A 52978-nucleotide genomic window follows, 5' to 3' on the forward strand; every position below is an offset into this window, starting at 1 on the left:
CGAGGCGATTGTTATTTGGTTACAAAGCTTTGTGTGCTGTCCGGCCCCTGGTCCACCTTGATGTATGATATTCGTACCCATTAATTTGAATAGAGGAAGCACAGCATCGAACGTTGACGGCTCACCACCTGCCATAATTGACAGCGTTCCTTTTTGCGCACCGATATCACCACCGGATACAGGCGCATCGATAGCATAGCAATCACGCTTGGAGGCCTCTTCATAAATCCTTATAGCGAGTGCCGGCTTTGACGTCGTCATATCAATTAAGTATGTACCAGGCTGAACATGATTTAAAAGCCCATCTTCACCGAAATAAACGTGTTCAACATCAGCTGGGTAGCCGACCATCGTCACAATGATATCGGCTTGTTTTGCCAAAGCTTTGATCGATGGCTGCCACTCGGCCCCTTTGTTCAATAAAGGCATTGCTTTATCCTTCGTCCGCGTAAAAATATGAACTGGATAACCGGCATTTAGGATATGTTCTGCCATAGAACCTCCCATAACCCCGGTTCCGATAAAACCAACTGTTGATCTATTCGTGATCATACGGCTTAACCCTCTCTTTCTGGAATTAAATGACTGTCTTTCTTTAGAATAGAGGTTAAACAGACAAATAACAACATCTTTTTAGTATCGTTGTTGATCGTACGGCGTGATGATCTGCGCGTTATTCCGCGAAGTGTGCCATTTATTCCGCGAAGTAGCGGCATAATTCCGCAAAGCGTGCATGGTATTCCGCGAAGGAGTGGCATAATTCCGCGAAGCGTGCTAGTTATTCCGCGAAGTAGCGGCATAATTCCGCAAAGCGTGCATGGTATTCCGCGAAGGAGTGGCATAATTCCGCGAAGCGTGCTAGTTATTCCGCGAAGTAGCGGCATAATTCCGCAAAGCGTACTAGTTATTCCGCGAAGGAGTGACATAATTCCGCAAAGCGTGCTAGTTATTACGCAAAGGAGTGACATAATTCCGCAAAGCGTGTCATTTATTCCGCGAAGTAGCGACATAATTCCGCAAAGCATGCTAGTTATTCCGCGAAGTAGCGACATAATTCCGCGAAGCACCGGCTTTATTCCGCAAAGGCGAACTATTTTTCAGCAAAGAAAAGATTTAATACAATTCTATAGACATAAATTAAGGATGTGACATAATGAACTGGCATTTAAAGTCCTTTGAAGAATTAACGAATGACCAATTATACAAGATCATGAAAGCGCGGGTTGATGTGTTTGTTGTAGAACAGTCTTGCCCATATCCAGAGTTGGATGATTATGATCAAATCGCTATGCACTATTTTTTAGAAATTGATCAAAACATTGCGGCATATGTTCGGCTCATGCCAGCAAACAGTCGTTATGAGCTTGCTTCAATTGGCAGAGTAATCGTTACGAAACCGTATCGGCATAATGGGTATGCTCGCGACATAATGGAAAAAGCCAAAGCCTATATTGTACAAGAGTGGCAGGAAACACAGATAAAGATTCAAGCCCAGCAATACTTACAAAACTTTTATGAGTCGCTCGGCTTTGAACAAATTTCTGATATGTATTTGGAGGATAATATTCCTCATATTGACATGGTTTGGCAGCTTAAATAAAGTATCATTTCGCCGTGGGTGTACATAGTATAATTAGCATTCATTGTAATCTTGGAGGGTGATGATTAAATGTTGACCCACGAACAACTGGCAGAGTGTAAATCATTACTACAAGAACGCCAGGCACGGCTGATTCAGCAGGTGGAGGACCATTTCGGTAAAACATATGAGTTCATTAAAGAATCGACAGGTGAGTTGTCCAATTATGATAATCATCCAGCTGATCATGGCACAGAGCTGTTTGAACGTGGAAAAGATGTTGCCTTAAACGAACATGCTGAAGCAGAATTAGAGGATATTAACAAAGCTTTGCACGCGATAGCAGATGGGGCATATGGCATTTGTGTCGATTGTGGTCGAGATATTCCTTTTGAGCGACTACAGGCTGTGCCAACAGCGGACAAGTGTATCGAACATGCAAATCAGACGGTGTTTGAAAACAATCGTCCGGTTGAGGAAGGTGTGTTTAGTCCTAATATTAATCCAGATGATACAACACCTGAGACTCAAGCGGCTTATGACGCTGAAGACGCTTGGCAAGACGTGGCCCGTTATGGAACGAGCGAGTCTCCGTCTGATTTCTATGGTGACCGAGCAGATTATAATAACATGTATCCGAATGATGATGAGGAAATCGGTGGGACCGAGGCACCAGAAAATTTCCTTGCCGCTGATCGAGAAGGACGTTTCACAGGTGTGACACCGAACCATAAAAAATATGAAGCCGAGTATGATCGGTATCGTAACGACTAGCTCATATGGCACCGAGCATGTTTAACAGAATTTAGTGAAACTTAAGGCCCTCTTTATGCGTAGTAATGAGCAAAGGGGGAAACATGATGAGTGAACAAAAAGGTTGTATTAAATGCGGTAGTACGCAGGCAGGAACAAAAGATGTTTCTATGACGGGTACAGGATTGTCTAAAATGTTTGATATGCAGCACAATCAATTTACCGTCGTATATTGTGAGAACTGCGGCTACTCAGAGTTCTATAATCGTAACAGTTCAACGGCTAGCAATATTTTCGACTTATTTTTTGGTGGATAACAGCTATTATAACAAAAAAAGAAGGCGATTCCGTTTCGGAAAAGCCTTCTTCTGTTTCGTCTTAAAACAAGCTTCCTATGCCTCCGAGGCCGGCTGACCTCATAATATACCCAAAGGCAATTAAATTAACTGTATAAACGATTAAGAGTGCATAAATACGATCCATTCCCGTAACCGTGATATCGTTTAAAATAAATGTCGGAATGATTAATAGGATGCCAAACAAACTGATGATAATTGCAAGAAAACCGACAGTACCAATGCCAATCAGCATAAAAATCATTCCAATTGCGAGTAATAACGTATAAGGGATTAAATAAGCACCGAATTTAGCAACAACCGCTTGAATTGAAACAGCTGAACTAGCGGTAAGCTTGAGCGCCGCAAAGGTTAAGCCCATTGCAATCGCGAATAAAAGAATGAATAACAGTAACGGCATTAGGAAGCCGTCTACGAAAGAGACCGACATACCGTAACCGAACATACCTCCAAAGCCACCTATGAAGCTTGACATCTTCTTCATAAGTACGAAAAATCCTAATGCATAAAGTAACGTATAAACACTCATAGAGATAATACCTGAAACCATTTCTTGTCCAGAGATGTTTGCCGCCTCACTCGGTTTTTTGACGAGCTTCATAAAGAATTGGCCAAAATTGACAGCGGTCTGCTTAATGGCTTCGACCGTGTCATTTGTTTGTTTTTCTTCTGTATCACTTGCCTGTTCTGTTTGAATCGCCGCTTGATCATCAACTGTATGTGACGCATCAGCTGTAGCTGCCGATTCTTCCTGTTGAAGTGGTGCACCACAATGCATACAGAAATTACCTTCGTCTGTATGTTTGCCGCATTGAGGACATTGCATGTAATCACATTCCCTTCTACTATAATAATCGAGATATTTTTTCACTCACTTACATATATTCGACAAAAAATTATAATATCCTTTATTTTTACAAATGAAAAACAGACTGCTTTTAAAGCAGTCTGCGTGTATTTCCGGAGCTAACGTTTAGCAGTGTTCTTCTTATGCGTTAAACTTTATATCCTAGGCTCTTTAGCACATATTGATCAGTTTCCCCGTTCGACCAATTGTAAAGTAACTGTTTTGGGTTCTCCGTTACGATAAATTTGCAGTTCAACCGATTCTCCAATGGTTGTTTTTGAATAGAGGTAAGTACGTAAGTCTACAATTGACGTGACGTCTTTGTCGCCGATTTTTGTTATAATGTCAAATTGCTGTAGATTAGCTGCGGCTGCTGGTGAGCCTTCCTGCACTTGAGCAATGACAATACCGCCATTTTCATCCTCAGGCAATTGAATCATATTACGGTATTGTGCAGGTACTTGATTGATCGGTGCCATTGTAATTCCGATAAATGGACGCGCGACAGTACCGTCTGTTTCAAGCTGCTCCATAATTGGTAATGCTGTATCAATTGGAATTGCAAAGCCAATACCTTCAACGGCATTTTGGGCTATTTTCATTGAATTAATACCGATGACCTCGCCTTTTGAATTCACAAGTGCACCACCACTATTACCAGGATTAATGGCTGCGTCAGTTTGAATCACTTCTGAAACCCAATCGGCTTGTCTGTTGCCAGTTGTGTCGATGCTGACAGAACGGTCTAAGCCACTAACAATCCCTTTTGTGAGCGTGTTGGCAAATTCCATACCGAGCGGATTACCGATGGCGATAACTGTTTCGCCAACTTTTAAGTCAGCTGAGGCACCAATTTTTGCAACTGTATCGATTTTATCTCCTGGTATTTCTAAGACCGCCAAATCTGTTAAAGTATCGGTGCCAAGGACTTTGGCTTTAATGCGCTCTTCATCATTCAGTACAACCTCGACTTCTTCGGCACTTTCTACAACGTGTTCATTCGTGACAACATACGCTTTGCCATCCTGCTTTTTATAAATAATACCAGAGCCAGTGCCAGCTTCTCTTGAAGGCGTCCAGATGCTTTCCTGTTGTAATTTAATGACACCGACAACAGCATCTGCGGCCTCATCTATACCTGTTGCTGTATCGGAATCATCAGAAATGGTCTTAACGATGTTTGGCTTAATTGATGCTTCAGCAGCTGCAGCATCATCCTCATTTATGGGCCCTGCAAGGCTGATGCCTGGAATTAAATTGTTCACGAGTAACAGCACGATGAGTGCTGTTGATACAATACCGCCGAAGAAACCACCAATAAAACTCGTACCAACGCCAGAGCGTTTTTTGTTTCGTTGTGGTGTGTTCTTTTTGGTTGAGGATGTCTTGGGCGCTTCGGACGGGTGCTCTGATGAAGCTGTGTATGAAGCAGACCCTGTGTCCTCTTGGTCTATGTGTGAATTGCTGTTCTCTATCGAATTATTGACATCTGAGTGGTTGTTTAAGTGATCATCCATGTTTTCATTTGATGGTGTTTTGTTATTTTTTTCGTCCATAATGAGTCCCTCCTAACAATATCTTTGATTCACCATTTATTGTAAACATGACGTATGGCACTGCTTTGGGAGAAATGTGTAAAAATGATGGAATTGCGCTTTTTGTTGTCGCAGGTGAAGGAATTGTGTAAAAATAGAAGAAAGAAAACAATGAGATGGGGTTAAAGCGATGAATCAACATATTGGTATCGTAGAAGACGATCCGAATATCGGTAACATCGTATCTGCCTACCTGAAGCAAGAGGGCTTTCGGGTGACATTATCGGAATCGGCAGAAAAGGCGTGGACGCTGTGGGAGTCAACCCCTCCTGACATGTGGATTCTAGATATTATGCTACCAGGTATGGACGGGTATGAATTTTGTAAAAAAATCCGCGAGCAGAGTGACGTTCCGATCATCATTATTTCTGCTAAGGATGAAGAAATAGATAAAATTCTTGGTCTTGAGCTTGGTGGAGATGACTATATGACAAAGCCGTTTAGTCCGAGAGAATTAGTAGCGCGCGTAAAGCGGCTGTTTAAAAGAACGCTCTCGACGTCTTCTAACCACCAAGAAGCAGATGAACAACATCAAATACGTTCAGGCGATTTATTAATTGATTTAAATGAGCGTCTCGTATTTTGGAATGATCGAGAAATAGAATTAACAACGAAGGAATTTGATCTATTGAAACTGTTTGCCACCCATGCAAACAGGGCGTATTCCCGGGAAGAATTGCTTTATAATGTGTGGGGTTCGGATTATTTCGGAAGTGATCGTGCCGTAGATGATCTCGTTAAAAGACTGCGCCGTAAACTTCCTGATATGCCACTTGAGACGGTATGGGGTTATGGCTATCGCTTCAGAAATGATGAGGATTAGTTATGAAATTAAAATATCAGTTAAATGCAGCGTTTACGACGTTGCTGCTCGTCATTATGGCCGTTACGGGCTTTGTCATTTATTCATTGATTCTTGATATGCTCGTTGAAGATGAACAACGCCAATTAAAGCAAAAGGGAGAAATACTCGTTAACATTTTAAATCAGCAATACGATCGGCAAAATGTACAAGCCTTCAGCGACTTTTTGGAAACACAGGATTTACAGTTGTTTTTATATGATCGTGAATATAACCGTGTGCTGTATACGTCATTACCAAGACAGGCAGCACAAGGCTTTGTGAAAAGTAATGACATTGCTGATGCAAAAGAGACATTATGGACGTATAACAATAATAAGTATGTGACCTCGAGAATTTTATTTTACCCGCGGGAGTCGGGTATGGAGCTCATTATGCTGACACCGATGACAGACTTGCAAGCGGTGCAACAGTCATTTGTGCAGCGGCTGTTAATTGTCTTTTTAGTTGGTGGTGTTTTAGCAATTGTATTGAGTTATTATTTAACGAACAAGCTCGTCACCCCGTTAACGCAACTGCGAATGGAATTAAAAAAGATCGAGAAACGACAATTTGATGCGATTCAACCGATTCAAGCAACTGGTGAAATAAAGGATCTCGAGAAAAGCGTTCATGATATGGCGGATGCTTTACATAAGTATATGACGTCGCAACAAGCGTTTTTTCAGAATGCGAGTCATGAGCTTAAAACGCCACTTATGTCTATTCAAGGTTACGCCGAGGGGATCCGTGATCATATATTTGATGAGGCCGAAACAGAAAAAGGTCTCGACGTCATGGTGACTGAAGTGAAGCGGTTAAAGAAAATCATAAATGAGATGATTTTACTGGCAAAGCTGGACAGTGAACCGTCCTTTTATGAGCCTACACGAGTAGATGTTAAACAGCTCCTTGAACAGGCCATAGATCGTACAAAACCAATTGCTCATGAGAAAGGAATAGAACTTCATCTGAATGCAGACACTGATATAAACATCTATGTAGACGAAGAAAAGTTCTTGCGGGCATTGTTAAACTTAATGACCAACTGTATTCGTCATGGAGCGGGACACGTCCATATGACGGTTAAAAAGGCGCTCGATCATACGGAGATTGTTATAGAAGATGATGGTGATGGGATACCAGAAAACATTGTCCATCAAATTTTTCAGCGGTTTGTCAAAGGGAAGAGCGGAGAAACAGGGCTTGGTCTTTCAATTGCCAGAGCGATTATTGAACAATCTGGTGGGCGCATTACTGCTGGACAATCAGAATTTGGCGGGGCCAAATTTACGGTCTTAATATCTCTTAGAACCGAGAAACAAGAAAAAAAGCACCGGTAACGTAATTGACATCATTTTGGGGTGCCAGATGCAGATTTTTGACAAAATGAGTTGATATCAGGCACTCCAAAATCTTGTACTTGCTTATATGTGCTGTTTTTTGATATAATTTTATGGTTTAATGCAAGTTTTAACATGAAGGAGCGTACTTGAATGCAATTTAGAGAAGACATTCGCAATATCGCCATTATCGCCCACGTAGACCATGGAAAAACGACGCTTGTGGACCAGCTGCTTAAATATGCTGGTACATTTCGTGAAAACGAGCATGTCGATGAACGTGCCATGGATTCAGGGGATATTGAACGAGAACGTGGCATTACGATCTTGGCCAAAAACACAGCGATTCACTATAAAGATACGACCATTAATATTCTGGATACACCGGGTCACGCGGACTTTGGTGGAGAAGTTGAACGGATTATGAAGATGGTCGACGGGGTTCTCCTCGTTGTTGACGCCTATGAAGGTACAATGCCACAAACACGTTTTGTTCTGAAGAAAGCTTTGGATCAGAAATTAACACCAGTTGTTGTTTTAAACAAAGTAGACCGCCCAAATGCCCGCCCTGTTGAAGTCATCGATGAAGTGCTTGACCTCTTTATTGAACTCGGTGCAGACGATGAGCAGCTGGAATTCCCAGTTGTGTATACATCAGCTTTAAATGGTACATCTGCCCATGAACCCGAGCTTGAAGCACAAGAAGAAACGATGGACCCGATTTTCACGACGATTCTCGAACACATCCCAGCACCATCTGATAATCGTGAAGACCCACTACAATTTCAAATTACACTACTTGATTACAATGAATATGTCGGACGTGTTGGAATTGGACGCGTATTCCGCGGCAAAATCAGTGTCGGACAACAAGTTGTTCTCATTAAAAAAGACGGCACAACAAAGAACTTCCGCATCAGTAAGCTATTTGGCTTTATCGGTTTAAAGCGAACGGAAATTCAAGAAGCGTATGCCGGTGATATCATTGCTGTAGCTGGACTTGAAGACATTAATGTTGGCGAAACGGTTTGTCCAGTTGACAATCCTGATCCACTGCCAATGCTTCGAATTGATGAGCCGACGCTACAAATGACATTTCTCGTTAATAACAGTCCATTTGCCGGCCGTGAAGGTAAGTATTTAACTTCAAGAAAAATTGAAGAGCGCCTTATGACACAGCTTGAGACAGATGTGAGCTTACGCGTTGAGCAAACGGAATCACCTGATGCTTGGATTGTTTCCGGACGTGGCGAACTACACTTGTCAATCTTAATTGAAAATATGCGTCGTGAGGGCTATGAACTCCAGCTTTCAAAACCGAAAGTTATTTTAAGAGAAATTGATGGTGTGTTATGTGAGCCTGTAGAACGGGTTCAAGTTGATGTTCCTGAAGCATATACCGGTGCCGTTATGGAAACGCTTGGTGCCCGTAAAGGTGAAATGCTTGATATGGTTAACCAAGGTAATGGTCAGGTTCGCCTGGAATTTAAAGTGCCTTCACGTGGCTTGATCGGTTATACAACTGAATTCATGTCCCACACGAGAGGGTACGGTATTTTGAACCATACATTCGATGCATATGAGCCACTTGTTAAAGGTCAGGTTGGTGGTCGTCGTCAAGGCGTGCTTGTCAGTCTCGAACAGGGCAAGGCATCCACATACGGCATCATGCAGCTTGAAGATCGTGGTGTCATCTTTGTCGATCCTGGTACAGAAATCTATGCGGGTATGATTGTTGGCGAACATAATCGCGAAAATGATCTAACAGTTAACATTACGAAGGAAAAGCATTTGACCAACGTTCGTTCCGCAACGAAGGATCAAACATCTACGATTAAATCAACACGTAAAATGTCACTCGAGGAAGCTTTGGAGTATCTTGATGACGACGAATATTGCGAAGTTACACCAGAATCAGTTCGTTTGCGTAAAAAGATTCTTAACAAGAGTGAACGTGAAAAAGCAGCGAAAAAAGCTAAATTCAATTAACATGTGTTGAAGAGCGGCAAAAGCATGAAGCGTGCTTTTGCCGTTTTTTTAATGGTATGATTTGTTTTAAACAAGCAGTGAACATTTAAACGAGGTGAAATGATATGAAACGGTCGCTTAAACGATTAGGTTTTTTAGTTCGGTTTCATAAATCAGTCCCATTTTTTGTTGCCTTTTTTAAGTCAAGAGAGGTTGGGGTGCTTCGAAAAATATTATTTGTAGCATTGATTATTGGCTATTCAGTGTTCCCCTTTGATGTAATCCCAGATTTTCTAATCGTTTTTGGTGTCGTTGACGATGTCGCAGTAGCTGCATGGATTTTACAATATATGGTCAAAACAGCACCGAAGTCATTACGTGATCAATACGGATTAAATAGCTAGTTTTTATATGGTATGTGATCTTTACAAAACCTTTACTTGAGTCACTAGGGTTTATTTTTGTATAATATATAAGCAGTTACTTATATAAGGGGGGGAAAACATGTTAAAAACAACTTTAGATCGGGATCAGTTTGTTCGGTTGTTTAAACTACTTAGCTCAGATAAACGGCTTTCACTCTTGAAGCTGCTCGAAAGAAAAAAGTGTTGTGTGTGTGAATTGACTGCAGCACTGCAAATGAGTCAGCCGGCAATTAGCCAACATCTGCGTAAGCTTCGAGATTGCGGTGTTGTAACAGAAGAACGACAAGGTCAATGGATTTATTATGCATTAAACGCTGCTTCACCGATGAACGAAATGCTCAATACGATACTTGCCGAGGTTCCAGTGTGTTTGGATGACGTGCAAAGAATGGAACAGACAAATCAATGTTAACACTTTAATTTTTTTCACATCTATCGCTTTAACAGCCAGGGGGATTTAATTTGGATATGACAACGATTTTAGCAGTCGTTATTTTTCTTATAACACTTATATTAATTATTTGGCAGCCGAAAGGGCTCGGTATCGGCTATACGGCTGTTGGTGGTGCCATTGTTGCGTTGCTATTTAAAGTTGTATCACTCGATGACGTTGTAGATGTAACAGGCATTGTTTGGAATGCAACGCTGGCGTTTGTAGCCATCATTATGATTTCGCTTATTTTAGATGATATTGGATTTTTTGAATGGGCTGCATTGCATATGGCGCGTATGGCTAATGGTGATGGGTTACGTATGTTTATTTACATATCCATTCTAGGTGCCGTTGTTGCCGCCTTATTTGCCAATGACGGGGCGGCGTTGATTCTGACGCCAATTGTGCTCGCAATGGTCCGCGCGCTGAAGTTTAAAGATGCTTTTATATTGCCATTTATTATGGCGAGTGGCTTCATAGCCGATACGACGTCGTTACCATTTATCGTGAGCAACCTTGTTAATATTGTTTCGGCAGACTTTTTTGGCATCGGATTTATCGAGTATGCTTCTCGCATGATCATTCCGAACTTATTTTCACTCGTTGCCAGTATTACAGTGTTATACCTTTTTTTCAGAAAAGATATACCAGACAATTATGATGTAACACAATTACAAGCACCAAAAGAGGCGATTAAGGATCACCGCATGTTTCGTGCGTCCTGGGTTGTCTTAGCGGTGTTGCTCGTCGGATATTTTGCCAGTGAGTATATTGCTGTGCCAGTATCCATTATTGCAGGTGCAGTGGCGTTGGTCTTCCTGCTTATGGCACACAATAGTCAAGCCGTTCATACGGTCCAAGTGATTAAAAATGCACCATGGGCGATTGTGTTCTTTTCGGTCGGTATGTATGTTGTAGTCTATGGCTTGCGTAATGCTGGGTTAACGGATTTATTGGCACAGGTCATTCAGGTCGGTGCAGATGGTGGCTTATTTACTGGAACGATGCTGATGGGCTTTTTGGCAGCCATTTTATCTTCAGTTATGAATAATATGCCGACAGTAATGATTGATGCTCTTGCTATTGCTGATACGCATGCGGTCGGAACAGTGAAGGAAGCATTAATTTACGCCAACGTCATTGGGAGTGATTTAGGACCAAAAATTACCCCAATTGGATCATTAGCAACATTATTATGGTTACACGTTTTAAAAACAAAGGGTGTTCATATTTCATGGGGCTATTATTTTAAAGTCGGTATCATTTTAACGGTCCCAACACTATTTATCACATTAATGGGCTTATATCTCACATTGCTCATCTTCTAATACGATTCACGAGAGGAGTTTTAACATGGCGGAAAAACCGATATTATATTTTTTATGCACGGGTAACTCATGTAGAAGTCAGATGGCTGAAGGGTTCGGTAAAAAATATTTAAGTGACAAATGGGATGTGAGGAGTGCTGGCATTGAAGCACATGGTCTCAACCCACTTGCTGTCAAAGTGATGGCCGAGGCTGGTGTGGATATATCTGGTCAAGCATCATCTGTCATAGATTCAGATATTTTAAAGCGGGCAGCCTTTGTTGTGACACTTTGCGGCGATGCTAAGGATAACTGTCCGATGACGCCAGCTCACGTTAAAAAGGACCATTGGGGATTTTCTGACCCGGCAAAAGCAAAAGGGTCTGAAGCAGAAATATGGCAAGCATTTCAAGACGTTCGTGATCAAATAGAAGCGCGTATCATCGCATTTTCCGAACAAGAATAGTCCAGAACTGAATAAAAAATGACCCCCTGACGTTAGCGTGTTGCTCTAACTTTAGGGGGTCGTCTTATGATTAGGCGCCCGTCTTTTTCTTAGGTGTTTTTTTATCGGATTTACTGGTATTCGGAATATATTTCGTAAAGTAAGTGGCAAAGCTGAGACAAACAAATACGATGCCCCATGTGAAAATCCCACTCCACCGGAAATTCATTTGCAGCCCGAGGATGATGACGAGTGCTGCTAACAACATACATACGGCTGTTAAATACCGTTTCACCTCATATCCCTCCATATGATTGAAAATACAAACGAGGACATGCACGTTGATTTTTTCTCTATTCGTCTATCATATATTGAATCATATCAGTTTATTGACCGGCCACATCTCGTTTCGTGAAGAACAGCCATGACAATACCATAAACACAATATAGTAAACGACGAGCACGCTAATGGAAAAGCCGAGTGTCATGCCTTCAAAGAGCTGATTCGTGCCATCTTCATACATTTTTAAATTCGTATTGGCAAACAGAATGTACTTAGCCCACGCATGATCGGAGAAAAACATAACGATCGAATTACCAGTGAACATTAAGAATACAGCAGTTCCAATTGCTAATGTCCCATTTTTGAATACCGTTGAAATCATAAAGGCGAAGGTAGCCATCATGACAAGGTTGACAAGGCTATATCCGTAGCCTGTTAAAATGCTGTTAATGATGTTTATTTGTTCATAGGCTGTATTCATATCCAAGAAGTCAACTGGCGCGACGATCTCTGGATTGATTCCTTCGACACCGAATAAAATCGCACCGACAATCCAGGAAAAACTGAGTACGAACAAAAGTGTTAGAAACGCGAAAACTAAAACAGCAGCATACTTAGATAAGAGCACTTGCGTTCTTGAGATAGGTCTGATTAACAGGAGCTTAATCGTTCCCCAGCGGAATTCTTGAGCAACGATGCCAGCAGCGATGATAATGGTCAGTAAGCTGACAATTGATAGAAGCATCTCATTATCCTTAACGAATTGCCAAGCACCATATCCTGTCGGCTGAATGTCATGTTCAAGGTAATAATTGTTCTTTTTTACACGACTCATGTCAGGTCCAATTGAAAAGCTGTCTTCATTTTCTTCCATTTTTTTCTGATACTCTTCTTGTTCCTTTTGGAGCTGTGCATTTTCTTCCTGCATGACTTCTCGCCAGTCATCATTTTGATATTGATCCTCTAGGTCAACAAAGGCCTTTGTGGAAACACCGGCAACAATAATAATGCCAGCCAGGAGGATATACATAATCCACGTTGATTTACGTATATATATTTTAAATTGTTCATTGAAAACCATTTTGAAAAATCTACTCAATCGTATTCTCTCCAATCAAATCAAAGAATTTATCCTCTAGTGAATCGTTCTTCATGTTGACTTGATATAGTTGAATGTTATGTTCGATAAGTGCCTTCGTCAGGGGTGGCATTTGCTCTTTAGCACACTTGAAAGTCAGCATGTCGTCTTGAGTTGTAACGTCAAATCCGAAATCGTTTTGGATAATGTGAAGTGCCTCTGTTGCAGGTGTCGCTTCAAGAGAGAATTGCTTTAGATTTTCATCTTCAGTGTCATGGACATATTCAGTCGTAATTAACTCGCCGTTTTTAATAATCCCTATCCGATCACACATCAGTTCGATTTCTGAAAGCAAGTGACTTGATATGATGACGGCGACATTTTCCTCTTCAGCAAGTTTTCTTATGTATTTACGAATCTCTCGAATGCCTGCTGGATCAAGTCCGTTCGTCGGTTCGTCTAATATTAACACAGAAGGATTATGAAGTAGAGCCTGAGCGATACCTAGACGCTGGCGCATTCCAAGGGAATATCGGCCTACTTTTTCCTTGATCGGCTTTTCCATGCCGAGTAGTTTCACGACGTCCATAATGCGTTCATTGGTAATGCCTGGCATCATGCGGGCAAAATGCTTTAAATTTTGCCAACCACTCATAAATGGATAGAGCTCCGGATTTTCTACAATAGCTCCGACTTCACGGACGGCATCCTTATAATCGGTTTTAATGCTTTTGCCAAGAATCCGCACATCGCCATTTGTGATTTTCATTAATCCAACCATCATGCGAATCGTTGTTGTCTTACCTGCCCCATTTGGTCCAATAAAACCAAATACCTCTCCTTTGTTAATTGTAAACGATAGGTCCTTAATAATTTTTTTGCTTCCGATGGTTTTGTTTACGTTACTTAATTCCATCGCTGGTGCTGTCATAATTATCCCTCACTTTCTAATACATGTATTAATACGTCTTCAGACGAATAAAGTTTCATTTTGGAAATAATTGGGTTTATACTTATGTTTGCTCCAGTAAAAGTAAATATATTTTTAAAAACGACTGCTTTCTAAAGCTTAATCTGATATGGTCATAATAAAAGGCTAACCATAAACGAGGTCGTATTATGGTTAGCCTTGGAAAAGAAGCCGTTATTGGTTACGTTGTTCTTTGTTCATGCTTGGCTGCTTTAACACGTTCATGTCTGAAGCCTGCTGCAATATCGGCTTGCTTAAAATCTTTTGCATAATGAACCTCTTGAGCATCAGATAACTGTTTAAACTTAGTTGGTTGATATTGTGCTTTTGGCAAGATATCACTCTCCTTATAAAATGAAATGGATATATTGAGGGTTTTCCCAAGTGGGATGGTTTGGTAAACATGCATTTATTTCATAGATTCATATCGGTATACTAAAAGAGATATCTTTATTAAAAGGGGCGTTTTAGAATGCGTGAAGTCGTTATTGTAGAGGGGTGTCGTACAGCCGTCGGAAAACGAAAAGGTGCACTGTCGGAGATTCGACCTGATAAGCTAGCAGCGACGATATTGTCAGAAGTGGTAAAGCGCGCGGGTGTTCAAAAGCAGACCATAGATGATGTCATTCTCGGCTGTGTGACACAGCTTGGCGAGCAAGGGGGGAATATTGCGCGTACAGCTGCATTGATGGCGGGTTTCCCTGTTCACGTTCCAGGTGTGACGATCGATCGTCAATGTGGGTCAAGTCAGCAAGCTGTTCATTTTGCAGCGCAAGCGATTGCTTCCGGAGATATGGAAGTGGTCATAGCCGGAGGTGTTGAAAGCATGACCCGGGCTGTGATGGGGACGAATCTTGCTGAGCCGAGTGACGATTTAACAGCGCTGTATCCTATCGTTAACCAAGGGATTGCTGCGGAAATGATAGCCGATAAATGGAACCTGTCTCGACAAGCTCTTGACTCGTTTGCGTTAGCTAGTCATCAACGGGCCCTAACGGCGATTCAAGCTGGTCACTTTGCAGATGAAATTGTTCCGGTTGCCGGTCTGACTCAGGATGAAGGCCCGCGAGCAGATACATCAATTGAAGCACTTAACGCGTTAAAGCCTGTTTTTAAATCGGATGGCAAAGTCACCGCGGGTAACGCGAGTCAGATGAGCGACGGTGCAAGCGCAGTTGTTTTGATGTCTCGCGAAAAGGCGGATGAGCTCGGTTTGAAGCCTAAAGCACGCATTGTAGAACGAACGGTTGTTGGCTCAGATCCAACGTTAATGCTGACAGGACCAATACCTGCAACAGAATTGGCTCTGCGTCGTGCGCGGCTTGATATATCAGACATTGATCGCTTTGAAGTGAACGAAGCATTCGCTTCTGTCCCGTTAGCGTGGCTAGCAGAAACAGGTGCTGATTTCGATCGCGTTAATGTGAATGGTGGCGCCATTGCGCTTGGGCACCCCCTAGGCGCAACTGGAACAAAGCTACTCGTATCATTAATGAATGAACTTGAACGGATAAAAGGACGTTATGGGTTACTGACGATTTGCGAAGGTATGGGAACGGCAAATGCAACAATAATAGAACGCATTTCTTGATCCACGAAAGACGTTATGAATGACCCTAAGCAAATGTACGGTTTTTTTAAAGAAAAACGACGTTGCATTATGACACTGTCAGTCTATTCATATCGTCTAATAGAAGGTATATGCATAAAATAAAAACAACTAAAGTGAGGTCTTGTGCAATGTTAAAAGGGGGAAAGGTTCTTTCAATTGCGGTACTTAGCTTGCTGCTATTTTTGGCAGCTTGTGCGCAAATGGAAGAACGAGACAACTTAGAAGAGACAACAAAGACGAATTCAAGTGCATCAGAAAAACAGACTGCACTGATTGGTACAAAGAAAGAGATGATTCAACCAAAGAAGATTGAACAAGAGATTACGTTATCTGCTATAGGCGATATTTTAGTCCATAGCACCGTCTATGAGGATGCGCGTACAGAGTCGGGCTTTGATTTCAAGCCAATGCTAACTCATGTGAAACCATTTTTAAATGACACAACGATTACGTTTGCCAATCAAGAAACGATGATCGGTGGAGAAGCGTTTGGGTTGTCAACGTATCCAAGATTTAATAGTCCTTTTGAGGTAGGGGATGCATTAAAAGACGTTGGTGTGAACGTCGTATCTATTGCAAACAACCATACGCTGGATCGGGGTGAAGAAGTCGTTCAACGTGCGATCAAGCATTGGCAGTCACTTGACATGATGTATACCGGTGCCTATCAAGATGAAGCCGATCGCGAGCGGCTACGTATTTTTGAATCGGAAGAAGGCATCTCTGTCGCCTTTCTTGCTTACACATATGGGACGAATGGTATCCCCGTGCCAGACGGCAAAAATTATTTGGTGAACTTAATTGATCAAGAAATCATTGCCGGGGAAATCGCCCGTGCTCGCAAGCAAGCTGATGCGGTCGTATTGAGCTTGCATTTCGGAAATGAATACGAACGGATGCCTAGTGAAGCTCAAAAGCAGCTTGTTCAGTTTGCTGCTGACCAAGGTGCAGATATTGTGCTCGGCCATCACCCTCACGTCTTACAACCGATGGATTGGGTAGAAGGAAAAGATGGAAAGCACACACTCGTCGTCTACTCACTTGGGAATTTCTTATCAGGACAGGACGAATTTTACCGTCGCATAGGTGGCATTGCACAAATGACCATTAAGAAAACAATTGAAGCTGATTTGGAAACTATTGAAGTTATGACACCAAAATTCATCCCAACCTTTGTGAAATACGATGATCGTAGTCATTTCGAAGTGATACCGATGTATCAATTAACAGAAGAAGATCTTACAGATGCAGCTGCTCATTACGAAGCGATCAAGGCACATATGTCTCAATGGATGCCAGAGCTGGAATTTATCGAGGATTAACGGGTGCGTGCCCTTTAGAGTATGCTTGTTTTTTATCCTGTTGAGCCAGGTGTGCACCATAACGCATATCTTCACCTATAGCCGCATATCCAGTAAAGCGGACGCATATAATGCCAAACGCACGTAAATCATCAAAAACAGCCGCATATATCAAAAAAGTGCCGCATAAACGCTCATACAGCCGCATAAACCAATTATGAGCCGCATATCAATTCAATTCAGCTATAGCGGAATTGTCGAAAAAAAGGGCGTGATCAATTTTTCACGTCCTTATCTGTTTTTTACATTAATCATACAGTGTTTCGTATCAGAACTATATAATTCATCATGTGTTTTATGGTATGATTGCGTTATGTTTTTTGGATTGATCATATAATGATGTAAAAGCTTGGACGTGAAGGAGTTTATCGGTATGGAATGGAAAAATATTTACCGTGGTTTATTAATGGGAGCAAGTGACGTCATCCCTGGTGTTAGTGGCGGTACAATTGCACTGTTGCTCGGTATATATGACAGGTTAATTGCTGCGATTAATGGCTTTTTAAGTAAAGATTGGAAGAAGCATCTTGGGTTTTTAATTCCTTTGGGACTCGGGGTTGGCATCGCTGTAGTGTCATTAAGTCAAGTGATTAAATGGCTACTTGATCATTATCCAGTGCCACTACATTTCTTTTTCTTGGGCTTGATCTTAGGCGTACTGCCTTATTTATTTAAACAGGCAGATGCTAGACATACATTTAAACGTCAGCATATCATTCTGCTCGTTATGGGAGCAGCTTTAATTGGCTCAATCGCGTTTTTTAATACGTCTGAAGGACCAGTCATTGAAACAATGACACTAAGGACATACGGATTTTTATTTTTATCTGGCTTTATTGGAAGTGTTGCGATGATATTGCCTGGGATTAGCGGCTCTTTGATTTTACTCGTCATTGGCTCTTATTCAACGATTATGGCAGCACTGAGTCATTTCCATTTCGATGTGTTATTCGTATTCGGGATTGGAGTCGTTGCTGGTATCGTCATTATGAGTCGGATCATTCGTTATTTTCTTGAGCACTATCGAACAGCGACATTTGCATCTGTCATTGGCTTTGTTATTGGCTCACTTGCGGTCGTGTTCCCTGGCTGGGCGACAAGTCTTCCGCTGATGATCATTAGTATCTTAGCATTTGCAGTTGGCCTTTTAGCAGCAGTCACGCTTGGGCGTATTGAGTACAACCAGTAAAACCTTTTATGTTGATGTTTCGCGACTTCTTGATATTCTATTGTATAATCGTCTTTGAATTAAACATTCAAGTTATGGACATATGATGCAGGATATTCGTTTGTGCAATAGACGCACATACTGAGTTACCTGAAACGGAAGGCGTCCGCCTGCTGTGAAAGGTAACGGCGTTTTAACTTGTTATATACTTATGTAGGTTTTAGAATAGATCGTGTAAAATCAATGCGTAAATATATATTAAAGGGGTGTCTTAATTGAAACATATTCAAACAAGAGATGAATTTAACACGATTATCCAATCGGACAAGCCGGTCATTATAAAGTTCTATGCGAATTGGTGCCCTGATTGTAAACGAATGGATATGTTTATTGATGGCGTGATGAATGAGTTCAGTCAGTATGAATGGTACGAAGTGAATACGGATGACGTAGAAGGCTTGGCCAACGACTATGAAGTCATGGGGATTCCGAGCATTTTAATTTTCCAAGATGGCGAAAAGAAAGCTCATCAGCATAGTGCCTATACAAAAACACCGGAATCGGTCAGTGAATTTTTGCAGCAGCAGCTCGGTTAAATATTATTTGTTTTTCACATATGAGCATTAAACTGTAAGTACATGAAGTTATTATAGAAAAGCGGCATGAGAGCGCCATCCCAATCCAGGGCGTCTCATGCTGCTTTTATTTTATCTGTGCTAGTATGCGTAGTTACGATGGGATCCAACACATCACACAAGATCAAATGTTAACTGTTCGTCTTGTGTGAAGTATAATTTCGTATTTGATAAAGGTAGATGGTTAAACAATTTTCTCGGCTTAAGCTGATAGATATGTGCAAAGCTATCCTTGTCATACCAGCCGAAATTCACTTTTGTAATCGCCTGCGGATTGAGTAGACTTGTAGCTGTTTGGTAGTCTCGTGGTGAGCCCCATTCAATTAAAAATGGGAGCACTTCTTTCGTGTGATCGTATTCCGGAAAGAGCATCCGCCATGAGAGCAAACTGCCATCTGGTCTTTTCCGCTGTCCGGAATACGGCCCCTTGTATGGAATGCTGTGAGCATTAAAGTGGCTGACCATCTTATCCATCTGTTTTGTTCGAAGCGCGACTTGAAACGGCCCCGTCTGACCATTTTCTAAGACATGGACGAGATGGCGGATTAACGGATTGTCTGTTTGCTTCGCTGTTGCCTCGTCATGTATCCCAAGCCACTCTAAATAACTCGTATTTGCAAAGAATGATAAATAATTATAGGTGCCCCAATTGGTATGGTTGCCACCTTTTATAGCCTTAATTGAAAATTGATTCCCATATTTCAAGCTTGCGTCTTCAGCATTTTTTCCAGCGATAACAATATGATCAAGTGCCAACATAGCTCTCACTCCCTAGTTTTCAAAAATAAAACACTCATATTGCGTGATAAGTATTCATTATGAACAAAAACAGCTTGCATTTGCAACTGCTTTGATTTGGAACTTTAAGAATCGCTAAGAAGTTTACGTTCAAGCATCACTTTTGCCCACTAGTTTGGTATAGTACAATTAAAAGACAAAACTTATGTGAGCAGGTGGATGAATGGCACAGCCAGCTATTTTAATTGTAGAAGATGAACAAAAGCTTAGCCGGTTGCTTGAACTGGAATTAGAATATGAAAATTATCGTACCGTTATTGCAGATAACGGTCAGGATGCGCTTGATTTAATGCTATCCAAAACATGGGACTTAGTGTTGTTAGATATTATGTTACCAGAATTAAGTGGACTTGAAGTGCTTCGCCGTGTCCGTCGTAAAGATGAGACGACACCTATTATTTTATTAACGGCTCGTGATCAAGTGCATGACAAGGTGAGTGGTCTCGATCTCGGTGCGAATGATTATATTACGAAACCGTTCCAAATTGAAGAGCTTTTAGCGCGTATTCGCGTACATTTACGTCAGCCGGTCAAGCAGGCTGCAACGCAATCTGACGTTCTTGAAGTATGTGATCTGCAGGTTAATCTCGATGCACATGAAGTGAAACGTGCAAATCAGCTTATTGATTTAACCCCGCGTGAATTTGATTTGCTCGTATGTCTTATGAAACATAAAAATATAGTCATGACCCGTGAACAGCTGATTGAACACGTGTGGGGTTTTGATTACTACGGTGATACGAATGTTGTGGATGTGTATATTCGCTATTTAAGACAAAAGGTCGATAAAGGTTTTGAGATGCCACATATTCAAACGGTTCGCGGTGTCGGCTACACGATAAGGGACAATGGGCAATGAAGCTACGGACAAAGATTCAGTTGTTTACGAGTCTGTTTATGCTGATCTTAATTCTGTTGATTAACACATCGATCTATTACTTATTTTATAACATTACTGTCGACAGTGAGCTTGATGAACTTGTTGACCAAACGAACATGATCGTCAAGCGCTTGAATGAGAATCCTAACATACAAAAAAAGGAATTACTACGTGCATATTTGCCTCAAGACGGAATGATTCGGGTCATTCAGGCGGATGATACACTTCTGCTACCAGTGTTAGCAAGAGAGGAAAAGTATGCAAACATACCGCCCCGGTTTTCAGACATAGAGCAGCATGAGGTTCGATCCGAAAATCAACACCATGTGGCAACGGTCGCTAAACCGGTCATTTGGGAAAATGGGACCGTCGTTACACTTGAAGTGTCCCGACATTTGACGACATTAAAGCATACGATGACAACACTTTTGTATGTACTTGTCGCTGCATCTCTTTTTATGTTAATCCCGACTTATATCGCGGGTCATATGCTCGGTCGCTTTTTACTCAAGCCGATCAAAGTCTTAACAAAAACGATGCAGACGAACAGTCAACATGCCCAATGGGAAAAAATCGAGCTGAACAACCGCTCGCGAGATGAGCTCGCCCAAATGGAAGCGACCTTTAATCAGATGATTGAGCATATAAAAGACAACTTTGATAAACAGGAAATGTTCGTCTCAAATGCGTCACATGAATTAAAAACGCCCATTTCCATTATTAAAAGCTATGCACATATGGTGAAGCGCAGAGGGTATGACGACCATGATTTAATCGTTGAGTCGATTGAAGCGATTGATTCGGAAGCAGAACGTATGCAGAAGCTTGTGGAACAAATGCTCGAGCTTGCTAAAAACAAAGGTTCAACCAAGATGGATGATATGGATCTTGCTAACCTTGCAGCCAAAACGGTTGCGACGTTTAGGAAGGCTTACGAACGACAAATAACGTATCATCAACCAGACACTCCTGTATATATAAGAGGAAACTCTGATCAATTACAGCAAGTGCTTTATATTTTAATCGATAATGCCCTGAAATACAGTTCGGAAGATGTCATTATTCAGTTAGGTGAAAATGCTGATTGTGCATGGATTGATATTACGGATCACGGCCAAGGTATTCCAGCTGCTGCTCAGCCGCACATTTTTAATCGCTTCTATCGGGTTGATAAAGCGCGTAGTAGAGAGACGGGTGGAACAGGACTTGGCCTAGCGATCGCAAAAACGATTGCACAGACACACCACGGAGACTTAAGTTTAAATAGCGAAGAAGGCGTTGGAACTACATTTAGATTAAAACTTCCTAAACTTAAGGAAAGTTAATACGTTTCTCAGCAAATTCTAATGTTGTACTCAGTGTCTTATCATGATCCTTGGTTATGATGTAATTAGAAATCAAACAAGGAGGGTTTTAGAATGAAGAAAAAATTGCTTATGACTGGAAGTGCGGTTGTTGCAGCAGCGGTGCTTGGCCTTGGAATTTATCATTCAGATGCATCTCAGACAAACCCGGCGTTATCCACCTCAGATATTAAACAACTTGTAAAGGATCAGTATCCAGGGACAATTACAGAAATTGAACTGGAGAAGTCAAATAACAAAGCGGTATACGAAGTTGAAATTGTAGGTGATGGCAAAGAGTATGAACTCACACTCAACGCTGAAACAGGTGAAGTGCTCAAGCTGAAAGAAAAAACGTACTTTGCAAAGAAAACAGATAAAGACGATGACAATCAGCTTGTCGTAAACGAAAAAGATGATGACGATGCGAAGGACGATGATCGCGACGCATCTCAGCAAGAACAAACCAACAATGCATCAAAAGGTAATCAGACGAACAGCAACCAACAGAAAGACAATCAATCGTCACAAGCTCATGACAAAACGAATACTGAGCAAAAGCAGGTTGTCATTAACACGGACGAAGCGTCAAGAATTGCTCTAAAAGAATTTGCTGGGGCGATTACGTCTATTGAATTAGATGAAGATGATGACAGATTAATTTATGAGATCGATATTGAGTCCCAAAACGGAGAAGCTGAAGTTGAAATTGACGCTTACACAGGCGAGGTTATCATGCTTGAAATTGATATAGATTACGATGACAATGGAAATGCTTCCAACAATGACGACAATGATGATGACGACAACGACGACGATGATAACAACAATGATAATGACGACAACGATAACAATAATGATTAATATATAAAATAAGATAAACGTGCCACGAGAGAATGGATCCTCTTAGGCACGTTTTCTTATTTATATCTAAAAAGGTGTGACAACGCACATCTCAGTCAATCAAGTGACCACTTTAAAGTTATCTGTGCATTGAGCTTGTATGGTTTTATGTGTTTCGAAATAACGTTGAATGAGCTCAACGGCATCGCGTTGAATGTCCTTAACAATTGGTTTGTCTTTAAACATGTCGTAATTTCCGCCTCCACCAGCTCGATAATTGTTCAAAACAACATGATAGTGTTGATCACGCTCTAGTGGGTGTCCATGGTAAGTGATTGACTCTATACGTGAACCAACTGGCTTGGATACGTTAATGACATAGTCAATCCCTTCCCACATATCATAATTGTAATGCTGTGGCTTCGGTTCCATAAATTCAGGATTGACACATAACGTGCCATTTTCATCTCGCGTAAAATACGTTGCACTTTTTTCTAATGCTGCTTTAATGTCCGTGCCTGTTAACGATAAGACAACAAACGTATTAGGGTAAATATAGTTTGATACAATATCACGCATCGTTACGTTGTTAGAAAAACCGCGTGACTCATTGCTTAACAGAGCGGTCACTGAGATGTCAACATTAGCTGCATCCATTTGGATCTTTTGGATCAATTCAATAAAAGGATGTTTAGAAATTCGTGCTTGGAACGGATCTGAAATCGTCATATCGCCTTCCACGTAACCGACCGGTTCATCTAGCCATGTTTGTGTCGCTGCTTCAGAAGGCTGTATACGTTTAATGATATGTTGATCGGCAGGTACACCATCGAGTGAATGAATGTTGGCGTGTTTTTCATGAATTGCCCAACCATTAGCGTCTTTTTCTAAGTGAATGGTAACTTCTCCATAATACACCCCATTGCTGCCAGGCTGAATCACCGTTACACCGTTTACAACCCCAGTCAATGTCCGATGTTGATGTCCTGTTAATAAAACATCGATGCCATCAATATCCTGACACATACGATACGCTTGATTTTCCCCTGTTTGTCTTTCTGTTTCATTTCCAGTCTCTATATCTCGCTCAAACCCCCCGTGGTAAGCGGCAATGACGATGTCAGGTGCTTCATTTTGGTGAATATGGGTTACCCATGTTTGTAACGTCTCATACGCATCTGTAAAGTGTATCCCTTCTAGATGCTCTGGCGATTCCCAGTTTGGAATAAAGTGGGTGGTTACCCCGACGATCGCAGCCTTAACCCCATTTTCGAACTGCTTAATGATGTACGGCTTTCCGAACAAAGGGGCATTCGTATGCGTGTCAATTGTGTTTGCTGATAAAAATGGGAATTGGGCTGTTCTGACAGCATCAGTAAGAATGGCCTGGCCAAAGTTAAACTCATGGTTGCCGAGCACAGCTGCATCAAGCTCCAACGTGTTCATAATGTCGATCATTGGATTGATTTGATCCTTACGATGTTTAACGTAATGAGTCATAAAAGGTGTGCCTTGAATCAAATCGCCATTGTCAATGATGACGAGATTTTTCTCGTGCATTTTGGCGTTTTTCACGACAGTTGCATATTTAGCGAGGCCCAGGTCGGCTTTTTCATTAGTCCCGTAGACGATCGGCATTGCATTGCCATGCACATCGCTCGTATATAAAATCGTGACGGTCGACTTAGTTTCCATTGTTGACATCCTTTCTACTTGAATGACGCTCTTAATTACGACGACATATGTATTTTATTAAATACCATTTAAATCAAAAATACTAGAGACAGTCTTGAATTATATGCGATTTTAATCAAATCTTTACATTGTGGTTCAATAAGATGGCAACGCGCGCAATATAAGAATAAGTACGTTATAATGTCGATGAGGTGAGCTTATGAAGATTTTGGAAGTTATTAATGTTAATAAATATATTAAAGACGCAAGGCTCATTCATAATGTGTCCTTCTCCTTGGAGGCTGGCAAGGTGCTCGGTCTCGTCGGTCATAATGGTGCTGGTAAATCAACATTAATCAAAACAATTATGGGTGTTTTTGAAAAAACAGCTGGAGAGATCAGGATTAGTGGGTATGATCAGGATGACAATCTATTGTCGTATAAACAATGTCTCTCTTATATCCCAGAGGAGCCCTTGCTTGTGACTGAGCTGACCGTCATGCAGCATTTCCAGTTGTACGGTATGAGCTATGGTTTATCAAAACAAGAATTGGACGAGCGTGTGGAACGCTATGTCGCTGGCTTTGAGCTTGGAGACAAGCTCAATGATTATCCGGATGCATTGTCAAAGGGGATGCGGCAGAAGGTACAGACCATCTGCGCCCTGCTGCCTAATACACCCTTGTTAATTATAGATGAACCATTTATGGGTTTAGATATTTATGCGATGGATTATCTCGTTACATTAATAAAGGAAAAGGTAGCGGGAGGAACAGCTGTTATCTTATCGACCCATCAACTTGAGCGTGTTAAAGACATTGCCGATTATTATTTAATGCTTCAAGAAGGAGAAGTACAAGAAGAAGGATCAATAGCCGATTTTGAGGTCATTCAAAGGAGAACAAACGTATGAACCAGCCTGCCTCATTACATAAAGCTTATACGTTTATTCGGAGACAGCGCATGCGCAAAAAAATAAAGCTCTATAAAATGGCTTTAGGCGTTTTTATTGATAAGACGATTGCTACGTATTTATTGCTCATAGGTGGCTATACATTTGTTAGTGTATTTATCTTAGGAGATTTTCAGGAAACGTTTCACGATACGTTTGTTTTTGTAGAACAATTTGGCCAGGAACGCTTTTGGCTTATTTTAACGATTTTACCAATTAGGTATGTGAATCAAGCATTTACGAAACCAGGCGTTATCTTTTCAAGCTCAGAATTTCAGCTGGCGATGCTGCCTTATAAGCGGCTAAAAATATGGCTGTATAGTGCGGTCGTAAAGTGGTTGAGTCAATTGGTCATATTGAGTGTGGTTGGTGCTTTCATTATATGGCTCACCACGCTACCGGCGATGCTCGTGCTGGCATATATCGGATTAATCATGTTGTACAATATCATCATGACCATTCCACAATGGAAGCTTTATCAAAAGCATCTCATCATTAAAATAGGAGCGGTTATCCTCGTTGGTATTGTGAACATGATCGGCGTATTGACGCAGCCTGTTCTTGTTGGTGTTTTACTTTTGAGTGTAATTCTCGTTCTTAACATCATTTGGGGGCGAAAACTACTTGCCGATGTAGACTGGAAGAAGGTAACAGAGGCCGGAGACTTTGCAATATGGAGCATGCTACTCGTTAACCGAGCGAGTGGTATAACGATGAAGCAGGATCGACTTTATAGCATTTTTGAGAAGATCAAGCTATTTAAAGAACCGTTTCTGTATGGAGGCCGGGCAATTTACCGACGACTTTGGATTCTTTATCTCGGGAAAAACTATCAATTATTGCTACAACTTCTTGGCGCAGTGATTGCACTCATGTTTGTAGCATTGTATTTAGGGGACGTTTATTTTCATATCGGCGTAGCGATTTCAATTTATGTTTATACCCAATCAGCGGTCGCCTTTTTTACGAGACGCTTTCATGTTGATATTGTGCAAATCCTACCTTGGGCGCTCAATGATTATAAGGATGCGTTTAAAGAATGGATGCTGTACATTAGCATACCGCTGTTTATCCCAATTAGTGCTTATGCTGTTTCTAATTGGTCATTTTGGATTCCGTTAATATTTTTACTTTATGGATCGGTTTTCCTATTATCTCTTGAAATTGTGCTCGCTAAAACGGTATCACTCGTCGCCAAGGAGCGCGTCAATCATTTTGGTAATGAAATGCTTTTGTTGGTTGCGCTTATTTGTTTAGCTGTCATCGGCTACGTACCTGTAGTGACATTTAGTTTTGTCGTATTTCTTTGGGTGTACTTTAAAAAGCGTAAACAACCGAAATTCGCATAATATGAGAGCCCTCCCTACTGTTGTTTATAGGGAGGTTTTTTTTATGCTTGGAATAGGCTGTAATTGATAAAGTTAATGTAAAATATGTGTTTAATCGTTGAGCATCGGGGTATTAAGAAGGTGACAACTGTTTTTCCGCAATGCGAGGGTGAAATTGCGCAATGCGGTGGTGAAATTCCGCAATACGATGCTCGAATTCCGCAATGCGGTGGTGAAATTGCGCAATGCGGTGGTCGAATTCCGCAATGCGTTGGTGGAATTCCGCAATGCGTTGGTGAAATTACGCAATGTGGTGCTGGAATTCCGCAATGTGAGGGTAAAATTCCGCAATACGATGCTCGAATTCCGCAATGCGGTGGTGAAAATGCGCAATGCGGAGCTAAAATTGCGCAATGCGATGCTCGAATTCCGCAATGCGGTGGTGAAAATGCGCAATGCGGAGCTAAAATTGCGCAATGCGGTGCTAAAATTCCGCAATACGATGCTCGAATTCCGCAATGCGTTGGTGAAATTGCGCAATGCGGAGCTAAAATTGCGCAATACGATGCTCGAATTCCGCAATGCGTTGGTGAAATTGCGCAATGCGGAGCTAAAATTGCGCAATACGATGCTCGAATTCCGCAATGCGTTGGTGAAAATGCGCAATGCGGAGCTAAAATTGCGCAATGCGGTGCTCAAATTCCGCAATGTGGTGCTGGAATTGCGCAATGCGTTGGTGAAAATGCGCAATGCGTTGCTGAAATTCCGCAATACGATGCTGGAATTGCGCAATGCGGAGCTAAAATTCCGCAATACGGTGGTGAAAATGCGCAATGCGATGCTCGAATCCCGCAATACGGTGCTTAAATTCCGCAATAAGAGGTCAACTGTTAAAACAGATTCAGATTTCAAGGAGGGTCATCTTGATGGACAAGGACGTCGTTGTATATGTTAGTAGTGATTGTACGGCTAGTTCGACTGTGTTACGTCAGCTTGATGAATGGAATGTACCGTATCAAAAAAAGAACGTCTCGGAAAATCAGGATACGATGAAAGAACTGCAATCAATGGGTATTTTTGGTACGCCGGCAACCTTCGTCGGTAATGTTACGATCCTTGGCCTCCAATTAAACAAATTAAAACGTACGCTTGGCGTTTAACGATCGCATTACCAATACTTAATCCCCCTAAACTTGTTCTTTTTCCTATTATGCACACATAAATGACCGCATGCATAAACTAACTTGAGCAGCAGCATGTGCTTAACGCTGCTTAACGATTCCACAATCTAACACCATTAATATGTGATCATCAAGACATAATAAACGAGAGTCCGATGTAAGAGTAGCGGCCCTTCAGCCATTTTCCCAATACACCGGTGCTTACTAAAATGAAGATGTGAAGGAGCGAATTAGGATGGCAGGGTGCTTAATCATTCATGGATACACGGGAGGACCACATGAGCTTGAGCCGTTGGTGGCATACTTAAGAGAGCATATGAGCTGGGACATCGAAACGCCAACGCTCCCAGGGCACGGCGAGACACTGACAATAGAAGATATGTCACATGAAAAGTGGCTCACTGCAGCAGAGCATACGTTGAAGGAATTGCAAAAAAGGCATGAGCACGTATATGTGATTGGATTTTCTATGGGCGGTATGATTGCGTCATATTTGGCAGCGAAGTACAATGTGTCCAAACTCGTCTTACTGGCGCCTTCAAGAAAGTTTTTATCTTTTAAACAGATTATGCGCGATATTGGTGGCATTATATTTGATGGTGTAAGGGGAAAGGCGCAGGAAAATAAAATTTATATGCATTATCGCAGAAAGCTAACGACAGTACCTATTAAAGCGAATGTAGAATTTTTAAAGCTCGTCCGGCACACCCGTGCTTATATGAGTCAAATTCAAGCACCGGTATTAATTGCGCAGGGACAGCAGGATCATATGGTTCCGTATCGTACAGCATTTTTTTTGGATAAAGAAATTACGTCAAAGCAAAAGGAAATTGTTTTATTTGAGAAATCACGTCATCTCATTTGCTTAGGGGAGGACCGTGACACATTAAATAAAATTGTTCATGACTTTTTGGCAGATGGAACACAAAAAGATATGCAGTAAATTGCATATCTTTTTGTGTTTTAACATTTATTTTTTGTCGCCAAAGAACGAAATAACAAGTCCACCTTCACCAGCATATGTAGAAATTAACGGACCTGTTTCTGTTATCAGCGAGTCCTTAAAAGGATATTTGTCCATGATTTCAGCCAGCACTTTTTTACCTCTTGCTTCATCATTGACATGGGTCATTGCAATAATTTTATTTTCAAATTGCTTCGTATGATCTTCAATTTGATCGATGAATCTGCGAATAGACTTTTTGTCACCGCGCACTTTTTCAATGACTTCGATTGTACCGTCTTCATCTGTTGCTTTCATTAACAGCTTAATATTCAACGTTCTTGCGATTGTTCCTTTGACTTTCTCAAGACGTCCGCCTCGAACGAGATTCTCCAACGTTTTTAAGACGAATAACGTACGTGTTTGTTCGACCCGCTCATATAAATGATCAACGAGCTGCTCAAACGAATAGCCTTCATCAATTTTTTGACCGGCCTCATGTAATAAAAGTGTCACGCCACAAGAAGCCGTCTTCGTGTTGATGACTTCAATTTTTCTCTCTGGTTCTTCTTCAAGAAGCATCTGCTTACCAGAGACGGCGTTGTCATAAGTACTACTTAGACCTCTCGTCAAGCTTAGCATGAGAATCGGTTTTGCTGGATCAATTTTTTTGTACGCTTCATAAAAATCATTCGGACTCGGTGCGGAAGACCGTGGCAGTTCATCAGCCGCTTTCATTTTTTCATGGAAGGCAGCAGTACTTAAATCAATGCCCGTCCGGTATTGCTCGTCTGAAAAATGTAGGTAGAGTGGCACAACGGCAATGTCTAAAGATTTCTCTAGTGATTTAGGAAAATCAGCTCCACCATCTGCCATAAGTTGAATGGTCATATTTTCACCCATTTCTTACGTTTGTTTTAGTATAACAGGAAATGACAAAATTTTATATTATAAAATCATAAATGTTCTTTTTTTGCCAAAGTTACTTTGCGTTTACGTGATGTCGCCAATATAAATAAGAATAGCCCAAATATAACGATTGACCCACCAAGCCATTGCGACCCTGTAATCATCTCACCTAATAAGATAAACGCTAGAAATGATGCGCCAATAGGTTCAAATACGATGGCCATAGAAATAGTTGACGTACTTAGCCACTTTAATGCCCAGTTAAACAACGTATGCCCAAAAAATGTTGGTATAATAGCTAGGGCAATGAAGATGAGCCAATGGTCAGCTGGATAGCCGACGAATGAGTGATCAAGGATAAGGTTGTACATAATTAAAGTGATTGAACTAATTCCGTAAACGACAAATGTATACGTCATAAGAGACAACCGCTTTCTTACTTGCTGCCCCATAAGGAAATATCCAGTAATTAATATGGCACCTAATAAGGCAAGCATATCACCGTACAGTGCCATACCGCTAATTTGAAAATCTCCCCATCCGATAATGACACTACCGAAAATAGCAATGAGCATGCTCAAAATTGCACCTGGGGAAAACCGTTCCTTGAAAAACAGAAACGTCCCTAAAAAAGCAAAAATCGGTTGCAGGGTAACAAGAACGACTGAACTTGCAACAGACGTATAATTCAACGACTCAAACCAAACAATAAAGTGGAAAGCGAGAAAAACGCCAGCAAGTATAGATAGTATCCAATCTTTTTTATGTATGAGTCGAAACTCATGTTTGCATTTGACCAATATATATGGGAGCATAATGATAACGGCGAACAAGAGCCGGTAATTCGCAATGATGGATGCAGGCGCAAGGTTCGCCAGTTTCACAAGAACAGCTGATGACGATACGGAAATGACACCAATGGCAATCGCAACATACGGATTAAACGGAGGAAGTCGCATGAAAATAGCCTCCTTTTTAGATTCAAATAAAAGTCATGAATGTATTCTACCATGATGCCCAAAAAAAACATATAAATTAACAAGTGGATAAACATGTCGTGATTGTGTTATTATGAAGTGACTGTTTCAGGGTATATTATTATATATATAACCAGCGACAATTTTTGAATATAAAGGAGTAGACAAGCAAGGTGACAACATTTAATGAATTAAATATATCGACCCCGATTATGCAGGCTTTAGAAAACATGGGATTTGAGGAAGCAACGCCAATCCAAGGGCAAACAATCCCACTTGCCATGCAAGGTAAAGATGTGATTGGGCAAGCTCAGACAGGGACAGGGAAAACAGCCGCATTCGGCATTCCTATTATTGAACAAATTAATCCGAAAGACCGCAGAATCCAGGCACTCGTCGTCGCACCGACACGTGAGCTTGCCATTCAAGTTGCGGAAGAATTAAACAGACTCGGAAAAGTAAAAGGCGTTCGTGCATTGCCGATTTATGGTGGATCACATATGGGCCGACAAATTCGTGCATTGAAAGATGGCTCCCATATTGTTGTGGCAACACCAGGTCGTCTTTTGGATCATATGCGCCGCAAGACAATCCGCTCAAACGACGTACGGTTTATTGTTTTGGATGAAGCAGATGAAATGCTTAACATGGGCTTTATTGATGATATTAGGGATATTTTGAAAAACATTCCTGAAGAACGTCAAACGTTACTCTTTTCAGCAACAATGCCAAAAGAGATTCGCGATATTGCGACGAACATGATGAAAAATCCAGAGGAAATCAAAATTAAATCAAAGGAAATGACCGTTGAAAATATCGATCAATATTTCGTGGAAATTCCTGAACGGTTTAAGTTTGATACATTAACAAACCATCTTGATGTGCATGATCCAGATCTTGCAATTGTGTTCAGCCGGACGAAGAAGCGTGTTGACGAAATTGCAGAAGGCCTTCAAGCAAGAGGATTTCGTGCTGAGGGAATTCATGGTGATTTAACACAAAGAAGTCGTACGAGCGTGTTAAACAAATTTAAAAATAATCGTGTAGACGTTCTCGTTGCAACAGACGTAGCTGCAAGAGGCCTTGATATTTCTGGTGTTACCCATGTATATAACTTTGATATTCCACAGGACCCAGAGAGCTATGTACACCGTATTGGACGTACAGGACGTGCCGGTCGTACAGGTGAAGCCATTTCATTTGTTACACCAAGAGAAATCGCACATTTAAGACTGATTGAAAAAGTTACAAAGAGCAAGATGAAGCGAATGACGCCTCCGACAAACCAGGAAGCAAGACGCGGTCAGCAACAAGTCACAGCTGATAAAATCTTGAGCACGATAGAGCAAGGTGAACTAGAAGGTTATCAAGAAACTGCAAACGAATTGCTCAACGATCATGACTCAATTACGATTATTGCTGCAGCTTTAAAAATGATGACGAAAGAACGCCGCGATGTGCCTGTTAAGCTGTCTTCAATTGCGCCAGTTAGCGTGAAGAAAGCACAGAGCAGCAAGCCTAACCATCGTCGTAATAACAATAAACGCTTCTATGGCAAGCGCGATAACAAGCGGAGTCATGGCGGTGGTGGTCGTAACCGTAAAGGGAACTTCCAAAAGCGCAACAACCGTGACTAGTTCATACTCATAAAAGAAATTTAAAGCTCCTCGGGCACCGGGGGGCTTTTGTTATATGATGAAATAGCTTTAGATATTTTATGTTTTTTGAATCTATATGTAGGTCTAAATCGTATTGCTATTTGAATGCATAATATGTTGAATTTTGATGATTCGGGGGGGAGACTAGATGAGGTATGCACCAAAAGAACAAATCGCAACAGATGCCATTAAAGCTTGGAAAATGACTGCGGCTTTAGTAATGTTAATTGTTTGGATTATGCTCGTTGTCGGTGGCATTTTGACGTTTGTTTTTGATTTTCCTCAATGGCCATTATGGATTGCGATTGGAATCATTGTTTTGAGCACTTATTTTGTTATATTTAAACTTCCTAATATTAGATGGCGTAGGTGGCGCTATGAAGTATTTGATCAGGAAATCTATATTCAACATGGGATATTGATTGTTACACGTACACTCATTCCGATGGTTCGTGTGCAGCATGTTGATACAAAGCAAGGTCCTATTTTAAAAAAGTACAACTTAGCAAGCATCACGATTTCAACAGCGGCTACAACACATGGAATTCCTGCCTTATATGATGAAGATGCATCTAATTTACGTGATCGTATTTCTGCATTGGCAAGGGTGGATGAAGACGATGTGTGAGCCGAAGCGTTTACACCCAGTGACCGTTATATTTAATATGATTCGGTTCGTTAAGGAAGCCGCTCTCGGTTTACTTGGTATCGGTGTTATAGCAATCAAAGATGGTGCGTTTTTTTATATTGGTATCGCTGTTGTCGTACTGATCACGATCATCATTGTGTCGAGTCTTCTTGCTTGGTATCGATTTACATACGAGGTCAGCGAAGATGAATTGCGTGTGAAATATGGTGTCTTTATACGTAAAAAGAGATATATTTCCAAGAATCGCATTCAATCTATTGATTTAACGCAAAGCGTGATTCATAGAATCTTTGGACTCGTGAGTGTTGAAATTGAGACAGCTGGAAGTGGTAGTGATAAGGAAGCATCGCTCAAAGCGGTGACATATGCTGACGGTGTGAACATACGAAATCAGTTGAAATATGGGGCAACCACTGATACAGGCGATGCAGATGCCATGAGTGAATCAGAGCCTGTCCTTACAGAAGATACGCCACACGTATTGCATGCTGAGAAGGTTACATTTCGTCAATTATTTATTGCCGGCACAACGTCCGGTAGTCTAGGTGTGCTGCTTGCTTTAGGAGGAATTGCTTTTTCTGAGCTGGAACAGTTTATCCCTGAACATGTGTATGATGAGGCATGGGGGTGGATCGTTGCTCAGAGTATCGCAATCATAGTTGCACTTGTCGGTCTCATTTTTTTCGTACTTTGGCTGCTCGGAATTGCTGGTACGATGATTAAGTATGGCAACTTTACAATCTCGAGACATGCAGACGATTTATTTATTACGAGAGGCTTACTAGAGAAAAAGCAGATTACCATACCTTTAAAACGCATTCAGGCGATTGGATTTAAGCAAAGCTTGTTGCGACAACCGTTCGGCTACGGAACCGTTTATGCAGAAATTGCTGGTGGTTCGTTAGATGATAATCGGGAATTTTCTACAATTCTCTTTCCAATTATGAAGAAGAAACATGTAAATCGCTTCTTAAAGAATGTGTTACCAGAGACTGCTGTGATGCCTGAAACATACAATTCAGTTCCAGCACGTTCGCGGAAATTTTACGTGATACGAATGATTCTGTTTCCGTTAGCATTATTTGTACCAGTGCTTATATATGCACGATCATTTTGGTGGGTGCCAGGCCTTTTACTTGTTGGTGCATGTATACTCGGGTTCAAGCGCCATCGTGATGCAGGCGTGCAACGAGAGAATAAGTGGCTTCATATTCGCACACGAGGCTTTGCGTTAAATCATGTCGTAATGCATCATAAACGCATCCAAGCGTTTGAAAAACGACAGCATCTGATCCAAAAGCATCAAGCGCTTGCTACGATGGAAGTGTCGATTGTTGGCATGGCAGCAGGTGGCAGGCATTACGCCGTCCTCGATATGGATGACTTAGAGGCTGACACATTGTCAGATTGGTTTTCGCACCGGAAAGAAGACGGTGACGCCATGCGTATTAAGGGTTCTTTTACAGATCAGTAAATGGATCATTAATATTGATTATAAGAGAAAAGGATGTGCATTGATTTAAGGTGCCCGTCCTTTTTTATTGGGATATGCAACAAAACGACGCTTATAAGAAAACACCCAGTTTTTCGTTATTGCTAACGAAGGGCTGGGTGTTATATGTTAAATTATATTCATCCTGCTCAAAATTCCTAATAAGACGAGAAAGCCAAATATAATCCAAACCACTTTTGTAACGATCTTTTTTCGTTTTGCTTTCTTTTGCCAACGGTTTGGATCAAATTGTACCTCTCCGTCATCATGTCGTCTTGGCTGCCTCCGCTCCCAAGGTGACCATGCTCTAACCCCAATAAGCATAAGAGGGGCCAGCGCCAGTCCGCCTAGAAAACCGAAAACGTGTGCGGATATATTTATGTTTGGCTGAATAAACGTCATAACCATACCGATTAGGAAAATGACGACAATGATTTGTGTGCTGGCCTGATCGATTAAATCTTTTCGCATGGCAACCATGTACATGTAAATCCCAAAAATCCCATAAATAGCACCTGAGGCACCAAGGTGGGCAGTGAGTGAATTAGGGTCCATAATGTAGGTCCCAACATTACCTGCAATCCCTGCTCCGAAATAAGCGAGGATGAATTTAACTTTACCGAGCATTTTTTCTAAAGCTGGACCGAATAATACGAGTGAAAACGAGTTAAAAAGCACATGTGTAAGCCCACCATGTAAAAAAATCGGTGTAATTAATCGCCAATACTCGCCTGCGGTAACTGCAGGATTAAAGCCGATCCCCCAAAACTTGAATTCCACTGCAATGGGCAACCTGATTAAATCGATAAATACATAAAGCACAATATTGATCGCGACAAGGGTTGCTACGACCGGGTATAATTGAACAAATTCTTTTATGCTTCGCTCGTTGCGAATAAACATGACGACTGCCTCCCATGACCATGTGGCATTTTACACAATACCAATTAAAGCGGTATGATATAAACAGAGTTGCCATGATCATTGTATTCTAATAATAAGATTATCATACTAAAAAAAATATAACCGATGCAATATAGAACGTTTATCGAACAAGCCCGTGAAAGGACTGCAAGCAATATGATAAAAGGAATAGGAACGGATTTAATTGAACTGAAACGAATAGAAGACCAGCTGCTGAAAAGTGAGCGTCTCGTTGACCGTGTTTTGACAGATCACGAGCGTACGATATTTGATGCGTTGCAAAGCACGCAGCGCAAAGTAGAATATCTGGGCGGCAGATTTGCCGCAAAAGAGGCATTTTCCAAGGCCGCAGGTACAGGAATTGGTCAAAAATTTAGCTTTAAAGACATTGAAGTGCTGAATAATGAACAAGGTGCACCTGTGCTCACGTTGAAAAAGGATTATCAAGACATTGTATTTGTATCAATTACTCATACGAGTGCCTATGCATCAGCCTTTGTCGTAATTGAAGACCATACATAACATCAGCCACTCGTACGGACATCGTCTCATGTGAATCTCTTTGAGAAGACGTAAAGACAATGCTTGTCATAAGGCAAACCTGATCATAAAGATAAACACAACAGGGTTGTCTGCATATTCCGTAAGGTTGTCTCATATATTTTAGTGCGGGTAGGAGGGAATCCATTGTTTATTGTTACCGCAAAAGAAATGTACGATATTGATCATTATACGATGCATAACATCGGACTCGAATCAGTGTTAATGGAAAATGCCGGCAGGGCTGTCAGCGATCAAATGATTCAAAGGATCGCTAAGACCGATCGTGTTTTTGTGTTCGTAGGAGGCGGTCATAATGGTGGCGATGGCTTTGTTATTGCGAGAACGCTGCATAATTTAAATTATCACATCACCGTGTTACAGGTTGTTCCGGATGATCAGTTGGTTGAAGAAACGAGAAAGCAAAAAAAGCTTTTCACCAATTGTGGCGGCTATGTTGAATTAGCCAATTGTCATACGCTATCTGATCGGCTAGCGGAGGCGACTGTTGTAATTGATGCAATCACAGGCTTAGGCATAAAAGGCCAATTACGGTCACCGCTTGATCAAGTGGTTGCAAGTATCAATCAATCAGACGCATATGTCATAGCTGTAGATATCCCTTCAGGCCTTCCGGCGGATGAGGGAACATCGTCCTTTATTGCAATCCAGGCAGACGTGACAATTATCATTGGTGCAATCAAAGAAAGTGCGTGTTTACCAGACACGGCATCTTATTATGGAGAGTGGGATCTCGTTCATATTGGTCATCCGCCAAAGGCATTTGCAAGGCAACAGCTGAGGTGGTTGATGGATGCACATCAGTTTAAGCAATCAATGCCAAGGCGAACCAGAGAATCTCATAAAGGCGATCACGGCAGGGGCTTAATGATAGGTGGTAGTCACAATATGCCAGGCGCATCAGCTTTAGCCGTTAGGGCTGCTCTTAAATCTGGTGCAGGACTGATGACGGTTGCTTCCTCAGAGCGTGTGACGACTCATATTGCCAGTCAGTGCCCGGAAGCTATGTACATTCACCTTCCTTCAGATCAAGGTGAACTCGTCAAAAGCGACACATTATTGCTTGAAGGGTACGACGCGATTGCAGTTGGAGTTGGAATGGGACGCCGTCAAGAAACAGGAGCGTTTGTCAAATCCATTGTTGAAACAGCTCCGTGCCCTCTCATTATTGATGCAGACGGTATTTACCATTTAAACACGTGCCTCGATTTGGTGAAAGCGCGGAAGCACGCAACGATCATTACGCCTCATGCTGGAGAAATGGCACGTTTACTAGGGATTGAAATTGACGATCTTTTATTAAAGCCCTTCTATTATGCGCGTCAGCTGGCACAGACGTATAACATGTTCGTCGTGCTAAAGGGGAAGGCGACGATCATAACAGCACCAACTGGTGAACAGGCTGTTGATTTAACCGGCAATCCAGGCTTGGCAAAAGGCGGTAGCGGTGATGTGTTAACAGGTATTTGTTTGGCGATGATTATGCAGAAACAGAGCATTTTTCAGGCATTGTGTAATGCATGCTTCGTGCACGGCATGTCTGCAGATATCCAGGTGAATCAGTCTCATTCAGTCTATGATTTAATGGCGACTGATGTCATTGATGGTATCCCTGCAGTTTATCGTACATTACTCTAATTGTGGAACGATCAACAATGAGCAATGATCCCTTTGTCCGAATGAAAAAACCTAAGTTGTTTAGCATATTCGTGATCTAGACAGCTTGATGGAATTGACAGACAAGGGAGATATGTCCATGAGAACAAAACAAGGTCTTTTCCTAGCGGTTGCTGCCGTTATCCTCATGCTCCTAGCTGCTTGTGGCGGCAAATCACAGGAGGATGTCGTTGGTAATATCGAAAAAAATCTGGAGTCCATGAACGGTTATAAAGCAGAAGCCGAGATGCTGATGAATACGGGAGAAGAAGAACAACATTTTGCAATCGATATGTTGCATAAGAAAGAAGACTATTATCGTGTGAAGCTGCAAAACGATCAAGACGAACAGGGCAGTCAAATCATTTTGAAAAATGATGACGGTGTATTCGTGCTCACGCCAGAACTAGAGAAAAGCTTTAAATTCCAAAGTGATTGGCCAGAAAACAGTAGCCAACCATACTTGTATCAATCATTGGTCAATGATATTTTAAAGGACGATGAGGCAGAATTCGAAGCAACAGAAACGCACTACAAGTTCATGACAAAAACAAACTACCAGAGCAATAACAATTTACCTTACCAAGAAATTTATTTTGATAAAAAATCATACACACCTGTACGTGTCAAAGTACTCGATAAAGACAAAAATGCTTTAGTGGAAGTTAAATTTAACAACTTTGAGATGGATCCAGAATTCGGCGAGAATGATTTCGTGCTTGAAGATAATATGGACGTAAAAGATCAGGATGTCGCAACATCAGGACAAGAAGAATCCGAGGTTTTTACGGTCTTATTGCCGCTTTATTTGGCTGGGACTGATCTGTTAGAGAAAAAAGAGGTCGAGCTCGATGATGGTAAACGGGTAATCATGACCTTTTCTGGCGCTAAAAACTTCACTTTAATCGAAGAGAAGCGTACGAGCGTTCCAACTGCATCTGCACCCAAAGAAGTGACAGGCGACATTGTAAACCTCGGCCATTCAATCGGTGCACTCGAAGATGGTATGGTTGAATGGACCAAGGATGGTGTCGATTTCTACCTGGCTAGTGAAGATTTAACACGAGAAGAACTCATAGAAGTTGCGCAATCGGTTCAAGGTAAAGAAGTGAAATAAATGGTTCAAGCAAATAGCAGACTCTGCTTCGAAAGGGGGTCTGCTTTTATATTGTCAAAACGTATAAATTTGCCCCCCGCCGCATAACCGCCAATCCGCACGCATAAGTCCCTCCCGCGCCGCATAACCGCCACCCCACGCGCATATATCCCTCCCGCGCCGCATAACCGCCATCCCGCGCGCACAAGTCCATCTCCCGCCGCATAACCGCCACCTCGCACGCATATATCCCTCCCGCGCCGCATAACCGCCATCCCGCACGCATATATCCCTCCCGCGCCGCATAACCGCCGAACCACGCGCATAAGCCCCTCCCGCGCCGCATAACCGCCGAACCACGCGCATAAGCCCCTCCCGCGCCGCATAACCGCCATCCCGCACGCATAAGTCCATCTCCCGCCGCATAACCGCCATCCCGCACGCATATATCCCTCTCCTGCCGCATAACCGCCGCCCCACGCGCATAAGTCCCTCCCGCGCCGCATAACCGCCGCCCCACGCGCATAAGTCCCTCCCGCGCCGCATAACCGCCGCCCCACGCGCATAAGTCCCTCCCGCGCCGCATAACCGCCGCCCCACGCGCATAAGTCCCTCCCGCGCCGCATAACCGCCGCCCCACGCGCATAAGTCCCTCCCGCGCCGCATAACCGCCGCCCCACGCGCATAAGTCCCTCCCGCGCCGCATAACCGCCATCCCGCACGCATATATCCATCTCCTGCCGCATAACCGCCATCCCCCGCGCATATATCCCTCCCGCGCCGCATAACCGCCCCACACATCATTTCCGATTTGACAGGTTTAACCGAACAGGAAATAATAGACGTAATACATGAACACATATTATAAGATCAATAGCAGGAGGCTGCATGACGATGGCGCATTTTTACCGGCCGACATGGGCACACATAGATTTGGATGCAATTGGATATAATATTAACCAGATAAGGAAAACAATCCCCAAGCATACGAGCATAATGGCCGTTGTAAAAGCGAATGGCTATGGACACGGTGCTGTACAGGTCGCCAAGAAAGCATTAGAGTCTGGAGCGAACAAACTTGCAGTCGCTTTACTTGAAGAAGCGCTCGTTCTGAGAGACTCGGGCATAACGGCACCCATACTCGTATTCGGTAGAGTTGCCCCAGCCGATGTGCATATTGCAACACAAAACAATATTACACTGACATTTTTCCAAAAAGAATGGCTGGAAGCTGTTGCGCTTCACCCATCAGAAACACCATTAGAGGTTCATATGAAATGGGATACAGGCATGGGACGTGTTGGCGTTAGAACAGAAGAAGAATTAACAGCGATTTTAGAAGCACTTCAAAAGGCTAAAAACATTAAGCTCAAAGGAATTTATACACATTTCGCAACAGCGGATGAAGCAGCATGTGACCATTTTAATGAACAGAATAGCCGCTTCCAACAGTTAAAAGCCCTCTTTGAAAAAAAGTGGTCTTCGCCTGTTGTGTACCATACCGGTAACAGCGCCGCATCAAGCCGATATCCAGAAAAAATGTATGATGGTATACGATTTGGCATTGCTATGTATGGCCTGTATCCTTCACAAACGACAAAGGTCGAGCACCCGATTGACTTAAAGCCAGCATTTTCGCTTCATAGCCGGCTCATACATGTGAAAAAAGTCGAAAAAGGCGCGACGATTAGTTATGGTGCAACATATGAAGCCAAAACAGATGAATGGATTGGGACGATACCAATAGGCTATGCAGACGGCTGGCTCCGGAAGCTCCAAGGAATTGACGTCCTTGTTAATGGGAAACGCATGCCAATTGTTGGCAGGATTTGTATGGATCAAACGATGATTCGACTTGATCAGCACTATCCTATAGATACAAAAGTGACCCTAATTGGCCGCCAAGGTCGTGAGGAAATTAGTATGGATGACGTTGCAACTTGGTTGGATACCATTAATTATGAAATACCGTGTATCATATCAGACCGCGTACCAAGGGTGTATGATTCTGAATACAAATCATAAATAAAGCTGTTAAACCGACTTCAGATTAGCATAAACAAACGATTGGACTAATATATATACCACGTAGACATTCATTCAAACAGAAAAAACGCGTTTTATGTAAAAAAATGCCCAAATCACCTTTGCAATGCATGGTATTCGATGATATGATGAGAATGAATTCATATATATTGTTCAACAGTTGGCGGAGGTGTATGGTTTTGTCGGAGAGCTTGCAAGAGATTTTAGTAAGACTTCCTAAAAATCTGGTACATGAGGTGAATGGACTAATGAAATATGAAAACCGTGACTTGAGTGACTTCATATGCCAGGCTACGAGAAACTATTTGGAGCATAAAAAGAGCGAACATGTACAGCAATTCCACGCATCCATGCAGAAGGGCTATCAGGAAATGGCGCGCATTAACTTAAGTATTGCTTCTGAGGCTTTTCAAGCTGAAGAGGAGGCAGAAGATACCCTTGAGCGTGCCGTGATCGGGGTGTAGCCACTTGATCGTACAACGAGGCGAAGTTTATTTCGCCGACTTATCCCCTGTTGTTGGATCAGAGCAGGGTGGCATTAGGCCAGTATTGATCCTACAAAATAATATAGGAAATCGCTTCAGTCCGACAGTTATTGTAGCGGCGATAACCGCACAGATTCAAAAGGCGAAGCTTCCTACCCATGTAGAAATTGATGCTAAACGTTATGGATTTGATCGTAACTCAGTCATACTACTTGAACAGATTCGTACGCTGGACAAACAACGATTGACTGATAAGATTACGAAGCTTGATAAAGAAATGATGACGAAGATAGACCAAGCACTAGAGATTAGCCTTGGATTAAAAGATATGTATCATAATAAGGATCAATAGGTACACCCTTGTTGTTTAAAGCAGGGGTTTTTTTGTATTTTTAAATCTATAATTGCTCAATTGTGTTACTAAAACATTAAATATTTCCTATTTAATCATCCTGACATTGCATAATAGGTATGGACATGCAACAATAGAAAAAAATGTCATAATTTCGGAGGGGCTAAATGGATACGAAATTCAAGAAAATAGTCTTTGAAAATAGTGATATGATCGTCAATATGTGGATGAAAGAAATCGAAACGTTAAAAGACGGTAATTATACATCAAGTGTGTCTGACGAATTATTCGAAAGTACGAATCGAGAATTTGTTAATGTCATTTTTTCAAGCATTCAACATCGCGGGTCTACACATGTTGTTGAAGATTTTTCCGAGAAGCTGATTAATCTTGGTTGGCCACTCAGCTATATAACAGATGGTTTACAAGTGTTTAGGCGTGTGACGATCGACTTTATTCTTTCTCATACTGAACGTATCGATTCAACATATATTTCGGAGCTCATCAGAAGTGTTGATCTTTGGACAGAGCCGCTTATTAGACAGCTCGTCAATGAATACTCAGGCAGCTGGGAGCATATTGTCTCGCTCCAACGGGTTGCACTTCAAGAACTATCCGCTCCACTCATTCCCGTTATGGACAATATCACGATTATGCCGCTAATTGGAACGATTGATACAGAGCGTGCCAAGCTCATAATGGAGAACCTGTTAGACGGTGTCATCAAGCATAATTCAGAAGTCGTACTAATGGATATTACAGGCGTACCAGTTGTCGATACGATGGTTGCACATCATATTATTCAAGCTGCAGAAGCTGTTAGACTGATAGGATCGACGTGTATTCTCGTTGGGATTCGGCCAGAAATAGCTCAGACGATTGTTAATCTCGGTATTAATCTTGATAAATTCCCGACCCAAAGCTCGCTTAAAAAAGGCTTTAGTGCGGCCCTAAACATGACCGGACGCGACATTGTTGAAAATCAAGCCAAGCATAAACAAATTCAAGATATGATTGATTCTTTAAGTAGGGAGTGATCGTATGAAAAAAATACCGATTTTGAAGCTGCATGACTATTTACTCGTCTCTATTCAGACAGAAATTGATGATCAGACAGCGATGCAATTTCAAGAGGATTTACTGCAGAAAATCCACGTAACTGGTGCCACTGGTGTTGTAATAGACTTAACATCGGTCGATATGATCGATTCGTTTATAGCCAAAGTATTAGGTGATGTCGTAACAATGTCGGATCTAATGGGGGCGACAGTTGTTTTAACAGGCATACAGCCAGCGGTAGCGATGACATTAATTGATCTTGGCATACACTTGCAAAATGTCCCGACCGCTCTGGACATTGAACAGGGATTGGTCAAACTTCACCAGGAATTGGGGGCATAGCCTATGGAAAAATCCTGTGTGAGCATCAAAATCGAACTCGATATCGTTGCTGCACGTCAACTTGGACGAGAGCTCGCAAAGCAAGTCGGGTTTAGTGTTGTTGATCAGGCTCGATTTGCAACTGCCGTATCAGAATTAGCTCGAAACATCTATTTATATGCGGATCAAGGAGAAATCTCTTTTGATATTATTAAAAACATGAACCAATCAGGCTTACGTTTAACCGCAACCGATAAAGGACCAGGCATACGGGATATTAGTCAAGTCATGCAGGATGGCTACACGACGTCTGGCGGACTTGGTGCTGGGCTTCCTGGTGTAAGGCGGTTGATGGATGACTTTGATATCATATCAGAGGAGAACATAGGGACAACAGTAACGGTTGTAAAGTGGAAACGGTAATAAACAGCTTACATACGTATGAGCGACGCGCTTCCCTTTTTGTGCGAGGCTAATTGTGTGTAAATCATGAAGGGGGATGCTGACATTGGATGTAGCAAAAATAGATATAAACAGCTATAGAGATCTGTTAAAGAAATACATTGATCATCAGGACGAATCATCTCTTTATGGCGCCGAGCAAATGAGCAAGGCGTTCATTAAAAATCATATTTTGCCAGATGAAATCGTCAGCCTTCATATTCAATCCTTGATGGAACTTTATCCTAGCTTATCGCAAGACATTCAAAATTCGATGCGTTTCCTATTGGAGACGATGATTTACTATGGACTTGCCCATCAAGAATACCAAGCCTTAAGAGAAAATCAATTAGCACTCAGATCGGAAATCTCTTTAGCTGCAAACGTGCAAACTACATTGCTCAAAACGGATAAACCAGATATTGAAGGACTTGATATCGGTGTTATCTCCATGCCAGCCCATCAAATGAACGGGGACTATTACCATTTTATTAAAGGGAAACAAGATTCTCTCGGTATTGCTGTTGCAGATGTTGTCGGAAAAGGTATTCCCGCTGCTTTATGCATGTCGATGATCAAGTATTCAATGGATATTTTAGAAGAAGAAGCGATGATGCCCGCTAAGATTTTAAAGTATTTAAACCGAGTTGTTGAACGCAATGTGGATGCGAGCATGTTTATAACGATGTTTTATGCACAGTACACGCCTACAGATAACCTACTGCGTTACGCTTCGGCCGGTCATGAGCCTGGTTTTTTTTACTGTGCACAAACAGATACCTTTTCAGAAATAGAAACAAAAGGACTTGTCTTAGGTGTTTTACCTGATAGCGCATATCCGAGCTATGAACAAAAGATTAACAAAGGCGATATGATCATTTTACTGACTGACGGTGTGACAGAGTGTAGACGTGGGAATGAATTTATTAAACGTGAAGAAGTGTTGGATGTGATCAAGCAATACATGCACCTTCCTGCACAAGACATCGTTAATCACGTGTATAAGTATTTTGAGCGGCTTCAAGACTTTCAATTACGTGACGATTTTACGCTTGTTATTTTGAGACGTGAGGTTTAACCCCTGCTACAAATGGGTACAAGAGAAATGTGTCATCACAAACATCTTGGAAAAAAACGCGAGCATAGATATTGTGGGGAGGAATTAAAGTGGATCTATCAATAGATGTTGTCAACGAGCGTGATAAATTGATTGCGGTTTTAGTAGGTGAAGTGGATGTATACACAGCACCTAAATTGAAAGAATCACTTCTGTTCTTAGTTAAAAAGGAACAAACAATGCTTGAGGTCGATATGACCGGGGTTTCTTATATGGACAGCACTGGGCTTGGTGTGATTATTAGTGTATTAAAGGCAGCGAAAGAGCACGAGAGTCAGTTACGGCTCTCCAATTTACAAGACAGTGTGATGCGGCTGTTTCATATCACTGGTTTAGACAAAGTCATAGATATTAGTGTATCGATTCGAGAGGGGCGTTAATATGACAGATACCTTTGACTTTATTGAAATGAAAATACCCGCAAAAGCAGAGTACGTCGGCGTCATCCGATTAAGCTTGTCGGGAATTGCCAATCGTATGGGATTTAATTATGAGGATATTGAAGACTTAAAGGTTGCCGTTTCAGAGGCAATTACCAACGCGGTTACCCATGCTTACGATGATCATAAAGAGGGAGAGGTGACGATTGGCTTCGGTGTATATGCTGATCGAATAGAAGTCATGGTTGCTGATCATGGCGGTAGCTTCAACCTTGAGGATATTAAAGGGAAAATCGGCCCTTATGAACACGTTGAAACGGTAGAATCGCTGCGGGAGGGTGGCTTTGGTCTGTTCATTATTGATGCTCTTGTAGACAAGGTCGAAATTAATAACGAATACGGTGTCATTGTTTTAATGACCAAGTACCTACAAGAAACCGGGGTGGAGGTTGATGCCAATCAACTCTCAACAAGATAACATCGACCGACAAGACATTTATAAATGGATTGAGCATTTACATGAAAACCCAGATGATCAAGTTATTCAAGAAAAAATTGTGCTCGCTTACAAGGATCTTGTTGAATCAATTGCTCGGAAATATTCTCACAACAGTACGATTCATGAGGACTTGACACAGGTCGGTATGATCGGACTTCTTGGAGCGGTCAGGCGGTATGACCCTAATGTTGGTAAGTCGTTTGAATCCTTTGCGGTTCCTACGATTATTGGCGAAATCAAGCGTTTTATTCGGGATAAAACGTGGAGTATTCACGTGCCAAGACGGATTAAGGAGCTTGGTCCAAAGATTAAGCGAGCGGTTGAAGAGCTAACGGTTTCAATGCAACAATCCCCGACAATAAAGGACATCGCTGCCCATCTGGAAGTTTCTGAAGAGGATGTTCTAGAAACGATGGAAATGACAAAAAGCTATAAGGCGCTCTCAGTAGATCGAAAAATTGAGGCGGACTCTGATGGCGGAACAGTATCTCTGTTAGATCTTGTCGGAACCAAGGATAAAAGCTTTGAAACGGCGGACCAGAGAATGGTATTAGAAAAAATTCTTCCCGTACTTTCTGAACGTGAGCAGCAAATTTTGACATGCACATATTTTAAAAATATGAGTCAAAAAGAGACAGGCGAGCTGTTAGGCATTTCGCAAATGCACGTATCAAGGCTACAGCGCCGGTCATTGCGAAAACTCCGTGATATGATCGAGGCTGAAGGTGCGGAGGTATTGATGTGATAAAGAGTCGAACAGAAGTAGCTGTGTATCAAAAGCCTAAAAAAGGCAATTATTATTGTGGTGATAGCTACTATTATACTGAAACCGAGAATGAATTCATTTGCGTTATAGCAGATGGATTAGGGAGTGGCGAATTTGCAAAAGAATCATCACAAGTCGTCATTAACATTGTGAAAGCGCATATCGATGCGTCCGTTAAGACGCTTATTAAAATGTGTAATCAGTCATTAATGGGAAAGCGTGGGGTCGTCCTCGGACTGCTGAAAATAGATTTCGACCAAAAACACTATACGTTTTCATCCGTTGGTAATATTGGTATCGTCATGATATCGAACTGGAAAAAAAAGCGTAACATACCGAATGCAGGCTTTTTAGCTGGCTATGAACGGCCATTTAAAGTCGTAAGCGGAGAATTAAAGCCCGAAATGAGGTTTGTCGTTTTTTCTGACGGTGTAACAGATGCCGATCTATCTCAGCCATTTATGCTTTATAACAATGTTCATGAGTTAACCCATGCATTTTCCGAATATAAAGCAGATCAAGCAGATGACGACACGACGATGATCACGATCAAATACACTGGATAAATTAAAATAGTCATCAGAACACCCCACACGGGACTAGCATAAGCGGCTGGTCTTTTTTATTGTTCTTTGCCCCAAAACGCATAAGGGGGTATCAGGGCTAAAAGTCACGGTATTTTTTTGGATTAGGCATTTCCTTCCTTGTTTGATAAAATATATGAGAACATAAAGGAGGAACAATCGTGAATGAAGTTGTGAATAATGAAACAAACATTACGAACTGGGTTGCACATGAAACACAAACGAAGCAATCCATCGTCGAAACCGTTCTTTCCTTAATTAAGGAAGGTAACACTGTGCCATTTATTGCCCGGTACCGTAAAGAGGCAACTGGCGGACTTGATGAGGTTCAGATTAAAGACATACATGACAAATGGCAGTATGCTACAAATTTGGAGGAGCGTAAGGAAGAAGTTATACGCTTAATTGATGAACAAGGCAAGCTAACTGAAGAATTGCGTAAAGACATTGTACAGGCAACGCAATTACAGCGTGTGGAAGATTTGTATCGCCCGTACAAACAAAAACGCCGTACCCGTGCTACAATTGCAAAGGAAAAAGGACTTGAACCACTTGCGCAACAAGCTTGGGCTCAAGATGCTGTAAACATAAGAGACGCAGCAGAGGCCTATTTATCCGAAGAGCATGAGCTCAACACAATTGATGATGTTTTAGCAGGTGTGAACGATATCATTGCTGAATGGATTTCTGATGAAGCAGCATACCGGGAAGCAATTAGAGATATGACGTTTAAGCAGGGACTTGTTCACTCGGAGGCGAAAAAGCCAGAGCTTGATGAGAAAAAAGTATATCAAATGTACTATGACTATCATGAGTCTGTTCGCTCACTCGTTTCACACCGGATCTTAGCATTGAACCGCGGTGAAAAAGAGGATGTGCTTAAAGTAACGATTGAGCCACCTGCCGACAAAATCACGACATACTTGCATAAAAAAGTGATTAAGTCTCATGCAAGTGAACAGATCCGTTCCATTTTAGAAGCGGCCATTTCGGATAGCTATAAACGGCTTATTCAGCCATCTATCGAACGGGAAATTCGTAACACACTGTCAGAGACAGCTGAGCAGCAGGCGATAGATATCTTTTCCGAAAATCTTAAAAACCTACTCCTGCAGCCACCACTAAAGGGACGAACAATGCTCGGTGTCGATCCAGCATTCCGAACCGGTTGCAAGCTAGCTGTCATCAATGAAACTGGAAAGGTGCAAGCGATTGACGTGATGTATCCGACAGCACCACGCAATGATTATGCCGGATCAGAAAAGAAGGTTTTAAAATTTATTAAAACCTACAACGTTGAATTAATCGCGATCGGAAATGGCACGGCATCCCGTGAAACAGAGCATTTTATATCTGAGGTCATTTCAAACAATAAACTTGATCTACCATATATCATTGTCAATGAGGCTGGTGCCAGTGTTTATTCAGCTTCTAAGCTCGCCCGTGAAGAATTTCCAGACCTTCAAGTGGAAGAAAGAAGTGCCGTCTCAATTGCACGTCGTGTCCAGGACCCGCTCGCCGAGCTCGTTAAAATTGATCCGAAGTCAATCGGTGTCGGTCAATACCAGCACGATGTAAGCCAGAAAAAGCTCAATGAATCACTCAGTTTTGTTGTTGAAACAGCCGTTAACCAAGTCGGCGTGAATGTGAATACCGCATCATCCTCGTTGCTACAATACGTATCGGGATTAAGTAAAACAGTCGCCAACAACATTATTAAGCAACGTGATGAATTAGGTAAATTTATTAATCGAGCTCAATTGAAAAAAATCCCACGCCTCGGAGCTAAAACATATGAACAGAGTATTGGTTTTTTACGCATCATTGATGGGGAACACCCACTTGATCGGACACCAATTCACCCTGAAAGCTACAAGCAAACAGAGGCGTTACTCGCAATGATTGGTTGTACAATAGAAGATATTGGCTCAGAAGAATTGCAAGAAAAGCTCAACGCAATGGATCAAAAAGAAACCGCGGCAAAACTAGATATTGGTGTGCCGACGCTGGCCGATATTATGAGTGCACTCATTCGTCCGGAAAGAGATCCGCGTGATGAGTTTCCACAGCCACTTCTCAAGCAAAACATCCTCTCACTTGAGGATCTTGAGCAAGGGATGGAAATGCAGGGAACAGTTCGAAATGTCGTTGACTTTGGTGTGTTTGTTGATATCGGCGTTAAACAAGACGGACTCGTCCATATTTCCAAAATGGCTGATAAATTCGTCAAACACCCAATGGATATTGCATCAGTTGGCGATGTCGTCACCGTATGGGTCGAGGATGTTGACAAAGAAAGAGGCAGAATTGCTTTGTCAATGGTTCAGGCTAAAGTCAGTACACATTAATTTTAAAAAGAAGCCCGATGAGGATGGATGTGCTCCAACCTATCGGGCCTTTTAATTTATTCTGTTACGCTTGCTGCTTCAAGCTCACTTATTGAAATACCCATCGCATGTGCAACACCTTCACCATAAGCAGGGTCAGCTTGGTAGCAATGGTTGATGTGCCGCAGCTTAATATGCTTTTCCACACCTTCCATATTGCGAGCTGTATTTTCAAATAGTGCTTGCTTCTGATCATCAGTCATGAGATTGAATAGTTTTCCTGGCTGTTCGAAGTAGTTATCATCGTCTTCACGGAAATTCCAGCGGTCTGCATCACCGTAAAGCGGTAAGCTCGGTTCTTTGTATTCTGGTTGATCAGCCCATTCACCATAGCTGTTAGGTCCATAATGAAGTAAGCTACCATGGTTGCCATCAACACGCATCTGTCCATCGCGGTGGAAGCTATGGAACGGGCACTTCGGCTTGTTAACAGGGATTTGGTGATGGTTGACCCCTAGACGATAGCGTTGCGCATCTCCGTATGAGAATAATCTGCCTTGCAGCATTTTATCGGGTGAAAAGCTAATTCCAGGCACAACGTTTGCTGGTGTAAAGGCAGCTTGTTCGACATCAGCAAAATAGTTTTCCGGATTTCTGTTCAATTCAAATTCACCGACTTCGATGAGTGGGAAATCTTTTTTATACCACACTTTCGTTAGATCAAATGGGTTGTACGGCATGTTGTTCGCTTGTTCCTCAGTCATAACCTGTATATACATCTTCCATTTAGGGAAGTTTTCATTTTCAATAGACTCATAGAGATCCTTTTGATGACTTTCTCTGTCTTTCCCAACAACATGTTCTGCTTCTTGGTCCGTTAAGTTCTCAATCCCTTGTTGTGATCGGAAATGGAATTTTACCCAAACACGCTCATTTTCCGCATTAATCATGGAAAATGTATGACTACCAAATCCATGCATATGACGATATGTCTTTGGAATCCCGCGCTCACTCATTACAATCGTCACCTGATGCAATGCCTCGGGTAGAGATGACCAGAAGTCCCAATTATTATTCGCATCACGCATGTTTGTACGAGGATCACGTTTAACAGCATGGTTTAAGTCAGGGAATAATAATGGATCTCTGAAGAAGAAGACAGGCGTATTATTACCGACAATGTCCCAGTTTCCTTCCTCTGTATAAAATCTTAAGGCGAACCCACGAATGTCACGTTCTGCATCTGCTGCACCTCGTTCACCAGCTACTGTTGAGAAGCGGGCAAACATCTCTGTTTGTTTACCAACTTCAGAGAATATTTTAGCGCGTGTATACTTCGTAATGTCATTTGTAACTGTAAAGGTTCCAAAAGCACCTGACCCTTTCGCATGCATTCTACGCTCAGGAATAACCTCTCGATCGAAATGGGCCATCTTCTCTAGAAACCAAACATCCTGCAAGAGCATCGGCCCTCGTGGACCAGCTGTTAGCGAGTTTTCATAATCAGGCACTGGCGCTCCAGCAGCGGTTGTAAGTCTTCTTTTATGTGTGTTGTCATTGTTATTCATAAGTATACATCTCCCTTTGCTTATTTATAATCATTATAATAACATAGTTAATATTATATTACTACTGATATTATTACAATGGTGAATAAAAATCGTATAACATGCTTCACCATTATATTTATGACGATGGACAATCGTTATGTTAGAATGAGATACGAATCTTTAAAAAGGGGAATACAATGGACCATTTAAATGAGGCATCTCTATATCGTCTCGTCAACCATTTGTCTCAAACACACTTTAATAAGCCTTTTGTACATGTCGTACGGTTTAATTCCAGACTGCGAACAACGGGAGGGCGGTATATACCAGCAATTAATACGATTGAAATAAATCCGAAATACGCTCTTGAAATGGATCATGAAGAATTGGTTGGTATTATTAAACATGAACTGTGTCATTATCATCTTCACATAGAAGGAAAAGGATATAAACATCGTGATCGAGACTTTAAAGATCTCCTTAAAGCAACCGGCTCCCCAAGACATTGTCAGCCATTACCTTCTTTAAAGGAGCAATCCAATTATATTTACTCATGTCGATCATGCGGACTAACATATAAAAGAAAGCGCCGTGTGAATACGTCAAAATATGTATGCGGAAAATGTCGCGGACGGTTGGTTATGCGGGAGCACGTTTAAATGAGTATCATTTTCATGAAATGTATTGACGAACGATGTATCGCATGGTAAATTATATAAGCATTTTGTTTCTGCAAAAAAATAAAATGAGTCGTTGACAAACGTTGAAGATTGTTGTAACATATTCTTCGTCGCCAATAAAGTAAAGAGTTGCAAAGAGCTACATAAGGCTCGGAAAATTCTTTGAAAGAGTAGTTGGCTTGATGATATAAATATGATATAATGTATAAGTCCAAAACGCTTCTGTTTTTGACTTTACGATCTATTCCACAGTAGCTCAGTGGTAGAGCTATCGGCTGTTAACCGATCGGTCGCAGGTTCGAATCCTGCCTGTGGAGCCATACGGAGAAGTACTCAAGAGGCTGAAGAGGTGCCCCTGCTAAGGGCATAGGTCGCGATAGCGGCGCGAGGGTTCAAATCCCTCCTTCTCCGCCATTTCACATGGCCCGTTGGTCAAGCGGTTAAGACACCGCCCTTTCTCGGCGGTAACACGGGTTCGAATCGCGTACGGGTCATCTTTTTTATTGCAACTTAATAGGTTAGGTCTGGTAGTTCAGTTGGTTAGAATGCCTGCCTGTCACGCAGGAGGTCGCGGGTTCGAGTCCCGTCCAGACCGCCACTTATTGGGCTATAGCCAAGCGGTAAGGCAACGGGTTTTGGTCTCGTCATTCCTAGGTTCGAATCCTAGTAGCCCAGCCATTTCTTATGCAATGAAAAAGGTAACCGAGAAACATGAGCCATTAGCTCAACCGGTAGAGCAAGCCGTAAACATCCCAGAAAGAGCAACGGGTTGTAGGCCTGCGAGGAGTGAGACATCACTGATCTATCGTGCAACACGACGAGCATCGTCATTAAACGCTTCATAAAAGGAAGCGGACTTTCATTTAAAACATGAGCCATTAGCTCAGCCGGTAGAGCATCTGACTTTTAATCAGAGGGTCGGAGGTTCGAATCCTCCATGGCTCACCATCCAAGTGAATGTGGCGGAACTGGCAAACGCGCTAGACCCAGGATCTAGTGTCCTTGGACGCAGGGTTCAAATCCCTTCATCCGCACCATTTAAATTGTTCTTTTTATAACATTATATGCGGTCGTGGCGGAATCGGCAGACGCGCTAGGTTGAGGGCCTAGTGGGAGTTAATCCCGTGGAGGTTCAAGTCCTCTCGGCCGCACTTGTTTCATTTAAAACTATAACGCTATACTGAGCGATGCGTCATATTGCGCCCGTAGCTCAATTGGATAGAGCGTTTGACTACGGATCAAAAGGTTAGGGGTTCGACTCCTCTCGGGCGCGCCATTTTAATTTTGCGGGAAGTAGCTCAGCTTGGTAGAGCACATGGTTTGGGACCATGGGGTCGCAGGTTCGAATCCTGTCTTCCCGACCATTTAACAACATAATATTTTTATTTCCTTGCGGGTGTAGTTTAGTGGTAAAACCTCAGCCTTCCAAGCTGATGTCGAGGGTTCAATTCCCTTCACCCGCTCCATTCATTGTAATGGGCCTGTAGCTCAGTTGGTTAGAGCGCACG

54 protein-coding genes and 11 tRNA genes (1 of these 65 cut by a window edge) are annotated in these 52978 nt (G+C 41.9%); 52 read left to right on the forward strand and 13 right to left on the reverse strand.

The genetic code is table 11. The annotated features are described in order from the left end of the window. Nucleotides 1–621, reverse strand: partial view of an NAD(P)-dependent oxidoreductase gene (locus HPC67_RS09305; RefSeq protein WP_343327828.1) — the 5' portion only. It extends 324 nt beyond the left edge of the window; 621 of the gene's 945 nt are visible here — the first part of the coding sequence; the start codon lies at nt 619–621; its stop codon lies off the left edge, out of view. 532 nt (nt 622–1153) lie between these two features. Here HPC67_RS09305 and HPC67_RS09310 point away from each other — a divergent pair. From HPC67_RS09310 to HPC67_RS09320, 3 genes are all read left to right on the forward strand, one after another. Beyond that, nucleotides 1154–1600 carry a GNAT family N-acetyltransferase gene (locus HPC67_RS09310; RefSeq protein WP_217587336.1) on the forward strand — a complete coding sequence of 149 codons (447 nt, stop codon included), beginning with the start codon at nt 1154–1156 and terminating at the stop codon, nt 1598–1600. A 69-nt stretch (nt 1601–1669) separates the two neighbouring features. Next, nucleotides 1670–2353 (forward strand): TraR/DksA C4-type zinc finger protein, encoded by a 684-nt coding sequence (locus HPC67_RS09315; protein ID WP_217587337.1) that lies wholly within the window; start codon nt 1670–1672, stop codon nt 2351–2353. Between the two features lie 86 nt (nt 2354–2439). Continuing rightward, entirely contained in the window at nt 2440–2649 is a 210-nt protein-coding gene (locus tag HPC67_RS09320) for a zinc ribbon domain-containing protein (protein WP_217587338.1), read from the forward strand. 61 nt (nt 2650–2710) lie between these two features. Here the strand turns inward: HPC67_RS09320 and HPC67_RS09325 are convergent, their stop codons facing one another. Then, nucleotides 2711–3514, reverse strand: a complete 804-nt coding sequence (locus HPC67_RS09325) for a zinc ribbon domain-containing protein (RefSeq protein ID WP_217587339.1) — start codon at nt 3512–3514, stop codon at nt 2711–2713. 206 nt (nt 3515–3720) lie between these two features. Beyond that, a complete protein-coding gene (locus tag HPC67_RS09330; protein ID WP_246569890.1) occupies nt 3721–5091 on the reverse strand; it encodes a S1C family serine protease in 1371 nt (456 codons plus the stop codon). A gap of 169 nt (nt 5092–5260) precedes the next feature. Between HPC67_RS09330 and HPC67_RS09335 the strand changes: the two genes are divergently transcribed. The 7 genes from HPC67_RS09335 to arsC all read left to right on the forward strand — a co-directional run bounded on the left by HPC67_RS09335 (nt 5261) and on the right by arsC (nt 11913). After that, nucleotides 5261–5953, forward strand: a complete 693-nt coding sequence (locus HPC67_RS09335) for a response regulator transcription factor (protein ID WP_217587340.1) — start codon at nt 5261–5263, stop codon at nt 5951–5953. 2 nt (nt 5954–5955) lie between these two features. After that, nucleotides 5956–7314 (forward strand): sensor histidine kinase, encoded by a 1359-nt coding sequence (locus tag HPC67_RS09340; protein ID WP_217587341.1) that lies wholly within the window; start codon nt 5956–5958, stop codon nt 7312–7314. Nucleotides 7315–7467: 153 nt separating this feature from the next. Beyond that, entirely contained in the window at nt 7468–9303 is a 1836-nt protein-coding gene (typA, locus tag HPC67_RS09345) for a translational GTPase TypA (protein WP_217587342.1), read from the forward strand. A 104-nt stretch (nt 9304–9407) separates the two neighbouring features. Beyond that, the gene (locus HPC67_RS09350; RefSeq protein WP_217587343.1) at nt 9408–9686 is read left to right on the forward strand and encodes a YkvA family protein; all 279 of its coding nucleotides are present in this window, start codon (nt 9408–9410) and stop codon (nt 9684–9686) included. A gap of 100 nt (nt 9687–9786) precedes the next feature. Further along, on the forward strand, nt 9787–10119 hold the full coding sequence (locus HPC67_RS09355) for an ArsR/SmtB family transcription factor (RefSeq protein ID WP_217587344.1): 333 nt from the start codon (nt 9787–9789) through the stop codon (nt 10117–10119). Between the two features lie 56 nt (nt 10120–10175). Continuing rightward, nucleotides 10176–11468, forward strand: coding sequence for an arsenic transporter (locus HPC67_RS09360; RefSeq protein ID WP_217587414.1), 1293 nt, complete (start codon nt 10176–10178; stop codon nt 11466–11468). A 25-nt stretch (nt 11469–11493) separates the two neighbouring features. Then, nucleotides 11494–11913 carry an arsenate reductase (thioredoxin) gene (arsC, locus tag HPC67_RS09365; protein WP_217587345.1) on the forward strand — a complete coding sequence of 140 codons (420 nt, stop codon included), beginning with the start codon at nt 11494–11496 and terminating at the stop codon, nt 11911–11913. A gap of 70 nt (nt 11914–11983) precedes the next feature. On the opposite strand, the gene HPC67_RS09370 is transcribed toward arsC, so the two are convergent. The 4 genes from HPC67_RS09370 to HPC67_RS09385 all read right to left on the reverse strand — a co-directional run bounded on the left by HPC67_RS09370 (nt 11984) and on the right by HPC67_RS09385 (nt 14557). Beyond that, nucleotides 11984–12187 carry a hypothetical protein gene (locus HPC67_RS09370; RefSeq protein ID WP_217587347.1) on the reverse strand — a complete coding sequence of 68 codons (204 nt, stop codon included), beginning with the start codon at nt 12185–12187 and terminating at the stop codon, nt 11984–11986. A 91-nt stretch (nt 12188–12278) separates the two neighbouring features. Continuing rightward, a complete protein-coding gene (locus tag HPC67_RS09375) occupies nt 12279–13274 on the reverse strand; it encodes an ABC transporter permease subunit (RefSeq protein WP_217587348.1) in 996 nt (331 codons plus the stop codon). After that, entirely contained in the window at nt 13267–14184 is a 918-nt protein-coding gene (locus HPC67_RS09380; RefSeq protein ID WP_217587349.1) for an ABC transporter ATP-binding protein, read from the reverse strand. The genes HPC67_RS09375 and HPC67_RS09380 overlap by 8 nt, the downstream gene beginning before the upstream one ends. Nucleotides 14185–14404: 220 nt before the next feature. Further along, a complete protein-coding gene (locus HPC67_RS09385) occupies nt 14405–14557 on the reverse strand; it encodes a YfhE family protein (RefSeq protein ID WP_246569892.1) in 153 nt (50 codons plus the stop codon). Nucleotides 14558–14695: 138 nt separating this feature from the next. On the opposite strand from HPC67_RS09385, the gene HPC67_RS09390 reads away from it, so the two are divergent. The 4 genes from HPC67_RS09390 (at nt 14696) to HPC67_RS09405 (ending at nt 18960) form a co-directional block, all read left to right on the forward strand. Then, complete coding sequence (locus tag HPC67_RS09390) at nt 14696–15814, forward strand: thiolase family protein (protein WP_217587351.1); 1119 nt, start codon at nt 14696–14698, stop codon at nt 15812–15814. A gap of 149 nt (nt 15815–15963) precedes the next feature. Then, nucleotides 15964–17157, forward strand: coding sequence for a CapA family protein (locus HPC67_RS09395; protein ID WP_246569894.1), 1194 nt, complete (start codon nt 15964–15966; stop codon nt 17155–17157). A 412-nt stretch (nt 17158–17569) separates the two neighbouring features. Continuing rightward, nucleotides 17570–18385 (forward strand): DUF368 domain-containing protein, encoded by an 816-nt coding sequence (locus HPC67_RS09400; protein WP_217587352.1) that lies wholly within the window; start codon nt 17570–17572, stop codon nt 18383–18385. A 254-nt stretch (nt 18386–18639) separates the two neighbouring features. After that, nucleotides 18640–18960: a thioredoxin family protein gene (locus HPC67_RS09405; protein ID WP_217587353.1), complete on the forward strand. Its 321-nt coding sequence runs from the start codon at nt 18640–18642 to the stop codon at nt 18958–18960. A 153-nt stretch (nt 18961–19113) separates the two neighbouring features. On the opposite strand, the gene HPC67_RS09410 is transcribed toward HPC67_RS09405, so the two are convergent. Further along, nucleotides 19114–19758, reverse strand: coding sequence for a VOC family protein (locus tag HPC67_RS09410; protein WP_217587354.1), 645 nt, complete (start codon nt 19756–19758; stop codon nt 19114–19116). 202 nt (nt 19759–19960) lie between these two features. On the opposite strand from HPC67_RS09410, the gene HPC67_RS09415 reads away from it, so the two are divergent. The 3 genes from HPC67_RS09415 to HPC67_RS09425 all read left to right on the forward strand — a co-directional run bounded on the left by HPC67_RS09415 (nt 19961) and on the right by HPC67_RS09425 (nt 22884). Then, the gene (locus HPC67_RS09415; RefSeq protein ID WP_217587356.1) at nt 19961–20656 is read left to right on the forward strand and encodes a response regulator transcription factor; all 696 of its coding nucleotides are present in this window, start codon (nt 19961–19963) and stop codon (nt 20654–20656) included. Next, nucleotides 20653–22002, forward strand: coding sequence for a HAMP domain-containing histidine kinase (locus HPC67_RS09420; RefSeq protein ID WP_217587358.1), 1350 nt, complete (start codon nt 20653–20655; stop codon nt 22000–22002). The genes HPC67_RS09415 and HPC67_RS09420 overlap by 4 nt, the downstream gene beginning before the upstream one ends. A gap of 93 nt (nt 22003–22095) precedes the next feature. Next, nucleotides 22096–22884, forward strand: coding sequence for a PepSY domain-containing protein (locus HPC67_RS09425; RefSeq protein ID WP_217587359.1), 789 nt, complete (start codon nt 22096–22098; stop codon nt 22882–22884). A 99-nt stretch (nt 22885–22983) separates the two neighbouring features. On the opposite strand, the gene HPC67_RS09430 is transcribed toward HPC67_RS09425, so the two are convergent. Further along, a complete protein-coding gene (locus tag HPC67_RS09430) occupies nt 22984–24558 on the reverse strand; it encodes a bifunctional metallophosphatase/5'-nucleotidase (RefSeq protein WP_217587360.1) in 1575 nt (524 codons plus the stop codon). A 199-nt stretch (nt 24559–24757) separates the two neighbouring features. Here HPC67_RS09430 and HPC67_RS09435 point away from each other — a divergent pair, with 199 nt between their 5' ends. From HPC67_RS09435 to HPC67_RS09455, 5 genes are all read left to right on the forward strand, one after another. After that, complete coding sequence (locus tag HPC67_RS09435) at nt 24758–25450, forward strand: ABC transporter ATP-binding protein (RefSeq protein WP_217587361.1); 693 nt, start codon at nt 24758–24760, stop codon at nt 25448–25450. Continuing rightward, complete coding sequence (locus tag HPC67_RS09440; RefSeq protein ID WP_217587362.1) at nt 25447–26838, forward strand: hypothetical protein; 1392 nt, start codon at nt 25447–25449, stop codon at nt 26836–26838. Before HPC67_RS09435 ends, HPC67_RS09440 begins: the two co-directional genes overlap by 4 nt. A 154-nt stretch (nt 26839–26992) precedes the next feature. Then, the gene (locus HPC67_RS09445) at nt 26993–27772 is read left to right on the forward strand and encodes a hypothetical protein (RefSeq protein WP_217587363.1); all 780 of its coding nucleotides are present in this window, start codon (nt 26993–26995) and stop codon (nt 27770–27772) included. After that, on the forward strand, nt 27744–27977 hold the full coding sequence (locus HPC67_RS09450; RefSeq protein WP_217587364.1) for a glutaredoxin family protein: 234 nt from the start codon (nt 27744–27746) through the stop codon (nt 27975–27977). The genes HPC67_RS09445 and HPC67_RS09450 overlap by 29 nt, the downstream gene beginning before the upstream one ends. A 256-nt stretch (nt 27978–28233) precedes the next feature. Then, on the forward strand, nt 28234–28941 hold the full coding sequence (locus HPC67_RS09455; protein WP_217587366.1) for an alpha/beta hydrolase: 708 nt from the start codon (nt 28234–28236) through the stop codon (nt 28939–28941). 27 nt (nt 28942–28968) lie between these two features. On the opposite strand, the gene HPC67_RS09460 is transcribed toward HPC67_RS09455, so the two are convergent. Both HPC67_RS09460 and HPC67_RS09465 read right to left on the reverse strand, forming a co-directional pair. Then, complete coding sequence (locus HPC67_RS09460; protein WP_217587367.1) at nt 28969–29832, reverse strand: DegV family protein; 864 nt, start codon at nt 29830–29832, stop codon at nt 28969–28971. 65 nt (nt 29833–29897) lie between these two features. Beyond that, entirely contained in the window at nt 29898–30809 is a 912-nt protein-coding gene (locus HPC67_RS09465) for a DMT family transporter (RefSeq protein ID WP_217587368.1), read from the reverse strand. Nucleotides 30810–31000: 191 nt separating this feature from the next. On the opposite strand from HPC67_RS09465, the gene cshA reads away from it, so the two are divergent. From cshA to HPC67_RS09480, 3 genes are all read left to right on the forward strand, one after another. Then, nucleotides 31001–32464 carry a degradosome RNA helicase CshA gene (gene cshA, locus HPC67_RS09470; protein WP_343327826.1) on the forward strand — a complete coding sequence of 488 codons (1464 nt, stop codon included), beginning with the start codon at nt 31001–31003 and terminating at the stop codon, nt 32462–32464. A 169-nt stretch (nt 32465–32633) separates the two neighbouring features. Continuing rightward, nucleotides 32634–33113 (forward strand): PH domain-containing protein, encoded by a 480-nt coding sequence (locus HPC67_RS09475; RefSeq protein ID WP_217587369.1) that lies wholly within the window; start codon nt 32634–32636, stop codon nt 33111–33113. Continuing rightward, the gene (locus tag HPC67_RS09480) at nt 33106–34608 is read left to right on the forward strand and encodes a PH domain-containing protein (protein ID WP_217587370.1); all 1503 of its coding nucleotides are present in this window, start codon (nt 33106–33108) and stop codon (nt 34606–34608) included. Before HPC67_RS09475 ends, HPC67_RS09480 begins: the two co-directional genes overlap by 8 nt. A 147-nt stretch (nt 34609–34755) precedes the next feature. Here the strand turns inward: HPC67_RS09480 and HPC67_RS09485 are convergent, their stop codons facing one another. Next, entirely contained in the window at nt 34756–35529 is a 774-nt protein-coding gene (locus tag HPC67_RS09485; RefSeq protein WP_217587371.1) for a rhomboid family intramembrane serine protease, read from the reverse strand. Nucleotides 35530–35706: 177 nt separating this feature from the next. Here HPC67_RS09485 and acpS point away from each other — a divergent pair, with 177 nt between their 5' ends. The 15 genes from acpS to HPC67_RS09560 all read left to right on the forward strand — a co-directional run bounded on the left by acpS (nt 35707) and on the right by HPC67_RS09560 (nt 49261). Beyond that, nucleotides 35707–36072, forward strand: coding sequence for a holo-ACP synthase (gene acpS, locus HPC67_RS09490; protein WP_217587372.1), 366 nt, complete (start codon nt 35707–35709; stop codon nt 36070–36072). Between the two features lie 165 nt (nt 36073–36237). After that, the gene (locus HPC67_RS09495; protein ID WP_217587374.1) at nt 36238–37749 is read left to right on the forward strand and encodes an NAD(P)H-hydrate dehydratase; all 1512 of its coding nucleotides are present in this window, start codon (nt 36238–36240) and stop codon (nt 37747–37749) included. A gap of 118 nt (nt 37750–37867) precedes the next feature. After that, nucleotides 37868–38884, forward strand: a complete 1017-nt coding sequence (locus tag HPC67_RS09500; protein ID WP_217587376.1) for a LolA family protein — start codon at nt 37868–37870, stop codon at nt 38882–38884. A gap of 873 nt (nt 38885–39757) precedes the next feature. After that, nucleotides 39758–40888 (forward strand): alanine racemase, encoded by a 1131-nt coding sequence (gene alr, locus HPC67_RS09505; RefSeq protein ID WP_246569896.1) that lies wholly within the window; start codon nt 39758–39760, stop codon nt 40886–40888. Nucleotides 40889–41088: 200 nt separating this feature from the next. Then, nucleotides 41089–41373, forward strand: coding sequence for an antitoxin (locus HPC67_RS09510; RefSeq protein WP_217587378.1), 285 nt, complete (start codon nt 41089–41091; stop codon nt 41371–41373). Between the two features lie 4 nt (nt 41374–41377). Next, entirely contained in the window at nt 41378–41746 is a 369-nt protein-coding gene (locus HPC67_RS09515) for a type II toxin-antitoxin system PemK/MazF family toxin (RefSeq protein ID WP_217587379.1), read from the forward strand. 167 nt (nt 41747–41913) lie between these two features. Next, on the forward strand, nt 41914–42783 hold the full coding sequence (locus tag HPC67_RS09520) for an RsbT co-antagonist protein RsbRA (protein WP_217587380.1): 870 nt from the start codon (nt 41914–41916) through the stop codon (nt 42781–42783). Between the two features lie 4 nt (nt 42784–42787). Next, nucleotides 42788–43147, forward strand: coding sequence for an STAS domain-containing protein (locus HPC67_RS09525; protein ID WP_217587381.1), 360 nt, complete (start codon nt 42788–42790; stop codon nt 43145–43147). Nucleotides 43148–43150: 3 nt separating this feature from the next. Further along, on the forward strand, nt 43151–43549 hold the full coding sequence (locus HPC67_RS09530; protein WP_217587382.1) for an anti-sigma regulatory factor: 399 nt from the start codon (nt 43151–43153) through the stop codon (nt 43547–43549). A 76-nt stretch (nt 43550–43625) separates the two neighbouring features. Then, entirely contained in the window at nt 43626–44645 is a 1020-nt protein-coding gene (locus tag HPC67_RS09535; protein WP_217587384.1) for a PP2C family protein-serine/threonine phosphatase, read from the forward strand. Nucleotides 44646–44734: 89 nt separating this feature from the next. Next, entirely contained in the window at nt 44735–45064 is a 330-nt protein-coding gene (locus tag HPC67_RS09540; protein ID WP_217587386.1) for an STAS domain-containing protein, read from the forward strand. A 1-nt stretch (nt 45065) separates the two neighbouring features. Beyond that, nucleotides 45066–45542: an anti-sigma B factor RsbW gene (rsbW, locus tag HPC67_RS09545; RefSeq protein ID WP_217587387.1), complete on the forward strand. Its 477-nt coding sequence runs from the start codon at nt 45066–45068 to the stop codon at nt 45540–45542. Further along, complete coding sequence (gene sigB / locus HPC67_RS09550; RefSeq protein ID WP_217587388.1) at nt 45517–46308, forward strand: RNA polymerase sigma factor SigB; 792 nt, start codon at nt 45517–45519, stop codon at nt 46306–46308. Before rsbW ends, sigB begins: the two co-directional genes overlap by 26 nt. Then, nucleotides 46305–46895: a SpoIIE family protein phosphatase gene (locus HPC67_RS09555; protein WP_343327827.1), complete on the forward strand. Its 591-nt coding sequence runs from the start codon at nt 46305–46307 to the stop codon at nt 46893–46895. The genes sigB and HPC67_RS09555 overlap by 4 nt, the downstream gene beginning before the upstream one ends. 179 nt (nt 46896–47074) lie before the next feature. After that, nucleotides 47075–49261 (forward strand): Tex family protein, encoded by a 2187-nt coding sequence (locus HPC67_RS09560; protein WP_425514311.1) that lies wholly within the window; start codon nt 47075–47077, stop codon nt 49259–49261. 56 nt (nt 49262–49317) lie between these two features. Here HPC67_RS09560 and HPC67_RS09565 read toward each other — a convergent pair whose 3' ends face one another. Further along, complete coding sequence (locus HPC67_RS09565) at nt 49318–50808, reverse strand: catalase (protein ID WP_217587389.1); 1491 nt, start codon at nt 50806–50808, stop codon at nt 49318–49320. A gap of 179 nt (nt 50809–50987) precedes the next feature. Between HPC67_RS09565 and HPC67_RS09570 the strand changes: the two genes are divergently transcribed. From HPC67_RS09570 to HPC67_RS09625, 12 genes are all read left to right on the forward strand, one after another. Further along, nucleotides 50988–51449, forward strand: coding sequence for a SprT family protein (locus tag HPC67_RS09570; RefSeq protein ID WP_217587390.1), 462 nt, complete (start codon nt 50988–50990; stop codon nt 51447–51449). Between the two features lie 266 nt (nt 51450–51715). Continuing rightward, nucleotides 51716–51790 (forward strand) — tRNA-Asn (locus tag HPC67_RS09575). 3 nt (nt 51791–51793) lie between these two features. Next, nucleotides 51794–51884, forward strand: a tRNA-Ser gene (locus HPC67_RS09580). Nucleotides 51885–51892: 8 nt separating this feature from the next. Continuing rightward, a tRNA-Glu gene (locus HPC67_RS09585) sits at nt 51893–51964 on the forward strand. Nucleotides 51965–51991: 27 nt separating this feature from the next. After that, nucleotides 51992–52068 (forward strand) — tRNA-Asp (locus HPC67_RS09590). A 5-nt stretch (nt 52069–52073) separates the two neighbouring features. Continuing rightward, a tRNA-Gln gene (locus HPC67_RS09595) sits at nt 52074–52148 on the forward strand. 194 nt (nt 52149–52342) lie between these two features. Further along, a tRNA-Lys gene (locus HPC67_RS09600) sits at nt 52343–52418 on the forward strand. 5 nt (nt 52419–52423) lie between these two features. Beyond that, nucleotides 52424–52507: transfer RNA gene (locus tag HPC67_RS09605), tRNA-Leu, on the forward strand. A gap of 29 nt (nt 52508–52536) precedes the next feature. Next, nucleotides 52537–52621, forward strand: a tRNA-Leu gene (locus HPC67_RS09610). Between the two features lie 48 nt (nt 52622–52669). Further along, nucleotides 52670–52746, forward strand: a tRNA-Arg gene (locus HPC67_RS09615). An 11-nt stretch (nt 52747–52757) separates the two neighbouring features. Next, nucleotides 52758–52834, forward strand: a tRNA-Pro gene (locus HPC67_RS09620). A gap of 28 nt (nt 52835–52862) precedes the next feature. Then, nucleotides 52863–52936 (forward strand) — tRNA-Gly (locus HPC67_RS09625). Nucleotides 52937–52978: the final 42 nt, after the last annotated feature.

This window comes from Lentibacillus saliphilus (assembly GCF_019093865.1).
GTDB lineage: Bacteria > Bacillota > Bacilli > Bacillales > Amphibacillaceae > Lentibacillus_B > Lentibacillus_B saliphilus.

Excerpts from the sequence above, each read along its gene's own strand:
- HPC67_RS09310 (WP_217587336.1), top strand. The coding sequence starts at position 1,154 with ATGAACTGGCATTTAAAGTCCTTTGAAGAATTAACGAATGACCAATTA.
- HPC67_RS09315 (WP_217587337.1), top strand. The coding sequence starts at position 1,670 with ATGTTGACCCACGAACAACTGGCAGAGTGTAAATCATTACTACAAGAA.
- HPC67_RS09320 (WP_217587338.1), top strand. The coding sequence starts at position 2,440 with ATGAGTGAACAAAAAGGTTGTATTAAATGCGGTAGTACGCAGGCAGGA.
- HPC67_RS09325 (WP_217587339.1), bottom strand. The coding sequence starts at position 3,514 with ATGCAATGTCCTCAATGCGGCAAACATACAGACGAAGGTAATTTCTGT.
- HPC67_RS09330 (WP_246569890.1), bottom strand. The coding sequence starts at position 5,091 with ATGGACGAAAAAAATAACAAAACACCATCAAATGAAAACATGGATGAT.
- HPC67_RS09335 (WP_217587340.1), top strand. The coding sequence starts at position 5,261 with ATGAATCAACATATTGGTATCGTAGAAGACGATCCGAATATCGGTAAC.
- HPC67_RS09340 (WP_217587341.1), top strand. The coding sequence starts at position 5,956 with ATGAAATTAAAATATCAGTTAAATGCAGCGTTTACGACGTTGCTGCTC.
- typA (WP_217587342.1), top strand. The coding sequence starts at position 7,468 with ATGCAATTTAGAGAAGACATTCGCAATATCGCCATTATCGCCCACGTA.
- HPC67_RS09350 (WP_217587343.1), top strand. The coding sequence starts at position 9,408 with ATGAAACGGTCGCTTAAACGATTAGGTTTTTTAGTTCGGTTTCATAAA.
- HPC67_RS09355 (WP_217587344.1), top strand. The coding sequence starts at position 9,787 with ATGTTAAAAACAACTTTAGATCGGGATCAGTTTGTTCGGTTGTTTAAA.
- HPC67_RS09360 (WP_217587414.1), top strand. The coding sequence starts at position 10,176 with ATGACAACGATTTTAGCAGTCGTTATTTTTCTTATAACACTTATATTA.
- arsC (WP_217587345.1), top strand. The coding sequence starts at position 11,494 with ATGGCGGAAAAACCGATATTATATTTTTTATGCACGGGTAACTCATGT.
- HPC67_RS09380 (WP_217587349.1), bottom strand. The coding sequence starts at position 14,184 with ATGACAGCACCAGCGATGGAATTAAGTAACGTAAACAAAACCATCGGA.
- HPC67_RS09390 (WP_217587351.1), top strand. The coding sequence starts at position 14,696 with ATGCGTGAAGTCGTTATTGTAGAGGGGTGTCGTACAGCCGTCGGAAAA.
- HPC67_RS09395 (WP_246569894.1), top strand. The coding sequence starts at position 15,964 with ATGTTAAAAGGGGGAAAGGTTCTTTCAATTGCGGTACTTAGCTTGCTG.
- HPC67_RS09400 (WP_217587352.1), top strand. The coding sequence starts at position 17,570 with ATGGAATGGAAAAATATTTACCGTGGTTTATTAATGGGAGCAAGTGAC.
- HPC67_RS09410 (WP_217587354.1), bottom strand. The coding sequence starts at position 19,758 with ATGTTGGCACTTGATCATATTGTTATCGCTGGAAAAAATGCTGAAGAC.
- HPC67_RS09415 (WP_217587356.1), top strand. The coding sequence starts at position 19,961 with ATGGCACAGCCAGCTATTTTAATTGTAGAAGATGAACAAAAGCTTAGC.
- HPC67_RS09420 (WP_217587358.1), top strand. The coding sequence starts at position 20,653 with ATGAAGCTACGGACAAAGATTCAGTTGTTTACGAGTCTGTTTATGCTG.
- HPC67_RS09425 (WP_217587359.1), top strand. The coding sequence starts at position 22,096 with ATGAAGAAAAAATTGCTTATGACTGGAAGTGCGGTTGTTGCAGCAGCG.
- HPC67_RS09430 (WP_217587360.1), bottom strand. The coding sequence starts at position 24,558 with ATGGAAACTAAGTCGACCGTCACGATTTTATATACGAGCGATGTGCAT.
- HPC67_RS09435 (WP_217587361.1), top strand. The coding sequence starts at position 24,758 with ATGAAGATTTTGGAAGTTATTAATGTTAATAAATATATTAAAGACGCA.
- HPC67_RS09440 (WP_217587362.1), top strand. The coding sequence starts at position 25,447 with ATGAACCAGCCTGCCTCATTACATAAAGCTTATACGTTTATTCGGAGA.
- HPC67_RS09450 (WP_217587364.1), top strand. The coding sequence starts at position 27,744 with ATGGACAAGGACGTCGTTGTATATGTTAGTAGTGATTGTACGGCTAGT.
- HPC67_RS09455 (WP_217587366.1), top strand. The coding sequence starts at position 28,234 with ATGGCAGGGTGCTTAATCATTCATGGATACACGGGAGGACCACATGAG.
- HPC67_RS09460 (WP_217587367.1), bottom strand. The coding sequence starts at position 29,832 with ATGACCATTCAACTTATGGCAGATGGTGGAGCTGATTTTCCTAAATCA.
- HPC67_RS09465 (WP_217587368.1), bottom strand. The coding sequence starts at position 30,809 with ATGCGACTTCCTCCGTTTAATCCGTATGTTGCGATTGCCATTGGTGTC.
- HPC67_RS09475 (WP_217587369.1), top strand. The coding sequence starts at position 32,634 with ATGAGGTATGCACCAAAAGAACAAATCGCAACAGATGCCATTAAAGCT.
- HPC67_RS09480 (WP_217587370.1), top strand. The coding sequence starts at position 33,106 with ATGTGTGAGCCGAAGCGTTTACACCCAGTGACCGTTATATTTAATATG.
- HPC67_RS09485 (WP_217587371.1), bottom strand. The coding sequence starts at position 35,529 with ATGTTTATTCGCAACGAGCGAAGCATAAAAGAATTTGTTCAATTATAC.
- acpS (WP_217587372.1), top strand. The coding sequence starts at position 35,707 with ATGATAAAAGGAATAGGAACGGATTTAATTGAACTGAAACGAATAGAA.
- HPC67_RS09500 (WP_217587376.1), top strand. The coding sequence starts at position 37,868 with ATGAGAACAAAACAAGGTCTTTTCCTAGCGGTTGCTGCCGTTATCCTC.
- alr (WP_246569896.1), top strand. The coding sequence starts at position 39,758 with ATGGCGCATTTTTACCGGCCGACATGGGCACACATAGATTTGGATGCA.
- HPC67_RS09520 (WP_217587380.1), top strand. The coding sequence starts at position 41,914 with ATGGATACGAAATTCAAGAAAATAGTCTTTGAAAATAGTGATATGATC.
- HPC67_RS09525 (WP_217587381.1), top strand. The coding sequence starts at position 42,788 with ATGAAAAAAATACCGATTTTGAAGCTGCATGACTATTTACTCGTCTCT.
- HPC67_RS09530 (WP_217587382.1), top strand. The coding sequence starts at position 43,151 with ATGGAAAAATCCTGTGTGAGCATCAAAATCGAACTCGATATCGTTGCT.
- HPC67_RS09535 (WP_217587384.1), top strand. The coding sequence starts at position 43,626 with ATGCTGACATTGGATGTAGCAAAAATAGATATAAACAGCTATAGAGAT.
- rsbW (WP_217587387.1), top strand. The coding sequence starts at position 45,066 with ATGACAGATACCTTTGACTTTATTGAAATGAAAATACCCGCAAAAGCA.
- sigB (WP_217587388.1), top strand. The coding sequence starts at position 45,517 with ATGCCAATCAACTCTCAACAAGATAACATCGACCGACAAGACATTTAT.
- HPC67_RS09565 (WP_217587389.1), bottom strand. The coding sequence starts at position 50,808 with ATGAATAACAATGACAACACACATAAAAGAAGACTTACAACCGCTGCT.
- HPC67_RS09570 (WP_217587390.1), top strand. The coding sequence starts at position 50,988 with ATGGACCATTTAAATGAGGCATCTCTATATCGTCTCGTCAACCATTTG.